The 56,093-nt window shown below is 72.2% G+C and carries 48 protein-coding genes, 4 tRNA genes, 1 other RNA gene and 3 pseudogenes (1 of these 56 only partly in view); 28 read left to right on the forward strand and 28 right to left on the reverse strand.

The window, feature by feature from the left end; all coding sequences use genetic code 11:
- The 4 genes from ACZ66S_RS17710 to ffs all read right to left on the reverse strand — a co-directional run.
- On the reverse strand, positions 1 to 1,739 hold the 5' portion of the coding sequence (locus ACZ66S_RS17710) for a M48 family metalloprotease (protein ID WP_469902453.1). Its footprint begins 598 nt before the window's first position; the window shows 1,739 of its 2,337 coding nt (coding positions 1-1,739); it begins with the start codon at positions 1,737 to 1,739; its stop codon lies off the left edge, out of view.
- Positions 1,740 to 2,041: 302 nt separating this feature from the next.
- Positions 2,042 to 3,295 carry a phosphoribosylamine--glycine ligase gene (gene purD / locus ACZ66S_RS17715; protein WP_469902454.1) on the reverse strand — a complete coding sequence of 418 codons (1,254 nt, stop codon included), beginning with the start codon at positions 3,293 to 3,295 and terminating at the stop codon, positions 2,042 to 2,044.
- A 105-nt stretch (positions 3,296 to 3,400) separates the two neighbouring features.
- Positions 3,401 to 5,782, reverse strand: coding sequence for a DNA polymerase III subunit gamma and tau (locus ACZ66S_RS17720; RefSeq protein WP_469902455.1), 2,382 nt, complete (start codon positions 5,780 to 5,782; stop codon positions 3,401 to 3,403).
- Between the two features lie 62 nt (positions 5,783 to 5,844).
- Positions 5,845 to 5,939, reverse strand: an RNA gene (gene ffs / locus ACZ66S_RS17725) — signal recognition particle sRNA small type.
- Positions 5,940 to 6,012: 73 nt separating this feature from the next.
- Between ffs and ACZ66S_RS17730 the strand changes: the two genes are divergently transcribed.
- Positions 6,013 to 6,100: transfer RNA gene (locus ACZ66S_RS17730), tRNA-Ser, on the forward strand.
- Positions 6,101 to 6,161: 61 nt separating this feature from the next.
- Here ACZ66S_RS17730 and ACZ66S_RS17735 read toward each other — a convergent pair.
- Positions 6,162 to 6,316: pseudogene (locus ACZ66S_RS17735) on the reverse strand (DUF4287 domain-containing protein); the annotation flags it as partial.
- A 213-nt stretch (positions 6,317 to 6,529) separates the two neighbouring features.
- On the opposite strand from ACZ66S_RS17735, the gene ACZ66S_RS17740 reads away from it, so the two are divergent.
- Complete coding sequence (locus tag ACZ66S_RS17740) at positions 6,530 to 10,492, forward strand: hypothetical protein (RefSeq protein ID WP_469902456.1); 3,963 nt, start codon at positions 6,530 to 6,532, stop codon at positions 10,490 to 10,492.
- A 358-nt stretch (positions 10,493 to 10,850) separates the two neighbouring features.
- Here the strand turns inward: ACZ66S_RS17740 and ACZ66S_RS17745 are convergent.
- The 3 genes and pseudogenes from ACZ66S_RS17745 to ACZ66S_RS17755 all read right to left on the reverse strand — a co-directional run.
- Positions 10,851 to 10,943 (reverse strand): annotated as a pseudogene (locus ACZ66S_RS17745) (haloacid dehalogenase); the annotation flags it as partial.
- Positions 10,944 to 11,413: 470 nt separating this feature from the next.
- Positions 11,414 to 11,845, reverse strand: a complete 432-nt coding sequence (locus ACZ66S_RS17750; RefSeq protein ID WP_469902457.1) for a DUF7144 family membrane protein — start codon at positions 11,843 to 11,845, stop codon at positions 11,414 to 11,416.
- 126 nt (positions 11,846 to 11,971) lie between these two features.
- Complete coding sequence (locus ACZ66S_RS17755) at positions 11,972 to 13,000, reverse strand: response regulator transcription factor (protein ID WP_469902458.1); 1,029 nt, start codon at positions 12,998 to 13,000, stop codon at positions 11,972 to 11,974.
- A gap of 112 nt (positions 13,001 to 13,112) precedes the next feature.
- Between ACZ66S_RS17755 and ACZ66S_RS17760 the strand changes: the two genes are divergently transcribed.
- Positions 13,113 to 13,535, forward strand: a complete 423-nt coding sequence (locus ACZ66S_RS17760) for a hypothetical protein (RefSeq protein WP_469902459.1) — start codon at positions 13,113 to 13,115, stop codon at positions 13,533 to 13,535.
- A 30-nt stretch (positions 13,536 to 13,565) separates the two neighbouring features.
- Here ACZ66S_RS17760 and ACZ66S_RS17765 read toward each other — a convergent pair whose 3' ends face one another.
- Entirely contained in the window at positions 13,566 to 14,345 is a 780-nt protein-coding gene (locus ACZ66S_RS17765) for an SDR family NAD(P)-dependent oxidoreductase (protein WP_469902460.1), read from the reverse strand.
- Positions 14,346 to 14,376: 31 nt separating this feature from the next.
- Here ACZ66S_RS17765 and ACZ66S_RS17770 point away from each other — a divergent pair, with 31 nt between their 5' ends.
- Entirely contained in the window at positions 14,377 to 15,201 is an 825-nt protein-coding gene (locus ACZ66S_RS17770) for a DUF72 domain-containing protein (protein WP_469902461.1), read from the forward strand.
- Here ACZ66S_RS17770 and ACZ66S_RS17775 read toward each other — a convergent pair.
- The 5 genes and pseudogenes from ACZ66S_RS17775 to ACZ66S_RS17795 all read right to left on the reverse strand — a co-directional run bounded on the left by ACZ66S_RS17775 (position 15,185) and on the right by ACZ66S_RS17795 (position 21,335).
- Positions 15,185 to 17,119 carry a copper resistance CopC/CopD family protein gene (locus ACZ66S_RS17775; protein ID WP_469902462.1) on the reverse strand — a complete coding sequence of 645 codons (1,935 nt, stop codon included), beginning with the start codon at positions 17,117 to 17,119 and terminating at the stop codon, positions 15,185 to 15,187. The genes ACZ66S_RS17770 and ACZ66S_RS17775 overlap by 17 nt on opposite strands.
- Positions 17,120 to 17,242: 123 nt before the next feature.
- Positions 17,243 to 18,014, reverse strand: a pseudogene (locus ACZ66S_RS17780) (SDR family NAD(P)-dependent oxidoreductase).
- The gene (locus ACZ66S_RS17785) at positions 18,011 to 18,478 is read right to left on the reverse strand and encodes a cupin domain-containing protein (RefSeq protein WP_469902463.1); all 468 of its coding nucleotides are present in this window, start codon (positions 18,476 to 18,478) and stop codon (positions 18,011 to 18,013) included. The pseudogene ACZ66S_RS17780 and the gene ACZ66S_RS17785 overlap by 4 nt, the downstream one beginning before the upstream one ends.
- The gene (locus ACZ66S_RS17790; protein WP_469902464.1) at positions 18,475 to 19,080 is read right to left on the reverse strand and encodes a GNAT family N-acetyltransferase; all 606 of its coding nucleotides are present in this window, start codon (positions 19,078 to 19,080) and stop codon (positions 18,475 to 18,477) included. The genes ACZ66S_RS17785 and ACZ66S_RS17790 overlap by 4 nt, the downstream gene beginning before the upstream one ends.
- 8 nt (positions 19,081 to 19,088) lie before the next feature.
- Entirely contained in the window at positions 19,089 to 21,335 is a 2,247-nt protein-coding gene (locus ACZ66S_RS17795) for a penicillin acylase family protein (protein WP_469902465.1), read from the reverse strand.
- Between the two features lie 78 nt (positions 21,336 to 21,413).
- On the opposite strand from ACZ66S_RS17795, the gene ACZ66S_RS17800 reads away from it, so the two are divergent.
- From ACZ66S_RS17800 to ACZ66S_RS17815, 4 genes are all read left to right on the forward strand, one after another.
- The gene (locus tag ACZ66S_RS17800) at positions 21,414 to 22,151 is read left to right on the forward strand and encodes a siderophore-interacting protein (RefSeq protein ID WP_469902466.1); all 738 of its coding nucleotides are present in this window, start codon (positions 21,414 to 21,416) and stop codon (positions 22,149 to 22,151) included.
- A 33-nt stretch (positions 22,152 to 22,184) separates the two neighbouring features.
- Positions 22,185 to 22,781, forward strand: a complete 597-nt coding sequence (locus tag ACZ66S_RS17805; RefSeq protein ID WP_469902467.1) for an HhH-GPD-type base excision DNA repair protein — start codon at positions 22,185 to 22,187, stop codon at positions 22,779 to 22,781.
- Between the two features lie 76 nt (positions 22,782 to 22,857).
- Positions 22,858 to 23,520, forward strand: a complete 663-nt coding sequence (locus tag ACZ66S_RS17810) for an HdeD family acid-resistance protein (protein ID WP_469902468.1) — start codon at positions 22,858 to 22,860, stop codon at positions 23,518 to 23,520.
- A gap of 107 nt (positions 23,521 to 23,627) precedes the next feature.
- Positions 23,628 to 23,945, forward strand: coding sequence for a hypothetical protein (locus ACZ66S_RS17815; protein WP_469902469.1), 318 nt, complete (start codon positions 23,628 to 23,630; stop codon positions 23,943 to 23,945).
- 198 nt (positions 23,946 to 24,143) lie between these two features.
- On the opposite strand, the gene ACZ66S_RS17820 is transcribed toward ACZ66S_RS17815, so the two are convergent.
- The gene (locus ACZ66S_RS17820) at positions 24,144 to 25,706 is read right to left on the reverse strand and encodes a helicase HerA-like domain-containing protein (protein WP_469903009.1); all 1,563 of its coding nucleotides are present in this window, start codon (positions 25,704 to 25,706) and stop codon (positions 24,144 to 24,146) included.
- A gap of 170 nt (positions 25,707 to 25,876) precedes the next feature.
- Between ACZ66S_RS17820 and ACZ66S_RS17825 the strand changes: the two genes are divergently transcribed.
- Entirely contained in the window at positions 25,877 to 26,173 is a 297-nt protein-coding gene (locus ACZ66S_RS17825) for a type II toxin-antitoxin system VapB family antitoxin (RefSeq protein WP_003999914.1), read from the forward strand.
- Positions 26,174 to 26,296: 123 nt separating this feature from the next.
- Complete coding sequence (locus ACZ66S_RS17830; RefSeq protein ID WP_469903010.1) at positions 26,297 to 26,911, forward strand: LytR C-terminal domain-containing protein; 615 nt, start codon at positions 26,297 to 26,299, stop codon at positions 26,909 to 26,911.
- Positions 26,912 to 27,090: 179 nt separating this feature from the next.
- Here the strand turns inward: ACZ66S_RS17830 and upp are convergent, their stop codons facing one another.
- The gene (upp, locus tag ACZ66S_RS17835; RefSeq protein WP_053850800.1) at positions 27,091 to 27,726 is read right to left on the reverse strand and encodes a uracil phosphoribosyltransferase; all 636 of its coding nucleotides are present in this window, start codon (positions 27,724 to 27,726) and stop codon (positions 27,091 to 27,093) included.
- Between the two features lie 96 nt (positions 27,727 to 27,822).
- On the opposite strand from upp, the gene ACZ66S_RS17840 reads away from it, so the two are divergent.
- The 8 genes from ACZ66S_RS17840 to ACZ66S_RS17875 all read left to right on the forward strand — a co-directional run bounded on the left by ACZ66S_RS17840 (position 27,823) and on the right by ACZ66S_RS17875 (position 32,307).
- Positions 27,823 to 28,005 carry a hypothetical protein gene (locus ACZ66S_RS17840; protein ID WP_469902470.1) on the forward strand — a complete coding sequence of 61 codons (183 nt, stop codon included), beginning with the start codon at positions 27,823 to 27,825 and terminating at the stop codon, positions 28,003 to 28,005.
- A 333-nt stretch (positions 28,006 to 28,338) separates the two neighbouring features.
- The gene (locus ACZ66S_RS17845; protein ID WP_469903011.1) at positions 28,339 to 28,881 is read left to right on the forward strand and encodes a tRNA adenosine deaminase-associated protein; all 543 of its coding nucleotides are present in this window, start codon (positions 28,339 to 28,341) and stop codon (positions 28,879 to 28,881) included.
- Between the two features lie 59 nt (positions 28,882 to 28,940).
- A complete protein-coding gene (gene tadA / locus ACZ66S_RS17850; RefSeq protein WP_469903012.1) occupies positions 28,941 to 29,366 on the forward strand; it encodes a tRNA adenosine(34) deaminase TadA in 426 nt (141 codons plus the stop codon).
- Positions 29,367 to 29,411: 45 nt separating this feature from the next.
- Positions 29,412 to 29,496 (forward strand) — tRNA-Ser (locus ACZ66S_RS17855).
- A gap of 105 nt (positions 29,497 to 29,601) precedes the next feature.
- Complete coding sequence (locus ACZ66S_RS17860) at positions 29,602 to 29,778, forward strand: hypothetical protein (RefSeq protein ID WP_469902471.1); 177 nt, start codon at positions 29,602 to 29,604, stop codon at positions 29,776 to 29,778.
- Positions 29,779 to 29,790: 12 nt separating this feature from the next.
- Positions 29,791 to 30,084, forward strand: a complete 294-nt coding sequence (locus tag ACZ66S_RS17865; RefSeq protein ID WP_469902472.1) for a Dabb family protein — start codon at positions 29,791 to 29,793, stop codon at positions 30,082 to 30,084.
- Positions 30,085 to 30,255: 171 nt separating this feature from the next.
- Positions 30,256 to 31,086, forward strand: coding sequence for an RNA polymerase sigma factor SigF (locus ACZ66S_RS17870; RefSeq protein ID WP_469903013.1), 831 nt, complete (start codon positions 30,256 to 30,258; stop codon positions 31,084 to 31,086).
- Positions 31,087 to 31,413: 327 nt separating this feature from the next.
- Entirely contained in the window at positions 31,414 to 32,307 is an 894-nt protein-coding gene (locus ACZ66S_RS17875; protein WP_469902473.1) for an RNA polymerase sigma factor SigF, read from the forward strand.
- 259 nt (positions 32,308 to 32,566) lie between these two features.
- Here the strand turns inward: ACZ66S_RS17875 and ACZ66S_RS17880 are convergent, their stop codons facing one another.
- Positions 32,567 to 32,767 carry a hypothetical protein gene (locus tag ACZ66S_RS17880; RefSeq protein ID WP_469902474.1) on the reverse strand — a complete coding sequence of 67 codons (201 nt, stop codon included), beginning with the start codon at positions 32,765 to 32,767 and terminating at the stop codon, positions 32,567 to 32,569.
- Between the two features lie 195 nt (positions 32,768 to 32,962).
- Between ACZ66S_RS17880 and ACZ66S_RS17885 the strand changes: the two genes are divergently transcribed.
- The 5 genes from ACZ66S_RS17885 to ACZ66S_RS17905 all read left to right on the forward strand — a co-directional run bounded on the left by ACZ66S_RS17885 (position 32,963) and on the right by ACZ66S_RS17905 (position 38,070).
- Positions 32,963 to 33,499 (forward strand): MarR family winged helix-turn-helix transcriptional regulator, encoded by a 537-nt coding sequence (locus ACZ66S_RS17885; protein ID WP_469902475.1) that lies wholly within the window; start codon positions 32,963 to 32,965, stop codon positions 33,497 to 33,499.
- Between the two features lie 85 nt (positions 33,500 to 33,584).
- Complete coding sequence (locus tag ACZ66S_RS17890; RefSeq protein WP_469903014.1) at positions 33,585 to 36,044, forward strand: MFS transporter; 2,460 nt, start codon at positions 33,585 to 33,587, stop codon at positions 36,042 to 36,044.
- 91 nt (positions 36,045 to 36,135) lie between these two features.
- Positions 36,136 to 36,957, forward strand: coding sequence for a YceI family protein (locus tag ACZ66S_RS17895; protein WP_469902476.1), 822 nt, complete (start codon positions 36,136 to 36,138; stop codon positions 36,955 to 36,957).
- A 35-nt stretch (positions 36,958 to 36,992) separates the two neighbouring features.
- A complete protein-coding gene (locus ACZ66S_RS17900; protein ID WP_469902477.1) occupies positions 36,993 to 37,592 on the forward strand; it encodes a class I SAM-dependent methyltransferase in 600 nt (199 codons plus the stop codon).
- A 4-nt stretch (positions 37,593 to 37,596) separates the two neighbouring features.
- The gene (locus tag ACZ66S_RS17905; protein ID WP_469902478.1) at positions 37,597 to 38,070 is read left to right on the forward strand and encodes a PPOX class F420-dependent oxidoreductase; all 474 of its coding nucleotides are present in this window, start codon (positions 37,597 to 37,599) and stop codon (positions 38,068 to 38,070) included.
- Between the two features lie 67 nt (positions 38,071 to 38,137).
- On the opposite strand, the gene ACZ66S_RS17910 is transcribed toward ACZ66S_RS17905, so the two are convergent.
- The 8 genes from ACZ66S_RS17910 to ACZ66S_RS17945 all read right to left on the reverse strand — a co-directional run bounded on the left by ACZ66S_RS17910 (position 38,138) and on the right by ACZ66S_RS17945 (position 48,312).
- Positions 38,138 to 38,902 carry a TetR/AcrR family transcriptional regulator gene (locus ACZ66S_RS17910; protein ID WP_469902479.1) on the reverse strand — a complete coding sequence of 255 codons (765 nt, stop codon included), beginning with the start codon at positions 38,900 to 38,902 and terminating at the stop codon, positions 38,138 to 38,140.
- Positions 38,903 to 39,039: 137 nt separating this feature from the next.
- Positions 39,040 to 40,521, reverse strand: a complete 1,482-nt coding sequence (locus ACZ66S_RS17915) for an MFS transporter (RefSeq protein WP_469902480.1) — start codon at positions 40,519 to 40,521, stop codon at positions 39,040 to 39,042.
- 105 nt (positions 40,522 to 40,626) lie between these two features.
- Positions 40,627 to 42,816 carry an ArnT family glycosyltransferase gene (locus ACZ66S_RS17920; RefSeq protein ID WP_469902481.1) on the reverse strand — a complete coding sequence of 730 codons (2,190 nt, stop codon included), beginning with the start codon at positions 42,814 to 42,816 and terminating at the stop codon, positions 40,627 to 40,629.
- Positions 42,816 to 44,321, reverse strand: a complete 1,506-nt coding sequence (locus ACZ66S_RS17925) for a bifunctional glycosyltransferase family 2/GtrA family protein (RefSeq protein WP_469902482.1) — start codon at positions 44,319 to 44,321, stop codon at positions 42,816 to 42,818. The genes ACZ66S_RS17920 and ACZ66S_RS17925 overlap by 1 nt, the downstream gene beginning before the upstream one ends.
- Before the next feature lie 14 nt (positions 44,322 to 44,335).
- On the reverse strand, positions 44,336 to 45,988 hold the full coding sequence (locus tag ACZ66S_RS17930) for an ATP-binding protein (RefSeq protein ID WP_469902483.1): 1,653 nt from the start codon (positions 45,986 to 45,988) through the stop codon (positions 44,336 to 44,338).
- Positions 45,985 to 46,725 carry a response regulator transcription factor gene (locus ACZ66S_RS17935; RefSeq protein WP_037711888.1) on the reverse strand — a complete coding sequence of 247 codons (741 nt, stop codon included), beginning with the start codon at positions 46,723 to 46,725 and terminating at the stop codon, positions 45,985 to 45,987. The genes ACZ66S_RS17930 and ACZ66S_RS17935 overlap by 4 nt, the downstream gene beginning before the upstream one ends.
- A 171-nt stretch (positions 46,726 to 46,896) precedes the next feature.
- On the reverse strand, positions 46,897 to 47,772 hold the full coding sequence (locus tag ACZ66S_RS17940) for a DUF2797 domain-containing protein (protein WP_469902484.1): 876 nt from the start codon (positions 47,770 to 47,772) through the stop codon (positions 46,897 to 46,899).
- 105 nt (positions 47,773 to 47,877) lie between these two features.
- The gene (locus ACZ66S_RS17945) at positions 47,878 to 48,312 is read right to left on the reverse strand and encodes an HGxxPAAW family protein (RefSeq protein ID WP_469902485.1); all 435 of its coding nucleotides are present in this window, start codon (positions 48,310 to 48,312) and stop codon (positions 47,878 to 47,880) included.
- Between the two features lie 81 nt (positions 48,313 to 48,393).
- Here ACZ66S_RS17945 and ACZ66S_RS17950 point away from each other — a divergent pair, with 81 nt between their 5' ends.
- Both ACZ66S_RS17950 and ACZ66S_RS17955 read left to right on the forward strand, forming a co-directional pair.
- Entirely contained in the window at positions 48,394 to 48,882 is a 489-nt protein-coding gene (locus ACZ66S_RS17950; RefSeq protein ID WP_469902486.1) for a MarR family winged helix-turn-helix transcriptional regulator, read from the forward strand.
- Between the two features lie 202 nt (positions 48,883 to 49,084).
- On the forward strand, positions 49,085 to 49,597 hold the full coding sequence (locus ACZ66S_RS17955; protein WP_469902487.1) for a GtrA family protein: 513 nt from the start codon (positions 49,085 to 49,087) through the stop codon (positions 49,595 to 49,597).
- 23 nt (positions 49,598 to 49,620) lie between these two features.
- On the opposite strand, the gene ACZ66S_RS17960 is transcribed toward ACZ66S_RS17955, so the two are convergent.
- Complete coding sequence (locus tag ACZ66S_RS17960; RefSeq protein ID WP_469902488.1) at positions 49,621 to 50,127, reverse strand: NUDIX domain-containing protein; 507 nt, start codon at positions 50,125 to 50,127, stop codon at positions 49,621 to 49,623.
- 169 nt (positions 50,128 to 50,296) lie between these two features.
- Between ACZ66S_RS17960 and ACZ66S_RS17965 the strand changes: the two genes are divergently transcribed.
- Positions 50,297 to 50,482, forward strand: a complete 186-nt coding sequence (locus tag ACZ66S_RS17965) for a hypothetical protein (protein ID WP_469902489.1) — start codon at positions 50,297 to 50,299, stop codon at positions 50,480 to 50,482.
- Positions 50,483 to 50,569: 87 nt separating this feature from the next.
- Here the strand turns inward: ACZ66S_RS17965 and ACZ66S_RS17970 are convergent.
- Positions 50,570 to 50,642: transfer RNA gene (locus ACZ66S_RS17970), tRNA-Arg, on the reverse strand.
- Positions 50,643 to 50,829: 187 nt separating this feature from the next.
- Positions 50,830 to 50,920, reverse strand: a tRNA-Ser gene (locus ACZ66S_RS17975).
- A 207-nt stretch (positions 50,921 to 51,127) separates the two neighbouring features.
- Here ACZ66S_RS17975 and ACZ66S_RS17980 point away from each other — a divergent pair.
- Complete coding sequence (locus ACZ66S_RS17980) at positions 51,128 to 51,556, forward strand: SSI family serine proteinase inhibitor (RefSeq protein ID WP_469902490.1); 429 nt, start codon at positions 51,128 to 51,130, stop codon at positions 51,554 to 51,556.
- Positions 51,557 to 51,726: 170 nt separating this feature from the next.
- Entirely contained in the window at positions 51,727 to 56,025 is a 4,299-nt protein-coding gene (locus ACZ66S_RS17985; protein ID WP_469902491.1) for a PAS domain-containing protein, read from the forward strand.
- Positions 56,026 to 56,093: the final 68 nt, after the last annotated feature.

A 56,093-nucleotide genomic window follows, 5' to 3' on the forward strand; every position in this document is an offset into this window, starting at 1 on the left:
GCGCGGTCCACGGCTGTGGGGTGGGGGTGGGGGTGTGAGGTCGGGTCGGTGATCGTGTGCTCGGCGGGAGTGGTGAGGGTCTGCTCGGAGGGTGCGGTGACGGTCTTCTCAGGAGACCCGGCGACCCTGTGCTCAGCGGGGCCGTTGTCGGTTCGCTGGGCGGACTCGGCGACCGTCTGCTCAGCAGACTCGGCGACCTCGTGCCCAGCGGGTGCGGCGGCGGTGCGCTCAGCCGGCTCGACGACCATCTGCTCAGGAGCCCCGGCGACCTCGCGCCCAGCGGGTCCGGCGGCGGTTCGCTCAGCAGACCCGGTGACCCCGTGCCCAGCAGGTCCGGCATCGGCTCGCTCAGCAGACCCGGTGACCATCCGCTCGCCAGACCCGGTGACCGTCTCCGCCGTGGCGCCGTCGGCCCCCTCCACACCTAGGGGCTGGGCTGCGGGGATCGTCGGCTGGGGGCAGGTCAGGTGGGTCAGGACGCGGGAGAGGGTGGGGGCGTCGGATTCCGGTGCGGTGGTTTCCGGGGTGCGGCGGACGCCCTGCGCGTCGAGGACTCGGTGGAGGCGGGCCGCGTCCAGGCGCCACTTGCGGTCCACGACCTCTTCCGGATACTCCTGCCAGTCGACCGGGGACCAGTCCGGACCGGTCTCCGCGGGGCCGCCGTGGAAGAGACGGGCCGCGAGCAGGGAGGCGGCCTCGTCGATCGCGCCGGGCTCTTCGAGCAGGTCGCACGCGGGGCGCTCACCCAGCCGGGAGGCGAAACCCTCGGCCAGACGGTCCCGGCGCGACAGCTCAGTGAGGGCGGCCACCACTCCCGCGTCCAGCCGGGAGGGCCAGCGGCCCATCCGCCAGGCGGGCAGCGCGACCCGGGTCAGCAGCCGGTCCCAGCCCGCGTACGCCAGGCCCACCTGTTCCTGGGCCACGATCCGGAGGCCGTAGTCCACCGCCTGGGCGCGCTCGGCGGCCGCGGCGGCGACCCCGCGCTCCATCTGGGTCGCGTGCTCACGGCAGCTCCGCAGGAGCAGGCGGGCCACCCAGGCGACGCCCGCGCACATCACGCGGGTGAGCGGACAGCGGCCGGGGACGGAGCCGACGGCCACCGCCGCGTCCAGACCGCGGACGAAACGGCGGGCCGCCGCTATGTCGGGGTGGGCCGAGGGGCCCGTACCGGCGACGACGGGGGCGAGGACCGCGCGCAGTTCGCCCACGCGCATCCACCACAGGAAGGGCGAGCCGATGACCAGCACCGGTGCGGCCGGGGCACCGCGGTGGGAGCCGCGCACACCCGCGATCTCGTCCTCCCGGCCCTCCTGCGGGGGCGGGCCATGGGCGGGGTGGGTGCGGTCCTCCAGCCAACTGTCGCAGTCCGGGGTGAGCGCTATGGCGGAGGGAGCGGGGACGTCCAGGCGGTCGGCGAGGTCGCGCACCATGCGGTACAGGTCGGGCGCGGACTCCTCGGCGATCGCGACGGTCGGGCTGACGGCGGGACGGGCGCGGGCGATCACCAGGGCGACGGCCCCGGCGGCGAGCAGCACCACGGCCCCGAGCACGCACATGACCAGACGGGCGGTGTCCCAGAACCCGCCCACGAGATGGTCGGTGGAACCTCCGGCAAGCAGCACCACGGCCACCGCCGCGGGCAGCAGCGCCACGGCCAGCGCACGGCTGCGGATGCGCAGCACGGCGAGGGCCCGGGAGCGCGCAGCCTGCGCGCCCGCCTCCACACCGATACCGGTCATGACCGGACCTCACCCCCTCCCTGCCGTCCTGAATGCCGGGCTGTCCTGGCGTTGCTCACTCCCCCACTGTGGCACCCGCCACTGACATCGCAATGCCGGTGGGCCAAGTGCCGGACCGCTTGCGCGGCACCCTAGTTGGGCCCCGGGCCCCCGTCAGCCGTATGCGGTCGCGGTCACTCGATGGAATGGCTTTGGGGAAAGGTGGATGACGGACAGCAAAGATCAGGCCCCGGATCCTAAGACGGATCCGGGGCCTGCCGGGTTGTTCGGGGGCGGGGGTTTCGCCCCGGTTTCCGGGCCTGTCAGGCTTCGGACGCCGCCTTCGCCGCGATGTCCGTCCGGTGCTGGGAACCGTCGAGCCGGATACGGCCCACGGCCCGGTACGCGCGCTCGCGGGCCTCGGTGAGGTCCTTGCCGGACGCCGTGACCGACAGGACGCGGCCGCCGGCGCTGACGACGGCGTCGCCGTCCCGCTTGGTGCCGGCGTGCAGCACGTACGCGTGCGGGGCGTCCTCGGCGGCGACCTCGTCGAGGCCGGTGATCGGGTCGCCGGTGCGCGGGGTGGCCGGGTAGTTGTGGGAGGCGACGACCACGGTGACCGCGGCGTCCTCGCTCCAGCGCAGGGGCGGCAGGTCCTCGAGGTTGCCGCTCGCGGCGGCGAGCAGGACACCGGCCAGCGGGGTCTTGAGGCGCGCCAGGACGACCTGGGTCTCGGGGTCGCCGAAACGGGCGTTGAACTCGATGACCCGTACACCGCGGGACGTGATCGCGAGACCGGCGTACAGCAGGCCGGAGAAGGGGGTGCCCCGGCGCCGCATCTCGTCGACGGTCGGCTGCAGAACCGTCTGCATGACCTCGTCCACCAGCTTCGGGTCGGCCCAGGGCAGCGGGGAGTACGCGCCCATGCCGCCGGTGTTCGGGCCCTCGTCGCCGTCGAGGGCGCGCTTGAAGTCCTGGGCGGGCTGGAGCGGGAGGACGGTGTCGCCGTCGGTGACGGCGAACAGGGAGACCTCGGGGCCGTCGAGGAACTCCTCGATGACGACCCGCTCGCAGGCGTTGGCGTGGGCCTTCGCGGCCTCGAGGTCGCTGGTCACGACGACGCCCTTGCCGGCGGCGAGACCGTCGTCCTTGACGACGTACGGGGCGCCGAAGGCGTCGAGGGCCTCGGCGACCTCCTCGGGGTTCGTGCAGACGTAGGAGCGCGCGGTGGGTACTCCGGCCGCGGCCATGACGTCCTTGGCGAAGGCCTTCGAGCCCTCGAGCTGCGCGGCCTCCCCGGACGGGCCGAAGACCGGGATGCCCGCCTCGCGCACGGCGTCGGCGACCCCCGCGACGAGCGGGGCCTCCGGGCCTACGACGACCAGGTCGACGCCGAGTCGCTGCGCGAGCGTGGCCACCGCCCCGCCGTCGAGGGCGTCGACGGGGTGCAGCTCGGCGACCTCGGCGATGCCGGCGTTGCCGGGCGCGCAGTGCAGTGCGCTGACGTCGGGGTCGAGGGACAGGGAGCGGCACAGGGCGTGTTCGCGGGCGCCGTTACCGATGACGAGGACCTTCACGGGGGTCAGCCTAACGGCCTTTTTGTGCCAGGTTCCCAAGGGATGCGGGCTGCGGAGTCGTAGATTCCTCCAAGGTGAGGGGCCTGGCCGGGCCCTCCACCGCCCCTATTCGTTGGTGATCTCCTCGACCACGGTCGCCCCGAGTTCCCGAACGATCAGTTCGCGGCCGGAGAGCGCCGACTCGTTGAGGTCGGGGTCGTCGTCCTCGGGGATGTCGTCCTCGATGGAGACGGGCGGGGGTTCCGGCGCGGACCGCTGCGGGGCGGGGGCCGGTGCCGGCGTGGGGGTGGAGGGTGCGGCCGGAGCGGGCGACGGCTGCGGGGACGGCGGTGCCTGGGAGGCGGGGGCGCCGTAGCCACCGGTGCCACCGCTGCCGTATCCGCCGGTGCTGCCGTATCCGGCGGTACTGCCGCCGCCGTAGCCACCGCCGCCGGCGTTGAAGCCGCCGGACGCCGGGGGTGCCGCGCCGCCGCCCGAGGGGTCGAGGACGGCCTCGATCTTCCACTGGACGCTGAACTGCTCGGACAGCGCCTGCCGCAGCACCTCCTCGCTGCCGCTGCTCGCGAAGTTGTCGCGGGCGCCGGCATTGACGAAGCCGAGCTGGAGGGTGGTGCCGTCGAAGCCGGCCACCTGGGCGTTCTGGCTGAGCAGGATCCAGGTGAAGCGGCGGCGGTTCTTGACCGCTTCCAGGATGTTGGGCCAGAGCTGACGCGGGTCGAGACCACCGGTCGGCGGGGCGTAGGCGGCCGGGCCGGGTGCGGAGGCCGGGGCGGCCGCGGGTGCGGGCTGGACCGGTGCCTGGGCGGCCGCGGGGCGGGGTGCCGTGGGTGCCTGGGGCTGACCGCCGCCCGCCGGGGCAGCGGTGGGCCAGCCACCGGGACGCCGGCCACCGCCGGCGGGGGCTGCGGTGGGCCAGGCGCCGGGGGCGGGGTTGGCCGGCTGCTGTTCGGGATGACCGGCGGCGGGCTGGCCGACCGGCGCGCCAGGGGCCTGAACCACGGGGGAGGCCGGCGCCGGACCTGCGGAGGGTCCCGAGGCACCTGGGGGCGGACCGACGGGTGCGGCCGGGGCGGCGGGTGCCGGATCGGCCGCAGCACCGGGGAATCCCCCTTGACCGGCCGGTCCGGCCGGTCCCCCTGCCCCTCCCTGCGCGCGGACCGCCGCCCGGGCCGCGGCCGGACCACCGCCGGGCGACACCGGAGCCGAGGGCGGAACCGCGGCCGCCGAGGGCGGGACTGCGGCCGGCGAGGGGCCCGGGACGGCTGCCCCGTGCGCCTCCGGGCCCGGGACGTACCCCATCGCGGGGGCGCCGGCACCGGCCGAGAAGTTCACGCCCCGCTCGATGCGGTCGAGGCGGGCCATGACCGAGCGCTCGTCGCCGTAAGCGGCGGGGAGCAGCACGCGCGCGCAGATCAGTTCGAGCTGGAGACGGGGCGAGTTGGCGCCGCGCATCTCCGTGAGGCCTTCGTTGACGAGGTCGGCGGCGCGGCTGAGCTCGGCCGCGCCGAAGGTGCCGGCCTGGGCCTGCATACGCTCGATGACGTCGGCGGGGGCGTCGATGAGCCCCTTCTCGGCGGCGTCGGGAACGGCCGCGAGGATGACCAGGTCCCGCAGCCGCTCCAGCAGGTCGGCGACGAAACGGCGCGGGTCGTTGCCCCCCTCGATGACACGGTCGACGACCTCGAAGGCGGCGGCGCCGTCACCGGTGGCGAAGGCCTCGACGACGGAGTCGAGCAGGGAGCCGTCGGTGTAGCCGAGGAGGGAGGTGGCCATGGCATACGTCACACCCTCCTCGCGCGCGCCGGCGAGGAGCTGGTCCATGACGGACATGGAGTCACGGACGGAACCCTGACCGGCCCGCACGACGAGCGGGAGCACCCCGTCCTCGACGGGGATGTTCTCCTTGCCGCACACCTCGCCGAGGTACTCCCGCAGGGTGCCGGGCGGTACGAGGCGGAAGGGGTAGTGGTGGGTCCGCGACCGGATCGTCCCGATGACCTTCTCGGGCTCGGTGGTGGCGAAGATGAACTTGAGGTGCTCCGGGGGCTCCTCGACGACCTTCAGCAGGGCGTTGAAGCCGGCCGACGTGACCATGTGGGCCTCGTCGATGATGTAGATCTTGTACCGGCTGCTCGCCGGGCCGAAGAACGCCTTCTCGCGCAGCTCACGGGCGTCGTCCACACCACCGTGGGAGGCCGCGTCGATCTCGATGACGTCGATGGAACCCGGGCCGTTCCTCGCGAGGTCCTGGCAGGACTGGCACTCGCCGCAGGGGGTGGGGGTGGGCCCCTGCTCGCAGTTCAGGCACCTGGCGAGGATGCGCGCGCTGGTCGTCTTGCCGCATCCGCGCGGACCGCTGAACAGGTACGCGTGATTGACCCGGTTGTTCCGCAGCGCCTGCTGCAGCGGGTCGGTGACATGCTCCTGCCCGATGACCTCGGCGAAGGACTCCGGGCGGTAGCGGCGGTACAACGCGAGAGACGACACGCATACGAGGTTATAGGCGCCCACTGACAACCCGACCCCGCGCGGGCTCCCGGCCCGGGAACGCAGACGCCCCCCACGCACCCGCCAGAGCCGACCTACCCTTGCTGCCTTCCGGCCCTGGGGGAGTTCAGTCAGATAGCGCCGCGTGAGGGGCTGCCCAAACAGTACCCGATGCCAGCGGGTGGGAACGAGTTCGCGAGCACTCCTCAACGTCTTGTATTGTTTGCCGCGGAGGATTCGCCTAGAGGCCTAGGGCGCACGCTTGGAAAGCGTGTTGGGGGCAACCCCTCACGAGTTCGAATCTCGTATCCTCCGCCAGTGCCTCACCGGGCACGATGTCGAAGGGCCCCACCGTTCGCGGTGGGGCCCTTCGACGTTTGGCGTGGCCGTAGCCCAGGCCGTGTTCCGTCGTGAGCCAGGTGCCCAGTCCATGTGCTCGGTCAGGGGCGAGGCGCGGATGAGGTCCTTCCACTCCGCGATCGGTCGGCCGTACTTCTTCTCGATCGAGGGGAAGTAGCTCGCGGGGCCCTTCACGGGTTCGGCCGTGGCTGCGTTCCCGTTCGTCTGCGGCGTGGTGGTGCTGCCTGTACGACCTGGACCGAGGCGCGAATACATCGGCCGGGAAGGCCTGATCCACGCCCCAGTAAAGATCGAACGTCTGTCCTTGCCCCTCGTTAGAATTCGCTCGCCCCAAGAGCCCTCGTGAGCACCACAGGGACGGGGCCTGCGCTTTCCAGGGGGGAACGCATGCTTCACACGTCCATCAGGGAACAACGCCGAAGACGACACGCGTCCAGGGGGGCCACTTCGCTTCTCGCGCTGATCGTCGCCGTCCTGGCCTCGTTCACCGCACAGACCGGCACGGCTTCCGCCGTGGCCGTGCCGACCCCGAAGACCACGGCCGCGACCTCCGGGCCCGCGACACCGAAGTCACCAGAGTCACCGAAGTCACCGGAGAAGAAGGCGGCTCCCGAGGCGCTGCACGCCACCGCCGCGCGCGAGATCGGCCGTAGCGACGCGGCCGACACCTGCTCCGGGGCGATTGAGTCGGGAACGGTCTACACCTGCTCCGCCGGGCCCGAGGGGGGCGCGAGCTTCACCTTCGCCCTGCCGAACCCCGACGACCTGGTGTTCCTCCAGGTCGTCTCCACCGATGACCAGCCCCAGTACCCGACGCTCACCGCACCGGACGGTTCGACGGTCACCTGCGACCGGCCCGACGGCGCGTACGGGGCGGCACGGTGTCCGACGAGCCGGGCCGGTACGTACACCGTGCAGGCCGGGGTCGCGCCGAGTGGCTTCTCGGTGTCGTACACAGCTCTGCTGTCCGGCACTTCCTGCACCGCGGTCTCCGAGGACGACACCGCCCTCGGGGCGCCGAAGTCCCTCGCCGACACGCTTACCGCCGGGTCCGCCGGCCACTGCTTCGGCCTGCCGTCCGCCGCCGGGGACGTTCTGCGGAGCCATCTGTCCGCGTGGCAGGTGACCGGGACCGTCTACGACGCCACCGGCACGGAGGTCTGCACGACCCGTGAGAACAACGCCACGGACTTCGACTGCACCCTCAAGGGCAACGCACCGTTCCGTGTGCTGACGAACCAGTCGTACGCGGCGAGCATGGACTACAGCCTCACGTCGGCCCGCCTCTCCGCTCCCGCCGGCTGCCCCACCGTCCAGCCGCTGGCCTACGGCACGGTCCCGGACGCCACGTCCACCGCGCGCTGCCGCGTCCTGCACGTACCCGCCTCCGGGCCCTATCTCTTCGACACCGTCGGCGACAGCGTCTCCGGGAGCCTCTACGCCACCGACGGCACGTCCCGCTGCACCCCCACGCTGCTCGCCCCCTGCACCCTGACCGCAGGTGATTACACCTGGGCACGCGACGGGCGCAGCAGCGCCCCGGCCGCCTTCGGGGTCCGGCTGTACGCGACGAACCTGACGCAGGGCTGCACCGCCGTGCGCGACGACGGCTTCGCCTCCGGCGCGGTGAAGGGTGCCTTCGGCGGACCGGGCGAGCAGCAGTGTCTGTCCCTCCCGACGGCCACCGGCCACGGCCTCTACCTGATCGACCGGACACCGGACGGCGGAGTCAACCCGAGCTACCGAGTGTTCGACGCCAAGGGCATCGCGCAGTGCGACAACGACGACTCCCCGGTGATCTGCAAGCTGACCGGGACCGCCCCGTTCCACGCGGTGCTCTCGGGCTCCGCCGCAGGTGAGTACCAGCTCGCCGTCCAGGACACCGGGAAGACCGCGGGCTGCACGGCCTGGCCGCAGTCGGCGTTCGACGGCACCTGGGGCGTGTCGGTTCCGCTCACCAGCACGACCCAGGCCGTGTGCCTGGGCATCGCCGCCGACCAGCACTCCACCGCCGAGATGTTCGACTACACGAACAACACCAACAGGGTCAACGCCGCGGTGCGGGTGTTCGACGGCGCCGGCAACGAGCTGTGCACCACTGTCGGCGGCTCCACGACCACCTGCCGGTTCACGGCCGGTGTCGGCTACACGGCCCTGCTGACGGGCACCGGCGCCTCGGACACGTACAAGCTGGTCCGCCGGGACATCTCTTCGACGGCGAAGTGCGCCGCTCCGGCCTCGCTCACCGTCGGTGGAGCCTCCACGTCCTTCACCCTCGACTCCGCACTGGACAGCCGGTGTCTGCGTGTCACTGCAGCGGCCACGGACAAGCTCTGGATGTCCGCGCGGACCCCGACCGCCGCCCGGAACACGGGCGTGGTGCTGAAGGTGGTCGACGCCTCGGGCACGAGCGTGTGCCGACAGTGGGGCGTCTCCTGCCGCGTCACCGGCTCGACCTCGTACATCGTCATCATCCTGGCCTCGGGGTACGACGAGACCCCCATTTCCGCACACGTCGACACCTGGCGCGTCGGCACCGCCTCGGGCTGGGCCCCGGAGTGCACGGCGAACAAGGTGTCCCCGCAGGGCTTTTCCGTGCGGAGCGGCATGTTCACCGAGTCCGCAACCGCGTACTGCGCCGTGATCCCCATGCAGCCGTCGCAGCGCTTCCAGGTGTACGGCACCCAGAGCAGCAGCACGGGCACCCCGTGGGTGAGCCTGCTGAGCACCACCCGCTTCGCCGGCGCGAGCGCCGACTACTCCTACCAGTGCAACGGTGACAACGCCGGTGTCTTCAGCTACTCCTGCCTCACCACCTCCAGCGCCTCCGCGGGCGACTACCTGATGCTGGTGAGCCCATACCAGGCGGACACTCCGGTCGAGTACTCCATGCAGGGTGTCTGCAAGAGCGGCTGCACCACTCAGCCGAAGTCGGCCGACGTCACCTCGCTGGGCCCGACGAGCGGACCTGCCGGGACGTCCAACCAGGTTGTGCTGCACGGCGCGAACCTGACCCTCGGCACCCAGGTGGAACTCCGGTCCGGGGACGACTCCCGCACCGCCGAGCCGGTCTCCGTCAGCGCCGATGGCACCACGCTCACCGTGCGGCTCGGTACGTACGACCTCCCTCCGGGCGCGTACGACCTGGTGATCGACAACGTCGGGTACACATCCGGCATCCCGTCACCCGGCTACCTTCCGGGCGCCTACACCGTCACCGCCGCACCGGCGGCGACCCACAACCGCCTCGTCCCGGTCTCGCCGACGCGCTTCCTGGACACCCGCAACGGCACCGGTGCCCCCAAGGCGCGGATCGGCGCGGGCGGAATCGTCGAGCTCAAGGTCGCCGGGACGCACGGTATCCCCGCCACCGGGGTCACCGCGGTCGTCATGAACGTCACCGCCGTCCGGCCCTCCGGCAACGGCCACGTCGACGTGTACCCCGCCGGTCAGCCGCTGCCGACCGTCTCCAGCGTCAACTACACGGCGCCGCAGACCATCGCCAACCTGGTGACGGTTCCCGTACGGAACGGATCGGTGGACCTGCGCAACAGTGCGGGCTCCGTCGACCTCCTCGCCGACGTCACGGGCTACTACGCGGAGGGGAGTTCAGGTTCGGCCTTGACGCCGGTCTCGCCGACGCGCTTCCTGGACACCCGCAACGGCACCGGTGCCCCCAAGGCGCGGATCGGCGCGGGCGGAATCGTCGAGCTCAAGGTCGCCGGGACGCACAGTATCCCCGCCACCGGGGTCACCGCCGTCGTCATGAACGTCACCGCCGTCCGGCCCACCACCGGGGGCTACATCACCGTGTACCCCGACGGCCAGTCGCTGCCGGCCGTATCCAACATCAACTTCCCCGCCGGCCGGACGATCCCCAACATGGTCGTCGTCCCGGTCGTGAACGGTTCGGTGGACCTGCGCAACAGTGCGGGCTCCGTCGACCTCCTCGCCGATGTCACGGGATACTTCTCCGCCACCGGTTCGACCTTCACCCCGGCGGGCCCGCTGCGGCTACTGGACACACGCAGCGGACTGGGTGCCCGGCCCGGAGCCGTCGCCCCGGGCGGTCTGGTCAGCCTCCCGGTCACCGGTACGGCCGGCGTCCCCTCCTCCGGGGTCACGGCAGTGGTGCTCAACGTGACGGTCACGGCGCCTTCGGCCGGGGGATATCTGACGGTCCACCCGCACGGTCTGCCGGAGCCCGGGGTCTCGAACCTCAACTTCGGCGCAGGGCAGACTATTTCCAACATGGTCGTGGTGCCGGTGGTAGACGGACGGGTCACCTTCGCCAACCACACCGGTTCGGTCCAGGTCATCGCCGACCTCGCCGGGTACTACAGCATCTGACCACCAGGTCGGGGGCGGGGCTCGCACCGCCCCCGACCGCTCCCTGTACACACCGAAACTGCCGCGCGCTCCGGCGAACGTCGGCCGGGCTGCGGTGTGCTCTCTGCTCGTGCGCTGATCCGGCGGGCGAGTGCGAGCGGGCCCACTGCGGCGAGGGCGCCCGCGGCGAGTGCCGTCCACCCTGAAGGCGCCCTGGTAGCGGCCGCGGGCGTGGACCGGGGCGAGGCCGGCGACGACCGAGGCGGCGATGCCGGCCGCGGAGTCCTCGCCCAGCGACCGGACGACCACCGACACCGCGAAGCGCGGTAGGCGTCGGCCCCACATCCGGAACGGATCATCCTCACCGAACCACTCCGCTTCCCGGCCGCGGCTCCTGGAACGTCTCCCGGTAACACCGCCCCTGCGCGATAACAGCCCCGAACATGGCCGCGAACGTATGCCGCGGTACCCCAGCCAGTCCGACATGCCCTTCTGCCGATCAAGCTCATGGGACGGGAGGCAATCGTCCCGCTTGCCGATGACTCGAATCGCCATCCTCGGCGGCCATGGAGATCGATTCCCTCCTCATCAAACACCCGCCTCCAGACTCGGAGTCAACCTGCCAGGCAGCACGAAACGCGATGCGTCAAGTGGGGCCTGCCCAGGCAGAACGCGACCGTCTCTGGTCTCACTCCCGGTCTCGTTCGCCCACGTTCAGGGCCGTTCAGAAGATCGCGTGCAGGGCGCTTCAGCGCAGTTCAGGACGTTCCTGATGTTCCGTGAACCTCTGGACGGAGACTTGGAAAGCGTGTTGGGGGCAACCCCTCACGAGTTCGAATCTCGTATCCTCCGCCAGTGCCTCACCGGGCACGATGTCGAAGGGCCCCACCGTTCGCGGTGGGGCCCTTCGTCGTTATGCGTCCCCGTTTCGTCGCCGGCGTTTCACCGACCGGAGTCCGCTCCGAGCTGGAATCTCGTCAGGGCGAAAATGATCATGAGGTCGAGTGCCATCACGGGGATGGCCCACAGCGGGTAGTACGGAACGAACATGAACTGGGTGATCAGGCTGATCCCGGCCGCCGCCGCACCGGCACCGCGACTCCAGCTCTTGTTGGTGACCACTCCCAGGCCGGCCACGGTGAGCGCCAGTCCGACCACGATGTGGATCCAGCCCCAAGCGGTCAGATCGAACCGATAGGCGTACTGGGACGCGGCGAACAGGTTGTCCCTCGCGATGCCGGACGCCCCCATGAGAATGCTGAGCGGTCCGCTGAGCAACATCACGGCCCCGGCGAACAGGGACGCGCCGCTGATTCCTTCGTTGCCGCCCGGCCTTCCGTACCCGCGCCGGGTCTCGCTCGGCATCGTTGCCATGGCTGCCACCTTCCTGTACCGCGCGATCACCGACGCACCGCGCCCGTGCGCCGGCGGCCTCGCTCCACTGACAGGATCACCGCGATCCCCCGGCACCGCGACTGCAACCCCCAGCGGCTCGCTCGCTCACGCCCCCACCGCCCGTGCCAGCAGCATCACCCTGTTGTTCGTCGCCGTCTTGGTGAAGATCGACTTGAGGTGGTCCTGGACGGTGTGCTCGGAGAGGGACATCCGGCGGGCCACCGTGTGGCTGTCGCCGCCCTTGGCCAGGTGGTCGAGGACGTCCGCCTCGCGGGGGGTCAGGGCGAAGCACCTGGCGAAGAGGGCGAGCCGTTCCGCGGGGGACGTCTCCTCCAGGGTGACGGCGATGCCGTGGCGGCGGTCCGCGGGCAGCACGCCGTCGATGCGGGCGGCGGTCAGGGTCAGCCACAGGCCGTCCGCGAGGTGGAGCCGTAAGCGCGGCGGGTGGGTGTCGACGCCCGCCTCGACCGCCAGCAACTGGGCGGCGACGTCGTACACGCACGCGTGCTCCGCCGGAACCCGGCTCAGGCAGACGGACGTCGCCGAGGTCCGGGCAAGCACCCGCAGGTCGGGGTCGAGCAGCAGGGCCAGCGGGCTCGGCAGCCGCGCGTGGGGAGGCCGTACGACGAAGGTCTCGGCCCGGCCGCGCCGCAGGGCCGTGGTCACCGGGGCGGTCAGGCGGGCCAGGCAGGCGGCCTCGGCGGTGGTGAAGGGGCGGTCGTGGCGGTACAGGTCGAGGTGGCCCCAGCAGCCGAAGCGGTCCCTGAAGACCAGCGAGGCCACGTCCCGGATGCCGTAGTCGCACAGCGCCTCGTGCCACGGGTGGCTGCCGGCGGGGTCGGGGAGCCGGCTCAGCAGGGCCACGCCGTCGAAGGCCGTCCAGCGATTGGCCGTGGTCAGGTACCGGAGGCGGGTCGTCCGCGGCAGGTCCGTCGGCCACGGCACGTCCGCGACGGGGGAGCAGCCCACCGCGGTCTCGGGGTCGGTCAGGAGGAAGCCGTAGGCGTCGAAGCCGATGGCGGTCCGCAGCTCGCTGAGGAGCTGTTCGCGCAGGGTCCGGGAGTCGCCGCCCGCCTCGCACAGACGGACGATCCGCTCGTGCGACCGCGCGTACCCGACGACAGGGACGGCCATGATTCGAGCGTACGTCGTCATTCCCCACATTTCTGGGATGGGCCGCGCTCCGTACCAGGTCAAGCATGGAGGCGTCAGCACATGTCGGAAGGCAGCGACCGAGGAGCCACCGATGAGAAAGACGTCGAGAATCCCTGTCGTCCTGGCCGCCGCCGCGCTCGCCGCCGCGGCCGGACTCGCGACCGCAGCCCCGGTCGGGGCACAGCCCGCCCAGGTGCTCCGGGCGACCCAGTCGAGCACGGTGTACGCGTGGATCGACGGCTGGGGCGGTGGCACGGTCACCAGCAACCCCGCCGGGATCAGTTGCCACACGACCGCCTGGGACCCGTACAGCGGCGAGGAGCCGCCGGCGGGCTCGACCGGGCCGTGCTCCGCGAGCTTCCCGGTCGGTACGACCGTCACCTTCACCGCCACGCCCGACCCGGGCTCCGGCGTCAACGGCGGCCCCGACCCCGCCTCGCTGACCGTGCGCTCCGGCTACAACGCCGTGTGGGCCATGTTCTGCCCGACGGACGGCCTCTGCTCCGCCGGGTGACCGCGCAGGTCCTCCGGGGGATCCTTTCGGTCAGTGCACCGACAACCCGCCGTCCACGAAGATCGACTGGCCCGTGACGTAGGCCGAGGCCGGGCTCGCCAGGAAGACGGCGGCGCCCGCGAAGTCGTCGGGGAGGCCGTTGCGGCCGGTCATCGTGCGGGCGGCGAGGGACGCGACCCGCTCCGGGTCGTCGGCGAGGCGGGCGTTGAGGGGGGTCAGTACGAAGCCGGGGACGAGGGTGTTGCAGGTGACGCCGTGCGGGGACCACGCCTCGGCCTGGGAGCGGGCCAGGGACTCCAGGCCGCCCTTGGAGACGCCGTAGGCGCCGCTCTGTACGAAGGCGCGGTGGGCCTGCTGGGAGGTGATGTGGATGATCCGGCCGAAGCCGCGCTCGGCCATGCCGGGACCGAAGCGCTGGCCGAGGAGGTAGGGGGCCTCCAGGTTGACCGCCAGGGTGGTGTCCCACACGTCGTCGGTGAGCTCGGTCATGGGTGGACGCAGGTTGATCCCCGCGGAGTTGACCAGGATGTCCGGTTCGCCGAACACGTCGGCGGCCTGCTCCGCCGCCGTACGGACCCCGTCCCTCGTGCTCAAGTCGCCGCTCACCCAGGCGGCCCGGCAGCCGTCGGAGGTCAACTCAGCGACGGTTTCGGTCAGTTCGGCCTCCCTGCGGGCCACGATCACCACGCGCGCGCCCGCCCGCGCCAACGCCCCCGCGATCGCCCTGCCGATGCCCGAACTCCCGCCGGTCACCAGCGCGACCCGGCCGTCCAGTGAGAAGAGTCCGGAGAGATACGCCTGGGAAGTCATGCCCGAACCCTAAGGCGGTACCCGGTCCCCCATGACCCGTGTTCTCGTCGGCACTTGCTCCTGGACCGATCCCGCGCTCGTCCGCAGCGGCTGGTACCCGCCGGGGCGGCGGGACGCCGAGGGACGGCTGCGGTACTACGCGGAGCGGTTCCCGGTGGTGGAGGTGGACGGCACGTTCTACGCGCTGCCCAGCGAGCGCAACAGCCTGCTGTGGGCGGAACGCACGCCCGCCTCCTTCGTGTTCGACGTGAAGGCGTACGCACCGCTGACCGGGCATCCGGCGAAGCAGGCCGCCCTGGCCGACGTCCCGTTGGACGAGGTGTGGGCGCGGTTCGCGGCCGGGATCGAGCCGTTGCGTCAGGCCGGGAAGCTGGGCGGGGTGTTGTTCCAGTTCCCGCCGTGGCTGCGGCCGGGGGCGCGGGCGGAGCGGTTCCTGGAGGAGACCGCGGAACGGACCGCCGGCTGGCCCGTCCAGGTGGAGTTCCGGCATCCGTCCTGGTGGGAGGAGGACCAGTACGACCTCACCTGCGCGCTGCTCGGCAAGTACGACTTCGCCGCCGTCGCCGTGGACATGCGCCAGGGGCTGCCGGCCTCCCTGCCGCCGGTCACTCCCGTCACCTCGCCCCGGCTGTCCGTCGTGCGCTTCCACGGGCGCAGCTCCTCCTGGGGCCGGGGCAGCAAGGAGGACCGTTTCCGGTACGACTACGCGCGTGCCGAACTCGCCGAGTGGGTACCGCGGTTGCGGGCACTGGCCGAGCGGTCCGAGGAGCTGCACGTCCTGTTCAACAACTGCTGCGGGGCCGCCGCCGTGCACGCCGCCGAGACCATGGCCGAGCTGCTCAGCCCACGATCCTGACCGTCCTGGTGACGCTGATCTGGTCGACGTCGGAGACTCTGATCGTCGCCTTCATACGCCAGTCGCCGGCGAGGGGCAGGGTGAGGTCGTCCGTGCCCCAGTAGCCGCCCTTGTTCTTCAGTTGCGCGTCGATCGGGCCGATCTGCCTGGCCGGGAGGGTGAAGGACAGCCGGAGTTCGGGGACGGTGGCGAGGCCGCCGTCGGCCGCGTAGACGATGGCCTGCACCGAGTTGTCGCCGGTGCGGCCCGGGTCGAGGGTGACCTGCACGCTGCCGGTGGCACCGCCGACCGCGAAGGGGACGGTGGTCAGGGACGCGGCGGGCAGTCCTGCCGTGGCCGGGCCCGCCTCGGCCGCCTCGGCCTGCGCCCGGCCGGGCAGCGTGCCGCTCAGCACGGTGCTCAGCACCAGGACCACGACCCCGACGGCCACTTCGGCGAGGACGGACCGGCGCAGACCGTGCCGGTGGGCCGACACGGCCGACACTTCCGACACTTCCGACACGACAGGTACGGCCGGTCGGGGAGCGGCGGATGCCGGTCCGGAGGCCGACGGCGGGCCGGCCACGCGCTCCGACACCTGCTCCCCCACGACCGTCTCCGCCTCGACCGACGCCGACGCCGACCTAGACGCCGACGCCGACCTAGACGCCGACGCCGACGGGCCGGCGCCCACCCGCTCGGCCACCTTCTCCCGTACGACCGTCCCCGCCTCCGCCTCTGCTCCCTCCGTCTCCGTCTCCGCCTCCACCGCGACCGTCACCATCCGGCCCGTCCACCGGCGCGACAGCCGCGCCGCCGCCAGCAGCAGCGCCACCGCGAGCAGTTTGAGGACGAGCAGATGGCCGTACGTGGTGCCGGTGACCGCGTCCCAGGAGCCGAGGCCGCGCCAGGACTGGTAGACGCCGGTGGCGACGAGGACGGTCACGGAGGCGAAGGCCAGCCGGGAGAAGCGGGCGACGACGGCGGCCGGGAGCTGCGCCTCGGTCCGGTGCAGGGTCAGGAGCAGGGCCGCGAGACCGCCCAGCCAGACCGCCATCGCGAGCACGTGCAGCACCGCGGACGTCATCGCCACCGGCACCTGGATCCCGGCGGACGCGTGCTCGGCGGCGGCCCAGGTCAGCGCGAGGCCGACAGCGAGCACACCGCCCGCCGCCTGCCACCCGCGCGGCAGGCCCGACTCGCCGAGCCGCAGCAGTCGTACGACGAGGAAGTACGCGACCAGCAGCAGGGCCAGGCGGACCAGGAGCGCCTCGCCGGGGCGGGTGCCCAGGGTGCGGGCGAAGGCCTGCGGCGAGAACGCGGCCGAGGGGCCCGCACCGCTCTCGTACGGCGCCCGCAGCACGAGCAGGAACAGGGTCGAGCCGAGCAGGGTGCCCCAGCCCGCCCACAGCAGCCGGCGCAGTCGGGCCGGCTCCGGGGGACGGCAGACGGCGAGGAAGACGGCGGTGCCGATGAGCAGGGCCGCGGCGAGGTAGGCCAGGTAGCGGCCCATGTTGAACAGGCTCTCCGTGGCCGGGTCCTCGGTCGGGCCGGTGTCCAGGACCACGGTGGCCGGGGAGGGTTTGCCGACGGAGAAGGTGAAGGCGCCGGACACCGGGTGGCTGTCGGCCGAGACCACCCGCCACGCGACCGTGTACGTGCCCTGGGCGAGCCGGGCGGGCAGGGTGACCCGGGCCGTGTCCGAGCCGCCCGGTCCGTGGCCGGCGTCCGCGACCTCCAGGCGTCTGCCCTTCGGGTCCAGCACCCGGAAGGAGTCGTCGAGCAGGCCGACGGACTCGGTGAAGGTCAGGGTGATGTCGCGGGGGGCGGATTTGAGGACGGTTCCGTCCCCGGGGTCGGTGGACCGGAGGGCCGCGTGGGCGGACGCCGCTCCCGCACCGCCGAAGAGGAGCAGGACCAGCACGGTGCCCAGCAGCACCAGCCCTTGAAGTCCCCGCCTTCGCCGGCCTGTGCTGCTGCGCGCACGCTCACACCTCACGTCACTGCTCCGTACCTGGGTTCGCGGTCTCCCGGATACGTACGGACGCGAGCCCCCGAGCGCTCACCACGTGGGCCGGGCGGACACACCGCCGTCGGCCAACAAGTCGTGCCCGGTGATCCAGGACGCGAGCGGACAGGCGAGGAACACGCACGCGTCGGCCACGTCCTCGGGACGCCCGAGCCTGCCCAGGGGTGCCTTCCGCAGCCACCGCTCCACCCCCTCGGGCCAGCTCTCGGCCGGCCCCTCCCGGTCGATCAGCCCGGGCGAGACCGTGTTCACACGGATGCCGCACGGACCGTACTCCAGGGCCGCCGACCGCGCGTGCGTCACGATCGCGGCCTTGGAGGCGGCGTAGTGGGCGTGCTCGGGAGCCGGCTGACGTGCCTCGACGGACGCGATGTGGGTCACGGACCCGCCGGGCGCCATGACCTCGGCCGCCGCCTGAGTGCACGCGAAGACACCGGTGAGGTTGGTGTCCACGACGGCCCGCCACTCCTCGGCCGTCATCCCGGGCAACGGCCGTGTGGGCTGTACGCCCGCGTTGTTGACCAGGGCGGTCAGTCCCCCGCCCCACGCGGTCGCCTCCCGCACCAGCCGCCGGCACGCGTCCTCGTCCCGCAGGTCCGCCTCCAGTACGACGGCCCGGGCGCCCGAGTCCTCGATCCGGGACGCCGTCCCACGGGCCGCCTCCACTGCGGTACCGCTGGGGGTGCCCCCTCTGGGGGAGGAGGGCGACCGCCGCGCCCTGTTCGGCGAACCGCAGCGCGATGCCCCGCCCGATGCCGCCGCCCGCGCCCGTGACCAGGGCGACCTGCCCTTCCAGGAGTCTCATGGGCGACACAGTCGCGCGATCCGCTCGGCCTCGGACGGGTAACGCGCCGTCAGTTCGGACGCGTCGCCGTGCTCGTAGCCCTCGTAGGTGAAGCCGGGCGCCATGGTGCAGCCGAAGAAGGTCCAGGTGCCGCGGGTCTCGGCCCCCATCCAGGTGCCCGCGGGCACGGTGAACTGCGGGTGCTGGCCGCCGCGTACGTCCGGGCCCAGAACGGCGGAGCGTGCCGTGCCGTCCTGGGCGAGGAGCAGGAGGTCCAGGGGGTCGCCGAGGTAGTGGTGCCAGATCTCGTCGCTGGGCAGGCGGTGCAGGGCGGAGTAGTCGTCCGAGGTCAACAGGGCCACTATCGCCGTGCCGTGCGGCCGTCCGTCGGCACGCTCCGCTCCGGCCCAGGTCTGCCGGAACAGTCCGCCCTCACGGGGGATGGGTTCCAGGCCGTAGTGGGCGACGAGGTCGTCAGGCGTCACCCGGGAAAGGCTACCTCCCTTGTCAGGAACGCCAGTTGGGCGTGCTTCTCGGGCAGGTGCACGTCGGGGAGGTCGATCTCCGGCAGCACGACCGCCTCCCCGGCCACGAAGCCCTGCTTCAGGAAGCGGGCGATGGCCTTCTCGTTGCGCACGTCGGGGTCGACCACGACCCGCCGTCGGTCCAGGCCCAGCAGCACGTAGGTGGCCACGGCGGACAGCAGCGCCGAGGTCCAGCCCGGCCGGGCGACGTGCGGGTCGGGCGGCGCGAGCAGCAGGTGGATGCCGATGTCGCCGGGCTCGACGGGGTAGCACTCGCTGACGCGGTCGGCCTCCGGCTCGTAGGTCTGGAGGAGCCCGGCCGGTTCGCCGTCCTTCTCCAGCAGGTAGGCGTGGTGGGTGTCGAGGGTGTCCAGGTGGGCGTAGATCTCGGCGACCTGCTGCCGGGTGAGGCCGTTCATGCCCCAGAACGCGGCGCGTTCCTCGCGCACCCAGGCGTGGACGGTCGCGGTGTCGGCGTGCGGGTCGAGGCGCAGGACGCGGACGGTGCCGAAGCCGTCCACCGTCTGGGTGTGGACCGCTTCACGGGTGGGGGTGTCGGACATCGGTCTCCTCAGTCTTCCTTGGTCAGGTGCTGCCAGTCGGTGACGACCGGTACGAGGTCTCCCCGCAGCCACAGCGGGAGCTGGTCGCGGTGATGCGGTGAGCCGGGCAGTCCGGAGGCGCCCAGCGGGACCACCCAGAGGCTGTCCTCGCGGCGGGCCAGGTCCCAGACGTACCGGGCGGCCGGGCCGCGCGCGGCGAGGTCGGTGAGTCCGGGCACCGCGGAGGTGCACAGGACGCAGTCGTGGTCCCCGGAGAGGGCGGGGGCGTGGGCGGGGGCGTACCGGGTGTCCTCGGGGAGCGCCTGCCAGGGGGCGAGGCGGTGGGTGTCGCCCCAGGTGCCCCGCGGTGGTTCGGCGGCCACCTCCTCCAGGGCGGCCCGCACGGTCTCGTCCCGGTCGACGCCGTACAACTCCTGTGCCCGCAGGAGGTGTTCGAGCGCGAAGGCGACCCGGGGGACGAGGCCGAGCCACGGGAGGAGGACGTCGGGGTAGGCGGGCGGGTCGGCCAGGGCCGCGAACGCGGGGTGGGCGGCGAGCCGTCGGACGACCGCGCTGCGCACGGCGGCGTACAGGGCGGCCTCCGTGCTGCTCGCGGTCATGCGGCGGTCCCAGCGGAGAATCGTTTCCCTCAGGGCCGTCGCCGCCGGGCTCAGCCCGTCCAGGGCCGCCATGCGGTCCAACAAGGGCTGCGCGGAGGCGAGATGGGTGTCCATGTGGATCGGGGGCATGTCGGCGGCCGACCACCGCTCCTTCTCCGCCAGCAGGGCGGTGATCCGGTCCGCCCGGTGGGGCGGGGCGAACTCGACGCCGAGCGGGGTGGCGGGGCCGCGCTGGTTGGCCATCACGGCGATGCCGTCGGTGAGGCCGGCGCGGGGGGTGTCGTGCCGGCCCCGCCATTCATGACCGGGCTCCCAGGCGGGGACGGGCCGCAGCCGGTTGGCCTCCGCCCGCACCGGCACCCACCCGGCGACCCGGTGCAGCAGGCCGCCCTCGGTGTCGGCGGCCTGCACGACGTTCACGGGCTCGACCCACAGGTCGAAGGCACGGTCCACGTCGGCGGTACGGCGGGCGCGCAGAAGGGGGAGCAGGGCGCCGAAGCCGAGGTCCCCGGTGACGCGAGGCGGGTAGCGGAGGGAGAGGGCGAGGGGGGTGGCGCGGGCGGCATCCGCGACGGAGGGCACCGGCGGTACCGAGGGGAGCGGCACCTGCGGGACCGAGGCGGACGGCACCGGCGGCACCGAGGCGGGCGGTACCAGCGGGACCGAGGTGGACGGCACCAGCGGACCCGAGGCGGGTGACACCGGGGTGGCCTCCTCCAGCACTCCTCCTCCCTCCAGTCCTTCCGGGCCGCCCGCCACCACCGGGCCGCGTTCCGTCTCGATGACCTCGATCTCGACCGGGGCCTCGCCGGCCACCTCGACGGTCTCCGTGTGGCGGGCGGCGCGTCGCCAGGTGCCGTCCGGGCCGAGGGCCTCCACGCCGGCCCCCGTGCGGCGCAGCCGTTCGCGGTAGAGGTCCTGGTAGTCGGCCATGGCGTTGGTGATGGACCAGGCGACCGTGCCGGTGTGGCCGAAGTGGGCGATGCCGGGGACCCCGGGGACCGCGAGACCGACGACGTCGAACTCGGGGCAGGCCAGGCGGATCTGCTGGTAGACGCCGGGGTCCTCGATGTAGCGGTGCGGGTCGCCCGCGAGCACGGCGTGGCCGGTGGTGGTGCGGGCGCCGGCGACGAGCCAGCCGTTGCTGCCGGCGGTGCCGGGGCCGTCGGCGGCGAAGAGCCCGACCGCCTCCGGGCCCAGGTGCCGCAGCGCCTCGTCCCGCCAGAGCTTGGCCGGGAAGCCGGCGAAGAGGATGTGCGTGGCGAGCCAGACGGCGAGCGGTGTCCAGGGCTCCCAGCGCCCGGGGGCGAGGCCGGCGCGGGCGAACTCGGGGGCCGAGGCGGAGGGCAGCTCCTCGTTCACGCCGTCGACGTACGCCCGCACCCAGTCCGCCGTCTCCGGGTCCTGTCTCTCCAGCGCGGCGAAGCAGCGTCTCGCCGTGTCGGCCAGGCGGGCCCGTCTCGCGAGGGTGTCCCAGGACAGGGCCCCGGCGCCGAGGAAGGCGGCCGAGGTGCCCTGCGCGCGGTGCCGCTCGACCTCCATCTGCCAGGCACGGTCGCGGGCGGTGACCCGGCCCTGGACGCGGGCGAGTTCCCGCGCGCTGTCCGCGCGGAGGTGGGGGATCCCCCAGGCGTCGCGGTAGATCTCGGTACTCACCCTCACACTCGCTTCCGTTTAAGTTAGCCTTACCTAAGTAAATGAGTGAGGGAATCGTACGCGAAGGGTGCAAAGACCATGGGGCAGGGGCACGGCTGGGAGGGCGCGGTCCTCCGACTGCTGCGGGCGAAGGACTTCGTGTTCACCGTCACCGGCGCCGAGGACGTCACCGACGCGTACCGGAGGGTGCATCTCACCGACGGCGGCATGCTGGCGGCCACCGGTGTCCATCCGACGATGTGGGTGCGTCTGTGGTTCGCCGCCCAGGGCAAACCGCACCAGCGGGCCTACACCCTCGTCGACCCGGACCCCGGGAAGGGCACGTTCACCCTGGAGTTCGCGCTGCACGACGGCGTCGCCAGCGACTGGGCCCGCACCGCGAAGCCCGGCGACACCGTCGAGGCCACCGTCCACGGCACCGGTTTCGACCGCCCCGACCCCGAGCCCACGCATGTCTTCGCCTTCGGCGACCCGGCCTCCCTGCCCGCCCTCAACTCCCTCCTCGGCGCCCTGGACTCCTCCCCCGCGACCGTCTGGTTCGAGGGCGGCGACGAGGACCTCCCCTTCCGTACCGACCCGTCCCGCCACGAGGTCCGCCGGGTGCTCCGCCTCGACTCCGGGGCGCACCTGGTCGCCCAGGCGAAGGCGGACCTGCCCGGCCTGCTGAAGGACCACCCGGACGCGTACGTCTGGATCGCCTGCGACACCGCCACGACCCGGACCCTGTCGTCGTACGTCCGCAAGGAACTGGGCGTGCCCAGGCAGCGGGTGCACGCGCTCGGCTACTGGCGGGACCTGCCCGCCGGCTCCCGGTAGAGGCGCGCTGCCGGCGGGGGCATGATCGGGGACATGGACGTCACCCTTCACCTCGCCCAGGACCCCGAGGCCGACGAGCTCCTCGGCCGCTCCCCGCTCGCCGCGCTGGTCGGGATGCTCCTGGACCAGCAGGTCCCGATGGAATGGGCGTTCAAGGGCCCCCGCACCATCGCGGACCGCCTCGGCGCGAGCGACCTCGACGCGCACGACATCGCCGCCCAGGACCCGGAGGCGTTCGTCGCGCTGCTCTCCGAGAAGCCGGCCGTGCACCGCTACCCGGGCTCGATGGCCAAGCGCATCCAGCAGCTCTGCCAGTACCTCGTCGAGCACTACGACGGTGAGGCCGAGCTGGTCTGGAAGGGCGTGGACGACGGCCGCGAGCTGCTGCGCCGCCTGCAGGAGCTGCCCGGGTTCGGGAAGCAGAAGGCCCAGATCTTCCTGGCGCTGCTGGGCAAGCAGCTCGGCGTCCGGCCGCAGGGCTGGCGGGAGGCGGCGGGCTCCTACGGCGAGCCCGAGTCCTTCCGGTCCGTCGCCGACATCACCGGTCCCGAGTCGCTGACGAAGGTCCGCGCGCACAAGCAGGAGATGAAGGCCGCGGCCAAGGCGGCGAAGGCGTCCGGCACGTCCTAGAGAGCGGGCGGTCCCTGGTCAGCCGGGTGGCCCGTCCCGGGTGGCAGCGCGGGGAACGGCGGTCCCAGCATGGACCATGACCGAGTTCGACGACCGCTTCGCCGACCGTTCCGACGACCGCAAGGTCCACGGGGGCCACTCGCCGGGCACCTCGCCGCACGCACCCGAGCCGCCCTTCGAGGGTCCCCTGCACACCCTCGCCCAGGCGGCCTGGCAGGTCGTCCTGCTCACCGGGGCCGCCTCCCTGGTCCTCGGCGTCCTGGTCCTGGTCTGGCCCGGCGCCTCCCTGCTCGCGGCCGGTGTCCTCTTCGGCGTCTACCTCCTGGTCAGCGGTGTCTTCCAGTTGGTCGCGGCCTTCGGCACGCACAAGACCACCGCGCTGCGCGTCCTCGCCTTCATCAGCGGCACCCTGTCGATCCTGCTCGGCCTGTTCTGTCTGCGCGGCCCGATGCGGTCGATCCTGCTGCTCGCCCTGTGGATCGGCATCGGCTGGCTGATCCGCGGGATCACCCAGACCCTGGCCGCCGCCTCCGACCGCTCGATGCCGGCCCGCGGCTGGCACATCCTCCTCGGCGCGCTCACCTTCGTCGCCGGGATCGTGCTGATCGACTCCCCCTTCGAGTCGGTGGCCGTCCTCACCCTCGTCGGCGGCATCTGGCTGGTCGTCGTGGGAGCGGTCGAGATCATCACGGCCCTCAGCATCCGCAGCCGGGCCCACCAGGTCCCCCACACGGTGTGACCTGCCGACGGCCGCCCGGCCGAGAGGGCGGCACCGCCCCCCTCCGGTCGGGTGAACCGGCGGGCCGAAGTGATGAAACGGGCGTGCCGAAGGGGGAGACGAGCTGTGTGAGTTCCGTACGACGCCCCCCGGGCAGCCGTGACTGGCTGCGGGTGCTCGTGCTGCTGCTCGCGCTGCTGGTCCCTGGTGCGCATCTGCAGGCGCACGCGATGCCGCCCGTGCCCGCCGGGGAGCTCGTCGAGTACGACGTCCTCGACACGGCCCTGCGGCCACCGGCCCGGGCCGCGCACCGTGCGGTCGTACCCCTGCGGCCTGTGGCGTGGCCGGAGCCGGTGCACGGTGTGCCGGCGGACCGGGTCCTCCCCGCGCCCCCGAGGCCGCCGTACGCGCTGCCCGTCCTGCGTTCCGTGGTCCTGCGCTGCTGACGGAGCCGGTTTCCCCAGGCCCGCTCAGCACACACGCGAGGAACAAGGAACATCGCCATGCCCGTCGACCCGTACGCGGTCCTGCGCGCCCTGCTGCGCGCCGAGGCCGCACGCAGCGCGCCGAAACCGCAGATCCCGAAGGAACAGCAGCCGGTGAGGGAGGAGAAGCGCGGCTGACCCTCCGGAGGAGGCCGCGGGCTACCGCCGCCTCCTCCGGGCCGTACCGAAGAGCGAGCGGGTGATCTCCCGCCCGATCTGCGTGCCCACCGACCGCGCCAGCGACCTGAACATGCCGCTGCCGACGACCTGTTCGACGACGGATGGGTCGTCCGCGCGAGCCGGGGCGGGCCGAGCCGGGGCCGGCGGGGCCTTCATCTCGTCCGGGCCCTTGGCGCCGCGGGAGCCGAGCTTCTCGTAAGCCGACTCGCGGTCCACAGCCTGTGCGTAACGCCCGTACAGCGCGGAGGCCCTGACCGCCGCGTCCAGCGCGCCGGCGTCGACGGGAGCCATCAGGGACTCGGGCGCGCGCAGGCGGGTCGCGGCGACGGGCGTCGGCGCCCCCCTCTCGCTCAGCACCGTCACCACCACCTCCCCCGTGCCCAGGCCGGTGAGCAGCTCCTCCAGGTCGTACGCGGAGTCGGGGAAGGTCCGCACGGTCGCCTTCAGCGCCTTCTGGTCGTCCGGCGTGAAGGCCCGCAGCGCGTGCTGGACCCGGTTGCCGAGCTGGGCGAGGACGTCGGCGGGTACGTCCTTCGCGGTCTGCGTCACGAAGAAGACGCCGACTCCTTTCGAGCGAATCAGCCGCACGGTCTGCGTGAGGGAGTCGAGGAACGCCTTCGAGGCCCCGTTGAAGAGCAGATGCGCCTCGTCGAAGAAGAAGACGAGCTTCGGCCGGTCGACGTCCCCGACCTCCGGCAGGTCGTGGAACAGATCGGCGAGCAGCCACATCAGGAAGGTCGAGAAGAGCCGCGGCCGGTCCTGTACGGCGGCCAGCTCCAGGACGGAGACCAGCCCGCGCCCGTCGTCCCCGGTCCGCAGCAGCTCGGCGGTGTCGAACTCCGGCTCCCCGAAGAAGTCGGCCATGCCCTCCGCCTCGAACGCGGTGAGGGACCGCAGGATGACCCCGGCCGTGGCGGTGGACAGGCCCCCGATGTTCTTCAGCTCGGCCTTGCCCTCGTCGGAGGTGAGGAACGCGACGACGGCCCGCAGGTCCTTGAGGTCGACCAGTTCCAGCCCCTTCTGGTCGGCGTAGTGGAAGATCAGGCCGAGGGACTGCTCCTGGGTCTGGTTGAGCTGGAGCACCTTGGACAGCAGCAGCGGCCCGAAGCTGGTGACGGTGGCCCGGACCGGGATGCCGTGCCCGATGCCGCCGAGGGCGTAGAACTCCGCGGGGAAGCCGGTGGCCTCCCAGCTCTGGTGCACTTCCGCGGCCCTGGATTGCACCTTTGCGTTGCGCACGCCGGGCGCGGAGATGCCGGAGACGTCGCCCTTGATGTCGGCGAGGAAGACCGGGACCCCCTGCGCCGACAACTGCTCGGCGACGAGCTGGAGCGTCTTGGTCTTGCCGGTGCCGGTGGCACCGGCGACGAGGCCGTGCCGGTTGAGCATCGACAGGGGGATCCTGACCTGCGCGTCCGGGAGGCAGACGCCGTCCCACAGCAGTGCGCCGAGATCGAGCGCGGGGCCGGTGAAGGCGTACCCGGAGGCGATCTCCAGGGCCTGCCGGGGCAGTGCGGCGGAGGTCGACTGTGCCTCCGGCATGGACCGGTCGGCGGTTGCCGAGGCGGCACCCGTCTCGCCCCGCGGCGGGGTCTTTCGCTCGCTCATACCCAACCCCTGCTCCCGTTTGGCCTACTTTCGCGGCTTTTTTCCAGCGTCGCACTCGCTCGCCATGGCTGCGCCCGGAAGGTCTTGACCGGTAGGCTTTCCGTGTGATCTTCAAGCGCATCGGAAACGGCCGGCCGTACCCCGACCACGGCCGGGAAAGCACCCGGCAGTGGGCGGACGTCGCACCGCGCCCGGTCCGCCTCGATCAGCTCGTGACGACCAAGGGCCAACTCGACCTGGAGACCCTGCTCGCCGAGGACTCCACGTTCTACGGCGACCTGTTCGCGCACGTCGTGAAATGGCAGGGCGACCTGTACCTGGAGGACGGTCTGCACCGCGCGGTGCGGGCGGCGCTCCAGCAGCGGCAGGTGCTGCACGCGCGTGTGCTCGAGCTGGACTGAGTGACGGCGCTGTAAAGGTTTGACCCTTTCGGGTTCTCCTGTGCGGTGGTCAATGATCATCTAGTAGGAATCGCCGCCCGAGCGCACTACGCTGCGCCCATGAGCATGCTGACGCCCCCCGGCATGGGCGGTAAGTACCGGATCACGGGCGACAAGTACCCCCGGATGCGTCGGCCCCGGCGGCGCGGCAGGCTCGTGGTCGGTGTCGTGGCCTCCGTCGCCGCGCTGAGCCTGGTCGGCTGGGGCACGCTCCAGCTCATCGACGTGTTCACGGGCGGCGGTGACCGGGCCTCCGCGGCCGGCTCCGCGGACTGCGCGAAGAAGTCCGGCGCGTCCCCGTCCGCCTCCGCGGCCCCGCTGCCCAAGCCGGGCCAGATCACCGTCAACGTCCTCAACGCCACGCCTCGCGGCGGGCTCGCCAAGAAGACGGCGGACGAGCTGAAGAAGCGGGGCTTCAAGATCGGGGACGTGGGCAACGCGACGGCGACCTACGACAAGAAGGTCAAGGGCACGGGGATACTGCTCGGGCCGTCGTCCGCCCTCAAGACCTCGCTGCCGGTCCTCGCGACGCAGTTGGCTGCCGCCGAGACGCGCACGGACACGCGCAAGAACACCGAGATCGACCTGATCATCGGAAACGGCTTCAAGAGCCTCAACACCAAGGCGGCCGCGGACAAGGCCCTGACCGCCCTGACGGCCCCGACACCGACGGCCACGGGGTCGAAGAAGAGCTGCTGAGTCGCCCCACGGGGGTACCGGGTCCGGTTGCGCGGCGAGTGCGGGTCGGTGGGGGCTGGTCGCGCAGTTCCCCGCGCCCCTGGGGGGTGCAGTCACCGTTGCCCCAGCGGGCTGCCGCAGGCGTTCAGGGGCGCGGGGAACTGCGCGAACGCCCGCCCCCCACGCACCCGCGCCGGTGCCTACTCCGCCGACCCGTACAACCGGTCCCCCGCGTCGCCGAGGCCCGGAACGATGTAGCCGTGCTCGTTGAGGTGGTCGTCGACCGCGGCCGTGACGACCGTGACCGGCGTCCCCGCCAGCTCGCGCTCCATGATCTCGACGCCCTCCGGCGCGGCCAGCAGCACCACCGCCGTCACATCGTCCGCACCGCGCTTGATGAGCTCACGGATCGCCGCCACCAGCGTCCCGCCGGTCGCGAGCATCGGGTCGAGGACGTACACCTGCCGCCCGGAGAGATCCTCCGGCATGCGCGCGGCGTACGTGGTCGCCTGCAGCGTCTCCTCGTTGCGGATCATGCCGAGGAACCCCACCTCGGCGGTGGGCAGCAGCCGGACCATGCCGTCGAGCATGCCGAGCCCGGCCCGCAGGATCGGCACCACCAGCGGCCGGGGGTAGGACAGCTTCACACCGGTCGTGGCGGCCACCGGGGTCCGGATGTCGACCGCCTCGGTGCGCACGTCACGCGTGGCCTCGTAGGCGAGCAGGGTGACCAGCTCGTCGGCGAGACGGCGGAAGGTCGCGGAGTCGGTGCGCTGGTCGCGCAGCGTGGTGAGCTTGTGGGCGACCAGAGGGTGGTCGACGACGTGGAGACGCATGTCCACAACAGTAGCCGGGTCCACGGAAGCCCTCGCGCTGGCGTCAAACCGCCCGTCCGGGGGAAAGTGGGAGGGACGGACTGGGGTGGTGAACCGATGCCTGACCTGCCTGAGAAGGAACCGTCGTCACAGGAGACCGACGCCGAGCGCCGGCGCCGACGCGCGCAGTTCCTGCGCGACCTCGCGGAGGCCCGAGAGCTGCGCGACCGGGTCCAGCCACGCCGCGCGAAGGTGGCCCGGCTGCGGCACGCGATGCGCATGCGGACCTTCCGTTGGTAAGAAAGATCACGCGCCCCGGGGCGCCCGCGGCGCGCGGAAGACGCACCGCGGGCGCACGGAGGGCGCCTTGAACAGGTGGCCGTGCGTGGGGCCTTGGGAAAGCCGCGTACGATCCCGCTCGTGGCGGCGACGAGTGCGCTGGTGAGTACTTCACCGACGTGCCGACGCGCGTGCGATCAAAACCACCGGACACAGGGTGCCGAAGACGTCCCCTGAACGCCTTGTTTCTGCCACGATTCCGAGTGGGTGGGGCTCGGAGCCGAGCTCTCCCCACCCGAACCTCCGCCGGGGGGACCCCCAACCGGCACGCCTATGACCAGTGGGAGAGTCACGGTGTACTTCGCCGCACTGCTCGCGCGCACCGAAGACGGGTGGGAAGCGAGCGACACGGAGCTCCTCGACAATGTGGAGACGCTGTCGGATCTGGCCGACCTCGCCCGGGAAGCCGCGGCCGAGGACGACACGGTGCTCGTGCTGATCGAGCAGGAGGACGCCTGGTTCGGCGTCGTCCGCATCGACGGCGAGGACGACCCTCGTATCTATGTCTCGGACGCCGCCGCCGCTGCCCGCAGCTCGTACGGCGAGATCCTGCTCACCGACGAACTGCTCGGAAGGGAGCCCGGCGACGACGGCCCGGACCTCGACGCCCTCGACCTCGACGGCACCGAGGACGGGGAGGACGAGGACGACGACGATGACGTCACCGCCGAGGCGGGCGGCTCCGGGGAGGCCGTGCCGCACGGCCCGGTCGGTGACCCGCTGGTCCTCGACGACCTGGGCGTCAGCGAGAAGGAGCTGAAGTCCCTGTCGGAGGACGCCCTCACCGAGATCGCCGAGTCCCTGGGCGCCTCGGAGGTCCTGGAGACCGTCCGCTGACCTCAGGGACCGGAAAGGACGACCGCCCGGACCCGGTGCGCGACCGTTGGCGGGCCGCGATGCGGCTCGCCCTGGACGAGGCCGGCCGGGCGGGCCCGGACGTGCCGGTGGGCGCCGTCGTACTGTCCCCGGACGGTACGACCGTGCTCGCGGCCGGCCACAACGAACGCGAGGCGGTCGGCGATCCGACCGCCCACGCGGAGGTCCTGGCGATCCGCCGGGCCGCCACCGCACTCGGCGAGTGGCGGCTGACCGGCTGCACGCTCGTCGTCACACTGGAGCCCTGCACGATGTGCGCGGGCGCGATCGTGCAGTCCCGGGTGGACCGGGTCGTCTACGGCGCCCGCGACGAGAAGGCGGGCGCGGCCGGCTCCCTGTGGGACGTCGTCCGCGACCGGCGCCTCAACCACCGTCCCGAGGTGATCGAGGGCGTGCTCGCGGACGAGTGCGCGGGGCTCCTCACGGAGTTCTTCCGGGACCGCTGAATACGGATTTCAAAGCAACCCCCACCTTGCTGTAAGGTCTCCCTCGGTAGCGTGTCCGAGCGGCCGAAGGAGCTCGCCTCGAAAGCGAGTGTGGCGCAAGTCACCGAGGGTTCAAATCCCTCCGCTACCGCTTGAGAAGGGCCTCGTCGACAGACGGGGCCCTTCGTGCGTACTGATCACCCCCGTTACACTCGCGCCCCAGAAGCAACAGAGGTACCAAGCGGGGGAGGCCGCGGTGGCGGTGAACGGTAAGAAGCTCGCCGTCTATGTGCTCGTGGTCTTCGCGCTGTACGTGATCATCACGGACCCGGAAAAGGCCGCCGACTACGTGCAGATAGGGTTCCAGGGCATATCGGACGCCGCCAAGGCCGTGGGCGACTTCTTCACCTGGCTGGCCGACGGCGCGCACTAGCTGGGAGCCCAGATGATCCGTCACCTCGTCCTCTTCAAGCTCGACGAGGGTGTCGAGCGCGACGACCCGCGCGTGGTCGCCGGTGTCGAGGCCTTCCGCGCGCTGGACGGCAAGATCCCCGAGATCCGCTTCTGGGAACTGGGCTGGAACCTCAGCGACCGCCCCATCGCCTACGACTTCGCCATCAACTCCGGGTTCGAGGACGAGACCGCGCTGCGGACGTACGTCGAACACCCCGAGCACCAGGCGGGCGTGGCGCTGTGGAAGGAATTCTCCACCTGGGTGATCGCGGACTACGCGTACTGAGCGCCCTCGCTCCGAAGCCTCCTGCCGGGAACGGCGGGAGGCTTTTCTGCGTCTTTGAGCCCAAGTTGCCCCTCAACACGGCGTAACCCAACGTTATGCGGTGCTTGCACACAGTGCACATGTCTTGTGATGCTATGACCGCTTTTGACGGATGAGTTGACCAACGAAGAGGTGGCGTTGACCGTGGCGGCCAGTACCGCGCCTCCCCAGGAGGCCCCCCAGGAGGCCGCCCCACGCAGTCGCGGCGCCGACACCCGGGCGCTCACCCAGGTGCTCTTCGGCCAGTTGAAGGAGCTCCAGCCGGGCACGCCGGAGCACAACCGGGTGCGCGCGGCGCTCATCGAGGCCAACCTCCCGCTCGTGCGCTACGCGGCCGCCCGTTTCCGCTCCCGCAACGAGCCGATGGAGGACGTGATCCAGGTCGGCACCATCGGGCTCATCAACGCCATCGACCGCTTCGACCCGGACCGGGGCGTGCAGTTCCCGACCTTCGCGATGCCGACCGTGGTCGGCGAGATCAAGCGGTACTTCCGCGACAACGTCCGCACCGTCCACGTACCGCGCCGGCTGCACGAGCTGTGGGTGCAGGTCAACGGGGCGACGGAGGACCTGACGACGGCCTTCGGACGCACCCCCACGACCGCCGAGATCGCCGAGCGGCTGCGCATCGGCGAGGACGAGGTGCTGTCCTGCATCGAGGCCGGACGGTCGTACCACGCCACCTCGCTGGAGGCGGCCCAGGAGGGCGACGGGCTGCCGGGCCTGCTCGACCGGCTCGGTTACGAGGACCCGGCGCTGGACGGCGTGGAGCACCGCGATCTGGTCCGCCATCTCCTGGTGCAACTCCCGGAACGCGAACAGCGAATCCTGCTGCTGCGCTACTACAGCAATCTCACCCAGTCGCAAATCAGCGCGGAACTCGGCGTCTCACAGATGCACGTTTCGAGGCTACTCGCGCGTAGCTTCCAGCGGCTGCGATCCGCCAATCGGATCGACGCATAGTTCGCGTCGGATAGCGGATGCATAAGGGGCGCACGGTCGCACGTTCCGGAACACCGCAGTTCGCAAGCAGTATCGAGGCGTAACCGGCGCGAGCGAATCGCTCATCCATGCCGTTCCTGACACTTCTGTGCCGAAAAACCGTCAGACCCCCTTTATCCAGGGCGGATTCGGGTCTCGCATGTCGACATGTCACTACAGCGTGTTGCCGACATGTGACATTCTGCGGGAAGCGCGTTTGCCGAGGCTTCGGCTCCGGTATTCAGGTGAAGGCTGACGTTCCACCACGGGGCGTTCGCCGCGACCGTCCCGCGACCCAAAGGGGGTGGCATGTCCGCAGATCAGGGCAGCTCGAAGGTGCTCACGCTCACGAAGAGCGAGGCTGAGCCCGTGCTCGACGACGTCACGGCCGTCGAGGCCGCGCCGGTCCCGGCCCTCCCGGCACCCCCCATGGTGTCCGGAGCCATCGACACCCGCACCCTGTCCCGCTCCCTCTTCCTGCGGCTCGCCGCACTCGACGAGAACAGCCCCGAGCGCGCGTACGTCCGGGACACCCTCATCGAGCTCAACCTCCCGCTGGTGCGCTACGCGGCGGCCCGTTTCCGCTCACGCAACGAGCCGATGGAGGACATCGTCCAGGTCGGCACCATCGGCCTGATCAAGGCGATCGACCGCTTCGACTGCGAACGGGGCGTGGAGTTCCCGACCTTCGCGATGCCGACGGTCGTGGGCGAGATCAAGCGCTTCTTCCGCGACACGTCGTGGTCGGTGCGTGTCCCGCGCCGCCTGCAGGAGCTGCGGCTGGCCCTCACCAAGGCCAGCGACGAGCTCTCCCAGAAGCTGGACCGCTCCCCGACGGTCGCCGAACTCGCCTCCGTGCTGGGCGTGTCCGAGGAGGACGTCGTCGACGGCCTCGCGGTCGGCAACGCGTACACCGCGTCCTCGCTGGACTCGCCTGCCCCCGAGGACGACGGCGGCGAGGGCTCCCTCGCGGACCGCCTCGGCTACGAGGACACGGCCCTGGAGGGCGTGGAGTACCGGGAGTCCCTGAAGCCGCTGCTGGCCAAACTCCCGCCCCGGGAGCGCCAGATCATCATGCTGCGCTTCTTCGCCAACATGACCCAGTCGCAGATCGGCGAGGAGGTCGGCATCTCCCAGATGCACGTCTCCCGACTGCTGACCCGCACCCTGGCCCAACTGAGGGAAGGCCTCATCTCGGACTGAGAGATCCGGTTGCCCACGGGGCGCCGGGTTCCGTCGCAGGACGGGTGCGGGTGAGCGGCGGCTGGTCGCGCAGTTCCCCGCGCCCCTGAGTGGGCACAGTCACCCGCGCCACGACGGGTGCCGTCAGTCGTCTATGGCGGCAAGGGGCGGGGTGGGCTGCACGAGCCCACCCCGGTCAGCAACGGGCCGCCGCAGGCATTTCAGGGGCGCGGGGAACTGCGCAAAAGACGCCCGCCCCCACGCACCCCCGCCGTCGTCGCTACTTCAGTGCCAGCCAAGCCACCGCCGCGACGATCGCCACCGCGATCACCACGCCGATGATGAGCCCGGTGCGCGGGCCGCTCGAGGCGGCGGGTGCGGTCTGCTGTCGGCCCTGAGGGCCCTCGTCGACGAACGCGCGGAACATCTGGGTGCTGCCGGCGGGGTCGTAGTTGCCCTGGGGGCCCTGGTTGTCAGCCATGCCCAGAGACCCTAGCGAATCCGGCAGTGGCGCCCAAGTGCGGGGCCGACGGGGGTATCAGCAGGCCCTACATGCAGGTTTACGTTCGCAATACTTGCCTTTGCCAAGTTTTTATGCCGCTCTCACCCCGATTTATTTGCCTGTAGCAACCAAGCGCCCCTATGGTTGCCCTAAGCAACGAATACGGGAGGTGTGATGGCCGAGCAGGCGCGCTACGAGGAGCTGATCCGTCAGTTCAGCGCCTTCGGAGCCGTGAAGCGGGAGATAGGACGGATGATGCCGTCCGAGTGCCCCGCCGGTTCCGCCGCCGTACTGACCCTGCTCGGGCGCTACGGCGACATGCGCATGAGCAAGCTCTCCGAGCTGCTCGCCGTGGACATGTCGGTCACCAGCCGCCACGTGGCGCACGTCGCCGAGCGCGGCTGGATCGAGCGCTCCCCCGACCCCGCGGACAAGCGCTCGCGCATCCTGCGCCTGACGCCGGCCGGCCAGTCGCTCCTCGACCAACTGTCCCGGCGGACGTGCCACATGCTCGCCGAGCGGCTGGGCGACTGGAGCGACGACGAGGTGGCCCAGCTCACCGCGCTGATGGCCCGGCTGCGGGCGAGCTTCGACGACACCCGCGCCCACGACACCCGCTCGCACGACACCCGCGCCCTCGGCCCCGAACCCCGGCCGCCCGCACCCCTCGTACTCGAACAGACCACCCGTACACCCGCGATCACCCAGTAAGAGAAGGAAGCCCATGGCAACGACCACACCAGTTGGTGTGCGGGCCCACGCCAAGCACGGGGGAGGCTCCGGCGAGTACGCCCCGATGACGCACCGGCAGATCATGGAGGCCCTCTCCGGCCTGCTGCTCGGCATGTTCGTGGCGATCCTGTCGTCCACGATCGTCACCAACGCGCTCCCGCACATCATCGGCGACCTCGGCGGCGGCCAGTCGGCCTACACCTGGGTCGTGACCGCCTCGCTGCTGGCGATGACCGCGACCACGCCCCTGTGGGGCAAGCTCGCGGACCTGTACAGCAAGAAGGCGCTCGTCCAGATAGCTCTGATCATCTACGTCCTGGGCTCGATGGCCGCCGGTCTGTCGCAGAACCCGGGCATGCTGATCGCCTGCCGTGTCGTCCAGGGCATCGGCGTCGGCGGACTGTCCGCCCTCGCGCAGATCGTGATGGCCGCGATGATCTCCCCGCGTGAGCGCGGGCGTTACTCCGGCTACCTGGGCGCGACCTTCGCCGTCGCCACCGTCGGCGGCCCGCTGCTCGGCGGTGTCATCACCGACACCTCGTGGCTGGGCTGGCGCTGGTGCTTCTACGTCGGTGTCCCCTTCGCCGTCATCGCGCTGATCGTGCTCCAGAAGACCCTGCACCTGCCCGTCGTGAAGCGGGACGTCAAGGTCGACTGGGCCGGCGCCACCTCCGTCGCCGCCGCCGTCTCGCTCCTGCTGGTCTGGGTCACCTTCGCCGGTGACAAGTACGACTGGCTCTCGTGGCAGACGTACACGATGGTCGGCGGTTCGATCGTGCTCGGACTGCTGTTCGTGCTGATCGAGTCCAAGGCGAGCGAGCCGATCATCCCGCTGCGGCTGTTCCGGAACCGGACCATCACGCTGGCCTCGCTGGCCTCGCTGTTCGTCGGTGTCGCGATGTTCACCGGCACGGTCTTCTTCAGCCAGTACTTCCAGTTGGCCCGCGACAACTCCCCGACGATGTCCGGCGTCATGACCATCCCGATGATCGGCGGACTGTTCGTCTCCTCCACCGTCTCCGGGCAGTTCATCACCCGCACCGGGCGCTGGAAGGCGTGGCTGGTCAGCGGTGGTGTGCTGGTGACGGCCGGACTCGGTCTGCTCGGCACCATCCGGTACGACACGGCCTACTGGAAGATGTCGATCTTCATGGCCCTGCTGGGTCTCGGCATCGGCATGATGATGCAGAACCTGGTGCTGTGCACGCAGAACCAGGTGGACGCGCGCGACCTCGGTTCCGCCAGCTCGACGGTCACCTTCTTCCGTTCCCTCGGTGGTGCGGTCGGTGTCTCCGCGCTCGGCGCGGTCATGGCCCACCGGATCACGCACTACGTGTCGGACGGCGTCGCCGCGCTCGACCCCAAGTACCAGGCCGCCCTGTCCGGTTCCGGCTCCTCCACCGACAGCATCCCGGACCTGGCCAAGCTCCCGTCCCCGGTGCGCACGCTGGTGGAGAGCTCCTACGGCCACGGCATCGCCGACGTGTTCCTGATCGCCGGTGCCCTCGCGGCCATGGCGTTCCTGATCACCCTGTTCATCAAGGAGGTCCCGCTGCGGACCAAGGGCGCGCTGGCGCAGGCGGCGACCGAGCAGACGCCCGCTCCCGCCGAGGCTCCGGCCGAGACCACGGCCGTCGCGCCCACCCCGGGCCGGCCGGCCGCCGAGACCGTCGCCTCCGACACCGAGACCGCCGCCGACGGCACCCAGCGGCTGTCCGCGGTGGCCACCCTCGCCCGTCCGGAGGCCTCCGGTGACGGCTCCGGCGGCATCCCGGTCCGCGGTTTCGTGCGCGGCAACGAGAGCGCGCCGGTCCCGGACGCCGCGGTCACGCTGATCTCGCTCGCGGGACGGCAGCTCGGCCGGTCGGCGACCCGGGCCGACGGCTCGTACGAGGTCGAGGCGCCGGGTGTGGGGTCGTACGTCCTGATCGCCTCCGCGGACGGCTTCCAGCCGCAGGCGTCCACCGTCCTGGTGGGCGGCGAGCCGGTGGCCTACGACATCCTCCTCAGCGGCACCAGCGGGCTGAACGGGCTCGTGCGGGCCGCGCGGACCGGGGAGCCCGTCAAGGACGCGATGGTGATCGTCACCGATGTGCGGGGCGATCTGCTGGCCACCGGGACCACCGGTGAGCAGGGCGAGTTCGCCTTCGGCGAGCTGGTGCCGGGTGCGGTGACCGTCGCGGTCAACGCCGCCGGGTTCCGGCCGCGCGCCCTGCCCGTCGAGGTCGGCGGCACCGGCGTCACCCGCATCGAGGTCGACCTCGACTCGGGCGCCCGCCTCCAGGGTGTCGTCCGGGCGCCGCACGGCCCGCTGGCCGACGCGCGGGTCACCCTCGTGGACGCGGCCGGCAACGTGGTCGGCACCGCCACCACCGGGACGGACGGGGCGTACGCCTTCACCGACCTGGACGGCGGCGAGTACACGGTCATCGCGACGGGCTACCCCCCGCAGGCGACGGCCCTGACGGTGAACGGCCCCGCGGTCGACGGCCACGACATCGAACTCGCCCACCCCGGCGAGTAGTTCAACCGCTCCGGCCCGTGGCGGGGAGCGCGCGCTTCGAGCGGAGGCGCGCGCCCGCCACGGGCCGGTCTTCTTCGAGGAGTTGTGAGAGATGGGACTGACCGCGAGGATCCGCACCCGGGACGGCTGGGCCGTGTCGCACGCGGTCGTGACGGTGACCGACATGACCGGCACGCAGGTGCTGCGCGCGGAGGCGGACGCCGAGGGGGCGGTACGGGACGGCACTCCGCTGGAGCCGGGGCCGTACACCGTCATCGTCACGGCCGTCGGCTACGCGCCCGCCGCCTCCAGTTCGATCGTCACCGCGAGCGGGCGGGCCGAGGTCGGCACGGTCACCCTGGCCCGCATCGGCGGGGCGGAGCTCCCGCCGCCCGGACCCTGGACCGTCGACCCGGCCCACTCCAGCGTGGGCGCGGTCGCCCAGCACCTGGGCATCTCCAGCGTGCACGGCCGCTTCACCGACTTCACCGCGGCGATCGAGGTCGCCCCGGACGACGTGACCAAGTCCCGGGTGGAGGCGGTGATCCGGGCGGCCTCCATCGACACGGGCAACGCGATGCGGGACGAGCACCTGCGCTCGGCGGACTTCCTGGACGTGGCGCGGTACCCGGAGATCACCTACCGGTCGACGGGGCTGACGGTGACCGGCACGGACCGCTGGACGGTCCACGGGGAACTGGCGATGCGCGGTGTCGTACGGCAGGTGGACCTGGACCTCGCCTATCTGGGCACCGGCGCCGACCCGTGGGGCGGGACCCGCGCGGCCTTCCGGGCCACGACCCAACTGCGGCGGGACGACTTCGCCATGAACTACAACCAGGTCGTGCAGGCGGGGATCGCGGCGATCGGGACGACGCTGAAGGTCGAGCTGGACGTCCAGGCGGTGCAGGGGGAGTCGCTGCCGCAGGGCTGAGGGCGTTGTCAGTGGCGGGACGTACGGTTCGGGGCATGGAACGGAGCACGGGGGTGCGGGCGTACTACGCCGAGTCGGCCGAGCGCCTGGGGCGGATCTACGAGAGCGTCACGTTCGAGGACGTGCACGGGGCACTGCTGGACCTGCTGCCGCCGGCACCCGCGCGGGTGCTGGACGTCGGCGCGGGGACCGGGCGGGACGCGGCGGCACTGGCCGGACGCGGGTACACCGTCGACGCGGTGGAGCCGGTGGCGGAGCTGCGGCGGGTGGCCGAGCGGCTGCACCCCGGCAGCGGGGTGACCTGGCGGGCGGGCGCGCTGCCGGAGATACCGGGCGTGCGCGGGCCGTACGACGTGGTCCTGCTGTCCGCGGTGTGGATGCACCTGCGTCCGCAGGAGCGGCCGGTCGCGATGCGGCGGCTGGCCGGACTGCTCGGGTCCGGCGGGCTGTTGCTGGTCACCCTGCGGCGCGGGGAGCCGCCCGTCGACCGGCAGATGTTCGACATCCCGCCGGAGGACGTGGTCGGGCCGGCGGCACAGGTGGGGCTGAGGCCGCTGCGGACCGTGGCCGAGGGCACGGACCGACTGGGCCGGGACGCGGTGCGGTGGCAGGCCGTGGCGCTCCAACTAGGCTGATTCCATGGCACCGAACATTGCGACGAACACGTCCGTCTCCCTGGAAGAGCTGCTGGACTTCGTGCGGCCCCGGCACCGGGCCCTCCTGTTGACGCGGCGGGCGGACGGGTCACCGCAGGCCTCGCCGCTGACGTGCGGGGTGGACGACTCGGGGCGGATCGTCGTGTCGACGTACCCCGAGCGGGCGAAGACGCGGAACGCGAAGCGGGATCCGCAGGTCAGCGTGGTCGTGCTGAGCGACGACTGGAACGGACCGTGGGTGCAGGTCGACGGGACCGCGGAGGTCGTGGACGCGCCGGATTCCGTGGAGCCGTTGGTGGAGTACTACCGGAACATCTCCGGGGAGCACCCCGACTGGGACGAGTACCGGTCGGCGATGCTGAAGCAGGGGAAGTCGATCATCCGGGTCACTCCGGTGCGGTGGGGGCCGGTGGCCACCGGCGGCTTCCCGGCGCGGTTGGCTTCGCCGGACGCGTGAGGGGCGGGGACTTCGGTTCGTCGGCGGCCGCGGGTCCGTCGGGGTTCTCGCGCAGTTCCCCGCGCCCCTAAGGGCGCTCCACCATGGCCTCGATGCCTTTGACCAGTAGGTCCAGGGCGAACTCGAAGTCCCTGTCTCTCATCTCCTCGACCGTGTCGCCGCCCCTCGCCGTCATGATCTCCTCGTTCTCCTTGAGGATCTCCGCGGCGCCGGGGGACTCGGTCGCCGCCGTCATGGCGTGCCGGAAGTAGGCATCCTGGGTCATCCCGGCCTGTGCGGAGCGGGTGACGAAGTGGCCCTCGATGGTGCCGAAGCCGTAGACGAACTGGAAGACGGCCGAGATGGCGCCCGTGATGCCGTGGGCGGGCAGCCCGGTCCTGCGGACGACCCGGTGCACGGTCCGGGACAGGGCCAGGGAGTGCGGGCCGATGTTGAGGAAGGTGCCGGCCAGCGGTGAGACCCAGGGATGCCGGACCAGCAGCCCCCGGTACTCCCCGGCCATCGTGCGCAGTTGGTCCCGCCAGTCCTCGTCGGCGGCGTCCGGGTCCGGCAGCTCCAGCTCGCCGAAGACCGCGTCCAGGGCGAGTTCGAGGAGGTCGTCCTTGGTGTCGACGTACCAGTAGACGGACATCGCGGTCACGTTCAGCTCGGCGGCCAGCCGCCGCATGGAGAACTTGGCCAGCCCCTCGGCGTCCAGGAGCCGTACGGTCACCTCGGTGATCCGGTCCCGGTCGAGTCCGGAGAGCTGCCCGCCGGCCCGTCCGCCCCGGCGCACCTTGCCCTCCAGCCAGACACTGGTCCGACCCGAGGCCTTCTGGCCTGTGTTAGCCATGGCGCACCTTTCAGAAACGTCCGTTCCCGCTGTTCACCGGCAAAGATGCCAGGTGGCTTCCAACTTAAGGGGCGGGGGGAACTCCGCGACCAGCCACGACCGGCCTGCGTGCGCCGACGCACCACGACCCCGCCCCCTCAGGCGACTTCGCTCCGCTCCGCCCTCCGCAACAGCACCCCGGCGACCACCCCGCCCAGCAGCACGGCCACCGCCCCCACCAACTGGCTGCTCTCCAGGCCGGAGGCGAACGCGTCGGTGATCCGCGCCCGCTCCGACGCCGACCCCGCCGCCGCCAGCGCCCCCGGCAGGGACACCGCCGCGACCGAGATCCCCGCCGCGAACCGGGCGTTGAGCACCGCGCCCAGGACCGCGACCCCGAGGCCCTGCCCGAACTCCGCGACCGTGCCGTTGATCCCCGCGCCGACCCCGGCCTTCTCCGGCGGGATCGCGCTCATGATCGCGTGTGCCATCGCGGGGCTCGCGACCGCCGCCCCCGTGCCGATGAGCACCAGTCCGAGCAGCGTGCCCGGATAGCCGTGGTCGGTGAGGGTGGCGATGGAGAGGAGGCCCGCGGCCATCACGGCCATGCCGAGGCCGATGGAGAGCGGGGTCCCGAGCCTGGCCGACCACTTGGCCGCGACGCCCGTGAAGTTGAGGGCCACGATCATCAGCGCGAGCGGTGCCGTCCGCAGGCCCGCCTCCAGGGGGCCGTAGCCGAGGACGAACTGCATGTGCTGGGTGAGCAGGAAGAGCGAGCCGCCCATGCCGAAGGTGATGAGGACCGCTCCCGCCACCGCTCCGGTGAACCGGCGGTCGCGGAAGAAGTGCATGTCGAGCATGGGGTGGGGGATCCGGTTCTCCCAGTACGCGAACGCGGCGAGGACCACGGCCGCCACCACCGCCGGCACCAGCACCCGGCCGGACGTCCAGCCGTGCTCGGGGCCGGAGATGATGGCGAACACCAGGGCGGCCATGCCGATCGTGGAGAGCAGCGCGCCGAGCAGGTCGGGGCGGTCGCCCCGCGGGTTCTTGGACTCGGGGACCAGGATCACGACCGCGACCAGGGCCAGGGCGGCGACCGGCAGGTTGATCAGGAAGATCGCGCCCCACCAGAAGTGGTTCAGCATGAATCCACCGAGGAGCGGGCCGGTCGCGAAGCCCAGCGAGTTCACCGCCGCCCAGATGCCGATCGCCCTCGGCTGCTCCTCGGGCGCGAAGATCTGCATCGCCACGGCGAGCGTGGTGGTCATCAGCAGCGCCCCGCCCACGCCCATCCCGGCGCGGGCCGCGATCAGTTGGGCGGTGGAGTCGGCGAGACCGGCGACCAGTGACCCGACGCCGAACAGGACCAGTCCCGCGGCCAGCATCTTCTTGCGGCCGTAGCGGTCGGCGGCGCTGCCCGCGGTGAGCAGGAGGCCCGACTGCACCAGCGAGTACGCGTTGATCATCCACTGGATGTCGGAGGTGGCGGCGCCCAGTTCGCTGGTGAGCGAGGGGATCGCCACGTTCAGGATCGTGTTGTCGAGCAGCACGGTGAGCTGCGCGAGACAGATGACACCGAGTATCAGCCAGCGCTGCGGGTGGCCCTGGGAGACGGCGGTGGGGGCGGGAGCGGTCATGCCGTACACCGTAGAACAGTTCTTATACGGTGTACAACGCGGTTTCCCGCCGTACGACGAGAAGGGCGGCGACCGAGGTCACCGCCCTTCTTCGGTCGCGAACCGTCAGCCGCTCGCCTTCTGGGTGAGGTCGTAGAAGGTGGCCGAACCGACCGTGACCTTCTTGAAGTTGGCCTCGACCCACGAGGTGATCTGCGAGGACGTACCGCTGCTGCTGCCGCCCATGCCGCCGCCCGAGCCGCTGGAGATGAAGTAGTGGATCCTGCCGTCCTCCACGTACTTCTTGAACTGGGCCAGGGTCGGGGACGGGTCGGTGCCGTTGAAGCCGCCGATCGCCATCACCGCGTCGCCCGTGGAGAGCTGGTAACTCGCCGCGTTCTGGGCGCCGATGGCCGCCGCGGCCCAGGTGTACTCCGACGAGTCCGTCTCCAGCAGCTTCTTGGCCTCGGAGCTGACGCTCGCGCCGTTCAGCAGGCCGCCGACGCCACCGCCGCCGCCCGTGCCACCGCCGTCACCGGTCTGTCCGCCGGGGCCGCCCTGCTGGTTCCGGGTGCCGCCGTTGCCGTTCTGCTGGCCCTGCTGGCCCGGCATGCCGCCGCCGGGGAAGCCGCCCGTGCCACCGCCCTGCGTGTTGCCGTTGCCGTTCTGCCGGCCCTGCTGGCCGGGCATGCCGCCGCCGAAGCCGCCGCGGCCACCGCCGCCTCCGCCCGGACCGCCGCCGCCCATCATGGACGCGCCCGACGGGCCCGCCGTCACGATGGAACCGGTGTGGCCCTCCTGGAGGGTGCTGAGGGTGTACGCCGTCGGGCCGGCCAGCGAGGCCGCCAGGCCCAGGGAGGCCGCCGCGAGGGCGAGTCGGCGGCCGACCCGGCCCGCGAAGATCAGGCCGAGCGCGGCGACCAGGCCGCCGATCAGGACCAGGTACTTCAGCCAGGGCAGGTAGTCGGAGGTGCGGTTGAGGAGGAAGTAGCTCCAGGCGGCCGCCGCCACGACCGAGGCCGCGAGGGTGATCGACGCCCACAGCTCGGCGCGCTTCTCCCACAGGACGCCGGCGCCCATGCCGATCACGGCCGCGATGTAGGGCGCGAGGGCCACCGTGTAGTACTGGTGGAAGATGCCCGCCATGTAGCTGAAGACGATCACGGTCATCAGCAGCGAGCCGCCCCAGACCAGGAACGAACCGCGCCTGACGCTGGTCCTGCCGAGTCTGCGGGTCGCCACCAGTCCGGCGACGAGCAGGATCAGCGCGGCCGGCAGCAGCCAGGAGATCTGGCCGCCGATCTCGGAGTTGAACATCCGGTCCCAGCCGGTCTCGCCCCACTGGCCGGTGCCGCCCGCGCCACCGCCGCCGCCGACCGAGCCGGTCTCGTCGCCGCTGAGACGGCCGAAGCCGTTGTAGCCGAAGGTCAGTTCCAGGAAGGAGTTGTTCTGGGAGCCGCCGATGTACGGACGCGAGGAGGCGGGCCACAGCTCGACGATCGCCACCCACCAGCCGCCGGACACGATCAACGCCAGGGTGGCCGCGGCCAGTTGACCGACCCGCTTCCGCACGGAGACCGGGGCGCAGACGGCGTACACGATCGCCAGCGGCGGCAGGATCAGGAAGGCCTGGAGGGTCTTCGCGAGGAACGCGAAGCCGATCGCGGCACCGGCCCACAGCAGCCACCTGGTGCGGCCGTCCTCCAGGGCGCGGACCACGAAGTAGCAGGCCGCGGCCATCAGGAGGGCCAGCATGGCGTCGGGGTTGTTGAACCGGAACATCAGCGCCGCGACGGGGGTGAGCGCGAGCACGGCGCCCGCGATCAGACCGGCCGCGGGGCTGAACCGGCGGCGCACGGAGGCGTGGACGACGGCGACCGTGCCGACGCCCATCAGGACCTCGGGGACCAGGATCGCCCAGGAGTTCAGGCCGAAGACCCGCACCGACAGCTCCATCGGCCACAGCGAGGCCGGCGGCTTGTCGACGGTGATGGCGTTGCCCGCGTCCAGCGAGCCGAAGAAGAACGCCTTCCAGGACTGGCTGCCGGCCTGGACCGCCGCCGAGTAGAAGGAGTTGGCGTAGCCGGAGGAGCTCAGGTTGTACAGGTAGAGCAGGAGGGTCGCGGCCAGCAGGCCGAGGAAGGCCGGGCGCGCCCAGCGGGGGTCCTCGGGGCGGCCGCGCCACAGTCCGCGGACGAAGGGCTGCCGGGGTTCACCGGACTCGGGGGCCGGGGCGGCGACCGGCGCTTCGGGGGCCGTCGCCGCCGGACCCCACCCGGAACCCTGCGGGGCCGGACGGTCGGTCTGCGTGGTCATCAGGAGTTCCTCGGGTCGGTGTCGGTCGGGCGCACCGGCTGCAACTGCACGGTCGCGTCCCTCCAGGAGCGCTGCTCCGCGGCTTCACCGGCGCGGAACTCGGTCGTGTCGTACGGGGACGCGGTGGTGTACGGCGGCGGCGCGTACTGGTTCGCCGGACGCTGGGGCAGCGGTGCGTACGGCTGCTGCGGGAGCTGCTGGGTGGAGTAGGTCGGCGAGGACGGGGTGTGGGCGGCGACGACGGTGGACCGGGACCGGTCGTCGTCACCGCGGTCGGGGAAGACCCAGGCCCGGAAGAGCAGGAAGCGCAGCACGGTCGCCGCGAGGTTGGCGGCGATCAGCACCGCCAGCTCGGTGGAGTGCGCGGGGTCGCTGCTGGCCGCGTTGAGGGCGGCGAGGGAGCCGCTGGTCAGTGCGAGGCCGATACCGAAGACGACCAGGCCCTGCGCCTGGTGCCGGACGGCACCGCCGCGCCCCCGCACCCCGAAGGTCAGTCGCCGGTTGGCGGCGGTGTTGGCGACCGCGGAGACCAGCAGGGCCAGCGCGTTGGCGATCTGGGAGCCGCTGAACTGCCGGAAGGCGCTGTAGAGGACGAGGTAGAAGAGGGTCGACAGACCGCCGACGACACAGAACCCGACGAGCTGGCGGGCCAGCCCCTTCGGCACGTCCTGGATCTCGCGGTCGCGCGGGTCGTCACCGAAGGGCCGGGTGATCCGGTCCAGCGGCAGCGATCCGCTCGCCAGCGCCTTGCCCACCCGCCACACCCCCTTGAGGTCCTCGGTCGCCGTCTTCACGATGTGGACGGTGGAGTCGGGGTCGTCGACCCAGTCGACGGGCACCTCGTGGATACGCAGTCCCGCGCGCTCGGCGATGACCAGCATCTCGGTGTCGAAGAACCAGCCGGTGTCCTCGACGAGCGGCAGCAGGACCTGCGCCACGTCACGCCGGATGGCCTTGAAGCCGCACTGGGCGTCGGAGAAGCGGGCCTGGAGGGAGCCGCGCAGGATGAGGTTGTAGGCGCGGCTGATGAACTCGCGCTTGGGACCGCGCACCACCCGGGAGCTGCGGGCGAGCCGGGAGCCGATCGCCAGGTCGGAGTGGCCCGAGATCAGCGGGGCCACCAGCGGCAGCAGGGCGTTGAGGTCGGTGGACAGGTCCACGTCCATGTAGGCGAGGACGGGGGAGTCCGAGGCCGACCAGACGGTCCGCAGCGCCCGGCCACGACCCTTCTGCTCCAGCCGGAAGGCCCTGACCTCCGCGATCTCCGTCTCCAACCGCCGGGACACCAGGGGAGTGGTGTCCGTCGACGCGTTGTCCGCGATGGTGATGCGGAACGCGTACGGGAACGTGCGCTTGAGGTGTTCGTGCAGTCTCAGCACACACGGCTGGAGGTCCTTCTCCTCGTTGTAGACGGGGATCACTACGTCCAGGACAGGCGTACCGGCGTCGCCGGCCGGGAGGTGCTCCCGCGCCGGCAGGGTGCCGGGAGAAGAGTCGGTTCGCATGTGAACGACTCTGGTCAAGCCCCCTGTTGCACCCATATGGCGGCGCTGTGCTGTGCCTGTGAGTGCGATCGCCGGTCGGTTTGGGGCGCCGGACGGGGGGCCGCCGGCCCGACCGCGGGCAGGTGCATGGTGAACACGGTCCGCCCCGGGACGCTGTCCACGGTCACCGCGCCGCCGTGCGCGGTCGCGACGGCCTGCACGATGGCGAGGCCGAGCCCGGTGGACCCGGTGGCGCGGGAGCGCGCGGAGTCGCCGCGCGCGAACCGTTCGAAGACGTGCGGGAGCAGGTCGGACGGGATGCCCTGGCCGTTGTCCTCGACGTCCACGCACATCCACGGTCCGCGGCGCTGCACGCGCGCGGTGACCGTCGTACCCGGCGGGGTGTGCTTGCGGGCGTTGCCGAGCAGGTTGATGAGCACCTGCTGGAGACGGGCCGCGTCACCGGAGACGAGGGCGGGTTCGTCGGGCAGGTCGAGGCGCCAGTTGTGGTCCATGCCGGCCGCGCGGGCGTCGCTGATGGTGTCCACGACGAGCGGGATGAGGTCGGTCTGCTCGAACTGGAGCGGCCGCCCGGCGTCCAGGCGCGCGAGCAGCAGCAGGTCCTCCACGAGCAGCGTCATCCGGCCCGCCTCGGACTCGATACGGCCCAGGGCGTGCCGGGTGTCGGGGCCGACCTGTTCCCTGCCGCGCCGGGTGAGCTCGGCGTAGCCGCGGATGGAGGCGAGCGGGGTTCTGAGCTCGTGACTGGCGTCGGCGACGAACTGCCGGACCCGCATCTCGCTCTGCTGCCGGGCGTGCAGGGCGCCGTGGACGTGGTCCAGCATCCTGTTCAGCGCGGAGCCGACCTGGCCGACCTCGGTGTGCGGGTCGCACTCCGACTCGGGCACCCGCTCGCTCAGGTTGACCTCGCCGGTGTGGAGCGGCAGTTCGGAGACCCTGGTGGCGGTGTTGGCGACCTTGCGCAGGGGGCGGGTGGCGAGCCCGACGAGGACGTAACCGGCGATGACGGCGGCGCCGAGGCCGGCGGCGGTGACGCTGATCTCGACGAGGATCAGGGTGTTGATGGTGCTGTTGACGTCGTCGGTGGGCAGGGCGATGTAGTACGAGTCGGTGTTGTCCCTGCTCGTCACGTACTGGACGCGGTACTCACCGAGGCCGGGGATCTCCACGGTGTGGGCGTTGTCGTCCTGGGGCACGGTGGCGAGGGCCGCCTTCTGCGCGGCGTTGAGCTTGGCCGCCGTCATGCCCTTGAAGTCGCCGTTGCTGTCCTTCTGCTGCTCGGCGAAGGCGGCACTGACGATCTTGCCCTTCTGCACGTACGCGGCGACGGTGTCGGGTTGCGTCGGGGCCTGATCGATGAGGTTCGCGGCCTTGTCGCTCGCCGAAACCGACTTCTCCGAGACGGGCGGGTCCTGCGGAGGCTTCTTGTCCTGCTGGGGTGCGTTGTCCCTGCCGAAGCCCACCGCGCGCCCGGCGGTCTCCCGCAGCTTGCCGTCCAGTTGGTCGTACAGATGCGACCGCAACGCCAGTGTCGTCACGGTGCCGATCACCGCGCAGACCACGGCGATCAGCACCACCGACGCGACGACGAGCCGCGTCCGCAGCGTGCGCGGCTTGCCTGCTCGCCCTGCTCGCTTCTGCGCCCGCGGCCGTCGTCGCCCGCTCATGACGCGGCGGGCTTGATCAGGTATCCGGCGCCGCGCCGGGTGTGGATCATCGGCTCACGGCCCGCGTCGATCTTCCGGCGCAGGTAGGAGATGTAGAGCTCGACGACGTTGGCCTGGCCGCCGAAGTCGTAGGACCACACCCGGTCGAGGATCTGCGCCTTGCTGAGCACCCGGCGGGGATTGCGCATCAGGAACCGCAGCAATTCGAACTCGGTCGCGGTCAGGTGGATGTTCTCCCCGGCCCGGGAGACCTCGTGGCTGTCCTCGTCGAGGGTGAGGTCACCGACGACCAGCACGGAGTCGGAGCGGCGGTCTGCGGCTCCGGAGCGGCGGATGAGTCCGCGCAGCCGGGCCACGACCTCTTCGAGGCTGAACGGCTTGGTGACGTAGTCGTCGCCACCGGCGGTGAGCCCGGCGATACGGTCCTCGACCGCGTCCTTCGCCGTGAGGAACAGCACGGGCACGTCCGGCAGCTCGCGCCGCAGCCGCCCCAGGACGGTGAGGCCGTCCATGTCCGGAAGCATCATGTCCAGGACGACGGCGTCGGGCCGGAACTCCCGTGCGGTCTGGACGGCGCCCGTGCCGTCGCCGGCGCTGCGGATCTGCCATCCCTCGTAGCGGAGGGCCATGGACAGCAGTTCGGTGATCGACAGCTCGTCGTCCACCACAAGCACTCGGACGGGGCTCCCGTCCGGCCTCAGCAGTTCGGTGCGCCCCTGGGGCGAGGTCGTGGTCATGGTGAACACCATGTCGGGGCCCCCTGAGAGCACCCTTTCGGCAGTCTGTGATTTTCCTGAGAAACGCACAGGCGGCTCTCAGGGAACGCCTGGGGAATGGCTTGTTCGACACGCGGACAAGCCGTGCGGCCGAGGCGGCACCCCCTCCGTCCCTTCCCGTCGGCCGCCCCCTCAGAACAACCCGTCCTGCACCCCCGGCGCCTCCCTGAACTCCCGCACCGGCACGGTGGTTTCCGCCCCGTCGGCCGGGACCAGCTCCCATCCGGTCATCAGCCGTGTGTCCAGTACGACGGCTCCCCCGCCCGCCGTCTCCAGGTGCAGGTCGGGACCCGCGGCCGCGAGGAGCCGTCCCCCCACCGACCCGCCCGCGACGAGCCCGGTCACCTCACCCACGGCGGTGGGCACTCCGGCGAGGCCGAAGATCTCGACGTGGTCGACCGGTCGGTACGGCGCCCGCGCGAGGGACTCCGGCCAGCCGCCCAACGCCACCGCGCGCGCGTGCAGTTCGGCGATCTCGGCGGCCCGCTCGGCGGCCGAGACCGGCAGGGCGGACCGTACGGCCCGCTTGGCACCGTAGGGAATGCGGTCGGGTACCGAGAGCGCGGCCCGCAGCAGTTCCTCGGTGCGCCGCGCGGCCATCAGCGGACCCGTGCCGAGCCAACTGAAACAGACGGCACCCTGCTCCCACAGGCGCGCCGGGCCCCGCTCGAACGCCGTGATGCCGACCTTGACCATGCCGGGCCCGAACCACGCCAGATACACCCGGTACGGACGCGGATCGTCCGCGAGGGTGTCGGCCGCCACGGAGTGCGCCCGGTCCAGTCGCGCGCACTCCTCGCACCGCGCCCCCGTGCTCCGCACCGACACCGCGGCCCGCGTCGGACACGCGTGCCCCCGAGCCCCCACACATGTCCGCACACCCCCCTCAGCGACCCCGAAGGCCACCCGCTTCCCCCAGGTCAGCGCACTGCGCCGCCCCCCGTCCCAGCGCAGCACGGGCCCGTCCGCCGACCACGACAACCCCGCGCACTTCCATCCCTGTGCCATCTCTCACGAGGGTAGGGGGCACCACTGACAACGGGGACGGCACGAGAAGCGCCGGCACCGACAAGCGCAGCAACTCCAGGACACCGGCTCCACGGACAACTCCGACTACACGGACGCCGGCGCCTCGGAGACCGTCCCCGCCGACCCCGCCCCCGACCCCACGCGCACCGGCTCCACACCCCTGGGCGCCACGGACACCAGCTCCCCCGCCCCCCGCGCCCCGACCACCCGGGCCCGCGCACCGCCGCGTCCCGCCATCCGGCATCCGACGCACCCCGGGTGCCCCTGCCGCGCACCCGTGTCCCGCACCCGCATCCCCCACTCCTCGCGCGGCCTGCGCCCCGGCGGCTTGCCCCAGCCGGTGAGGTGCAGGGCCCAGGTCACGAGGGCGCTCGCCGCGGTGATCGCGAGACCGACGGCGATCAGCACGCCGGACACCGTGCACACCCCGAGCCCCAGCACGGACGTCCCCACGGTGGCGACGGCGACGCCGGTCCAGCCCGCGACCGTGTGCCCCTCGTCATACTGATGTGCACTCACAGAGCCTCCTCGACCCGTTCTCTCACCTCCTAAGAAATTTACCGCAGAAACCTCTTAGACGCTAAGGGAATAAGGATTCCGATGCACGCCGAGCCCCGCCCCTCCGCCACTCCGGCCCAGGCCCTGGAGGCGATGGACTTCTTCATCGCCACCGCCCACCTCGGCCAGCAGGAGATGGCCCAGCGGCTGGGCCTGAACGTCACCGACCTGCTGAGCTTCGCCTGCGTCCTGAAGGCCGGCGAGAACCTCCTCACCGCGGGCGACCTGGCCGAGCACGCCCACGTCACGACCGGCGCGGTCACCGGCATCCTCAACCGGCTCGAACGCGGCGGATACGTCACCCGCGTCCCCGACCCCACCGACCGCCGCCGCGTCCGGGTCGCCGCGCAGCCCGACGCCGTGGCCAAGGTCGTCGCCCTGTATCAGCCGTACTACGACCGCCTCGACGCCGTCTTCGCCGAGTACTCCGCCGACGAGATCGCCGTGCTCCACGACTGGTTCAGCCGTACGACGAACCTGTCGCTCGCCTATATCGAGGAGCTGCGGGCGAAGGACGCGGAGGGCGAGTAGCGGGGCTGTGCTGCGGGCGGGTGACCTTTGCCGCAGCGGGAGTTGGCGGGGGTACCCCACCCCGGGGGTGCAGCCAGCCCTACCTTCGGTTCGGGAGTGCGCTCCATCGATTCGGCGCCCTCGCGACGGCATCGTTGATCACGGCTGGTCCACCCGGGATCCAGCGGATCGACAACCCGGCGCCGAGCGTGAGGAAACCCCAATGGAGCCGCAGACGGCCGACCGGACCCCGTCCCTGTCCACGCCGGGCCCCGTCGCCTCCTTCGTGCGGTTCGTCGTCTGCGGCGGCGGGATCGGTGTCCTGTCCAGCTTCGCGGTTCCGCTGGTCGCGGTGACGATGCCGTGGGCGATGGCGAACGCGGTGGTCACCGTGGCCTCCACGCTGCTGTGCACCGAGCTGCACGCCCTGTTCACCTTCGGCACCGGCCGCCGCCCCGGCTGGCGCCGGCACCTGCAGTCCTCCGGCTCGGCGGCCGCCGCGTACGCGGTCACCTGCGCCGCGATGCTCCTGCTCCACCTGGTCCAGTCGACGCCGGGGATGCTCACGCAACAGGCGGTCTACCTCGGCGCCTCAGCGCTGGCCGGCATCGGCCGCTTCCTGGTTCTGCGCCTGTTCGTCTTCGCCGGCCCCCGCAAGGACCCGCGCCCGGCCGGGACGGTCGTGGCCCTGCCCCGCCCGGCCCTGCCGCGCACCGCGGTGAGCCCGGTCTGCTGAACGGGGCGTGCCCCTGCCGCACCTCACAGAGGTGACCCGGCACCGGGGACTTCCGTGTACCGCCGAAGGGCCTCCACCCCGTCGGACACGAACGCCCCGCCGCGCACCGCCTCCAGCAACTCGCCCTCCCGGAACCACCCGCACCATGCGATCTCCTCCGGATCGGGCACGAGCGCGGCGGTCACGACCACCTCGTGCACCCCGAGCCAGTAGGGGCTGCTCCCGCCACGGCACAGGAACTTGAGGACGAACCGCGGCTGCCCGAACACCCCGAGCTCCTCGGCGAGTTCACGGGCGGCCGCCTCCTCGTACGACTCCCCGACCTCCGCGGCCCCGCCCACCAGCCAGTTGTACTGCCCGGGGAAGCGGGAGAGTCCCTCCGGCCGCCGGTGCACGAGGATCCGCCCGCGCGGATCACGGCAGACCGTGGTCGCGACCCGGTGCAGCCACCCCTTCGCGATGGCCTCCGCCCGGTCCACCACCCCGATGACCCGGTCCTCCTCGTCCACCCGCTCGACCAGTTCACCCATGCCGGGCACGATCGCAGAGGGGTACGACAACGCCGCGACGGGGGCTGGCGACCCCCTGGGGGTGCGGCTTGCCCCACCCCGGATCGGGCGGCCGGCTCCATGTCGCGGCCCCGGGATCGACGGCATCGTGGAACCCATCGGCACGCGGCTCCCTCCGGAAGGAACTCCCATGAACCAGCTCCAGTCCTCCCCGCCGGCCCACCCCGCCCCCGAGAGCGACCTGGCCCCGCTCCTCACCGCCTGGGACGAGGCCCACCCGGCCGCCGCCGACCCCGACTGGCGCCACCTCCTCGACGAACTGGCCCACCCCCACACCACCCGGGCCTTCCACACCCTGGCCACGTCCCCCGCATGAGCCGCACCGCCCGCCGACCGCAACCACGGCTGTACGACCCCCAGAAACGCCAGAAGCCCCGGAATAATCCGGGGCTTCTGTTCTGTGTGCACTCGGCAGGATTCGAACCTGCAACCTTCTGATCCGTAGTCAGATGCTCTATCCGTTAAGCTACGAGTGCTTGTTCTGTTTTTTCGCCGCTCCTTGCCCTTCCGGGCCGCTCGCGGCGACAGGAAGAACATTACATGACTGCCGCTCGCATGTGAAATCCGTTAGCCATACCCCTTGTGAGCTGCGGAAACGCACATCTGAGCGAAGCGGGAACGACAAAGCCCCGGTCGCTGGGACCGGGGCTTCGTGATCTTGCGCGGAGGCGGAGGGATTTGAACCCTCGATGGGATGTAAGTCCCAAACCGCATTAGCAGTGCGGCGCCATAGACCGGACTAGGCGACGCCTCCAGCACAGCCGCCCGCGCGAGCGCGAGTGGTGCGTGCAGATGATGACACAGCCGGAGGTCGTGCCACCAATCGGCTCCCACGGTACTAGGCAGGCGGGGCGCAGGGCAAAGTGCTTTCGCCGCTTCCGCGGGTCCCCTTCCGCAGCTCCCCTTCCCCCGCTCCACCGCTCCCTCGCAACGTACGGCCCCCTCCGCCGTTAGTCAGGGCATGTCATACGTCATCCGGCTCGGCCGGCTCGCACGACTGAGTCCGCTCCCGCTGTTCCTCGCCGCCCTCGCCCCCACCCCCGCGACGGCGTACACCCCGGCCGGCGACCACCTCACCGTCACCGTCCGGGACGCGGGCCACGGTGCCGACGGGACCTTCGAGGTCGACTGCCACCCCGCCCGCGGCACCCACCCCGACGCCTACGGCGCCTGCGCCGCCCTGGACCGCAACACCCGGTGGGGGAAGGACACCTTCGCCCCCGTCCCCGAGGGCAGCCTCTGCACGATGCTCTACGGCGGTCCCGCGACCGCCCATGTCACGGGCACGTGGGCCGGACGCCCCGTGGACGCCCGGTTCGACCGGAGCAACGGCTGCGAGACCGCCCGCTGGGACCGCTTCGTGCCCCTCCTCCCCGGCATGGACACCTAGCCCCCGAAGGGCGGTCACACGTTCTACTTCACTTCGTCGTGCGACCTCCCTCTCATCCGGCACCCCCGCACAACCGCTGCGCTTAGACTCCCTCGCGTGACACGTCGCGGGCCCCTTGGCAAGATGGCCCGAACGGTCGGCAAGGTGCGGTAACAGGGAGGAAGCGTCTCGTGAGCAGCAGGCCATCCCGAGGCGCTGCTCGCCTCGCAGCCATACTCGACGCGCTTCCCGACGCGTTGGTGCTGGTCAACGCCAATGGGACCGTCGTCAACGCCAACACCATCGCCCTGGAGGCGTTCGAGGCGCCCGGGACGGCTCTGGTGGGGCGGGGACTGCTCGACCTGCTGCCGCACTTCGACTCGCGGCTCATCCCGGGCTCGATGCGGCGGCCCGACCACATGGACCCGCGCGGGCGGACCAAGCCGACCCGGATGGTGGCGCGCAGGACCGACGGCAGCGAGTTCCCCGTCGAGGTCACCAGCGCCAACCTGGAGAACGGCCAGCAGGCCTACGACGGTTACGGCTACAGCGGCGACGAGCTGCTCATGCTCGTCGTACGGGACCTGACCGGGACCGTCGACACCGAGGCCGAGCTGGCCCGTTCGCAGCGGCAGACCGAGATGATCCTGCGGGCCGCGTCCGAGGGCGTGGTGGGCACCGACACCGACGGGCGGATCGTCCTCGTCAACCCGGCCGCCGCCCAGATACTGGGGTACCGGGCCAGCGACCTCGGCGGGCGCGAGCTCCACGACCTCATCCTGCACTCGCGCGCCGACGGCACCCCCTTCCCGTACGAGGAGTCCCCGCTCGCCGACACCCTGCGCTCCGGGCGCAAGCACCGGGTGCGCGGACAGGTGCTGTGGTCGAAGAAGGGCGAGAAGGTCCCGGTCGACCTGACGACCGCGCCCGTGCGCGACGGCGACCAGCTCGTCGGCGCCGTGCTCACCTTCAACGACCGGCGGCCCTACGACGCCCTCGCCGACGAGAAGTCCGCCGCCGACAAGGCGCACGCGGAGGAGCTGGAGCGGTTGGAGGAGGAGCACGCCTCCGAGCTGACCGCGCTGCGCCAGAAGCACATCGCCGAGCTGGAGGAGCTCCAGGAGCGGCACGACGAGGAACTCGCCGCCGGCGAGGAGCGGTACGCCGCGCTCGGGGAGCGCGAGAAGGACCGGTTCGAGGCCCTGGCCGCCCGCCACGACCAGCTCCTCACCCTGCTCGGACGCTCCCTGCGCGGGCCCCTCGACGAACTGCGCCGTGAACTGGCCGCGCTCGCCGCCGACGACGCCGGACAGCTCTGGCCCGAGGCCAACCAGGTCCTGCACCACCTCTCGGCCGGCTACTCCCGCATCACCAACCTCATCGACAACGTCCTCGGTTACCAGCGCCTCGACGCGGGCGCCGACGTCGTCGTCCGTACCAACGTCATGCTCGACGCGGTCGTCGCCGCCGGTGTGGACGGCGCGGTCGAGCTCATCGGGCCGGGACGCGTCCAGTTCGCCGTGCACGCGCCGCCCATCGAGGCCGAGGTCGACGCCCAGCGCCTCGCGACCGCGCTCGCGCACCTCATCGCGGACGTGGCCGGGGTCGACGCGACCGGGAACTCGCCCGTGTCCGCGGGCGGTTACATGGACAACACGGTCGTCGTGGCGGCCGCGCAGCGCGGCGAGGGCGTACGCATCGAGGTGCGCGGGCCGTACGCCGGGGGAGACCCGGTGCACGAGCCGATCGTGCGCGGGATCGTGCGCGCCCACGGCGGTGTGCTCCAGACGCACGAAGTGCCCGGCATGAGCGGCAGCGCGTACGTCCTCGAAGTGCCCATCGGCGGTGGGGCGGGGGCCGTGGCGGCTCCCGGTCCGGCCGCGCTGGAGGCCGCGCCCGCGGAGGCCGCCCCCGTGGAGGGCGTGACTCCGCCGGAGACCGCTCCCGCTGACGGCGGCGGGCGGCGGCGGGCCCGGCGCTCCTCCACCGACTCCTTCCTGGACGCCGACGTCCCGGCCGGGACCGACGAGTCCGCGGCACCCGCAGTGCCGCCGACCGGGCGGCGCAGGCGGCGGGCGGCGGCCGAGCAGGAACAGCCCGTGTCCGTACCGGCGCAAACCTCCGGTGACGACGGCGACGGCTCCGGCGGGACCGGGCGGCGTCGTGGGCGGCCCGCCGAGGGTGCCGAGGCCGCCGAGGCCGGGGTGTCCGAGGGTGCCGTGGTGATGGCCGGCGAGCACGGCGCCGGGTCCGCGGCCGTGAACACCGGTCTCGGCGGGACCGTACCGCCGCAGGGCGTGCCGGTCCCGGCCGGGCGTCGGGCCCGGCGCGAGGGCGGCGAACAGCACGCACTTCCGGCGGCGTTGCCCGCGGGCGGCTCCGCCGAACCGGGCCGACCGCAGGGCGAGCTCCAGGTCGCCGGGCAGGGCCCGGCCGGTGACGCCACCCCGCAGCAGGACGGGCGCAGGCGCCGGGCCCTCGCGGCCGCGTCGGAGCGTGCGGCCGCGCAGGAGGCGGCTCCCCGCTCGGTCTTCGCCCTCCCGCCCGCCGACGCGGACCGCCCGGCCGACGCCCCGGCCCCGGCTCAGGTGCAGGCCCAGCCGCAGGTCCAGGTGCAGGCACAGGGACAGACGGTGGCTCCGGGGCAGGTTCTGGGGCATCTCCCGGCCCAGGTCCCGGGGCAGCCGCAGGCACCCGGTCGGGCACCGGCACCGGCGGCCACCCCCGTTCCCGCCGGCGGTCTCGTGCAGCCCCTGCCCGCCGACGGTCACGGTGACCACGGCCGGCACGACGCCGTGCCGCACGACCAGTCCGCCGACCACACCCCGCCCCAGCCGCACCCGACCAACGCGCCCACGGGCCGGCGTCGCCGGGCCGTTGCCCAGCCCGCGCAGGACGTCCCCGCACCCGCCGGGCAGGCCGCCGTTCAGGTCCCCGGGTTCCCGGGTGTGCCCGTGCAGGACGCGACCGGACAGCCCGGCCTGATCGCGCAGGCCGCTCCTGCCCCGGCCTCCCCCCTCGCCGCGGCCCCGGCCCAGCCCGTACCGGCGGCCGGTCAGCCCCTCCCGGCAGAGACACCCCAGCCCCAGGCGCAGGCCCCGGCCGCGCCCGCCTCCCAGCCGTGGCCCGCCGGTCACGACACGTCCGGTGCCGGTGTCGCCGCCCCCGTACCCCCGAACCAGCCCGCCGCCCAGCCCCCGCAGGCCCCAGCGGCCGGGCAGCCCACCCCGCCGCCCGGTACGCCGCTCCCGGCGGAGGCTCTTCAGGCACAGGCACAGGCACAGGCCCGGGCCGCGGCGCAGCCGTTGCCCGCCGAAGCCGCGGCCGCTCCCGCCGCGCCCGTCGACCCGAACTCCACCCAGGGCCGGGCGATCAGTGTGCGGACCCTCGGCCAGGGGGTGCCGTTCACCCGGCAGGCGGCCCAGGTGCAGCAGGCGGGGGCGGCCACGCCTCCCCCGCACCAGCCCGGTGGCTCGGGACGGCGGCGCAAGCTCGGCACCCGGCCCGACCCCGCCGCCACGGCGGCCCCCGAGCAGGGCGGCCGCCCGCATCCGGCGGCCGAGCAGGCCGTGTCCGCGCCGGCGCCCGCTCCGCAGCCGTCGACGGCCGGGCAGTCCCGGCTCGCGCACGCCACCGAGGCGGCCGGACGGTCGTACGCTATAGGGGCGCCGGACGAGAACGCCGCCGAGGGGCCCGAGCCGTTGGACGGTCCCGGTGGGGCCGTCGAGATCCCGGACACCCCGCGGCCGCAGCCGATGGACGACGAGCTGCCCCCGGAGCCGCTGGACAACCCGCGGCGGCTGCTGGTGTGGCCCGCGCCGGACGTGACGACCCAGCAGGCGTTGAGCGACCGCGGGTACCGTCCCGTGGTCGTGCAGTCGCGCGAGGAGGTCGACGCGCAGATCGCGGCGTTCCCGGCCGCGCTCTTCGTGGACCCGCTGACCGGGCCGATCACGCGGACCGCGTTGCAGTCGCTGCGGCAGGCGGCGGTGGCGTCCGAGGTGCCGATCATGGTGACGGCCGGGCTGGGGCAGGCCTCGCGGGAGGCGGCGTACGGCGCCGATCCGGCCGTACTGCTGAAGGCGCTGGCGCCGCGGGACAGTGAGCAGCATCCGCCGCGGGTGCTGCTGATCGAGGAGCACGCGGAGATCGCGCTGGCGCTGACGGCGACGTTGGAGCGGCGCGGGATGCAGGTCGCGCGGGCGGCGAGCGACGCGGACGCGGTGACGCTGGCGGGACAGCTCAGGCCGAACCTCGTCGTGATGGACCTCATGCAGGTGCACCCGCGGCGGGCCGGGATCGTGGACTGGCTGCGGGCCAACGGACAGCTCAACCGGACGCCGCTCGTGGTCTACACGGCCGCCGTCGACCAGGCCGACCTGCCCCGGCTGGCCTCCGGTGAGACGGTCCTCTTCCTCGCCGAGCGGTCGACGAGCCCCGAGGTCCAGGCCCGGATCGTGGATCTGCTGGCCCGGATCGGGACGAACTGAGGGTCCTGTCCGGCTGGGGATCCTGTCCGGCTGAGCGTCCCGTCCGGCTGAGGGCGCCATGCGGGGTG

The organism is Streptomyces sp. NPDC107471, from assembly GCF_055582845.1.

Bases quoted from the DNA above. Each gene is read 5' to 3' on its own strand.
- ACZ66S_RS17810 (WP_469902468.1), top strand. From the start codon at position 22,858: ATGACCGAGTTCGACGACCGCTTCGCCGACCGTTCCGACGACCGCAAG.
- ACZ66S_RS17830 (WP_469903010.1), top strand. From the start codon at position 26,297: ATGGGCGGTAAGTACCGGATCACGGGCGACAAGTACCCCCGGATGCGT.
- ACZ66S_RS17980 (WP_469902490.1), top strand. From the start codon at position 51,128: ATGTCATACGTCATCCGGCTCGGCCGGCTCGCACGACTGAGTCCGCTC.
- ACZ66S_RS17930 (WP_469902483.1), bottom strand. From the start codon at position 45,988: ATGAGCGGGCGACGACGGCCGCGGGCGCAGAAGCGAGCAGGGCGAGCA.
- ACZ66S_RS17865 (WP_469902472.1), top strand. From the start codon at position 29,791: ATGATCCGTCACCTCGTCCTCTTCAAGCTCGACGAGGGTGTCGAGCGC.
- ACZ66S_RS17890 (WP_469903014.1), top strand. From the start codon at position 33,585: ATGACGCACCGGCAGATCATGGAGGCCCTCTCCGGCCTGCTGCTCGGC.
- ACZ66S_RS17805 (WP_469902467.1), top strand. From the start codon at position 22,185: ATGGACGTCACCCTTCACCTCGCCCAGGACCCCGAGGCCGACGAGCTC.
- ACZ66S_RS17900 (WP_469902477.1), top strand. From the start codon at position 36,993: ATGGAACGGAGCACGGGGGTGCGGGCGTACTACGCCGAGTCGGCCGAG.
- ACZ66S_RS17840 (WP_469902470.1), top strand. From the start codon at position 27,823: ATGCCTGACCTGCCTGAGAAGGAACCGTCGTCACAGGAGACCGACGCC.
- ACZ66S_RS17960 (WP_469902488.1), bottom strand. From the start codon at position 50,127: ATGGGTGAACTGGTCGAGCGGGTGGACGAGGAGGACCGGGTCATCGGG.
- ACZ66S_RS17895 (WP_469902476.1), top strand. From the start codon at position 36,136: ATGGGACTGACCGCGAGGATCCGCACCCGGGACGGCTGGGCCGTGTCG.
- ACZ66S_RS17750 (WP_469902457.1), bottom strand. From the start codon at position 11,845: ATGGCAACGATGCCGAGCGAGACCCGGCGCGGGTACGGAAGGCCGGGC.
- ACZ66S_RS17755 (WP_469902458.1), bottom strand. From the start codon at position 13,000: ATGGCCGTCCCTGTCGTCGGGTACGCGCGGTCGCACGAGCGGATCGTC.
- ACZ66S_RS17905 (WP_469902478.1), top strand. From the start codon at position 37,597: ATGGCACCGAACATTGCGACGAACACGTCCGTCTCCCTGGAAGAGCTG.
- upp (WP_053850800.1), bottom strand. From the start codon at position 27,726: ATGCGTCTCCACGTCGTCGACCACCCTCTGGTCGCCCACAAGCTCACC.
- ACZ66S_RS17965 (WP_469902489.1), top strand. From the start codon at position 50,297: ATGAACCAGCTCCAGTCCTCCCCGCCGGCCCACCCCGCCCCCGAGAGC.
- ACZ66S_RS17790 (WP_469902464.1), bottom strand. From the start codon at position 19,080: ATGTCCGACACCCCCACCCGTGAAGCGGTCCACACCCAGACGGTGGAC.
- ACZ66S_RS17880 (WP_469902474.1), bottom strand. From the start codon at position 32,767: ATGGCTGACAACCAGGGCCCCCAGGGCAACTACGACCCCGCCGGCAGC.
- ACZ66S_RS17875 (WP_469902473.1), top strand. From the start codon at position 31,414: ATGTCCGCAGATCAGGGCAGCTCGAAGGTGCTCACGCTCACGAAGAGC.
- ACZ66S_RS17925 (WP_469902482.1), bottom strand. From the start codon at position 44,321: ATGCGAACCGACTCTTCTCCCGGCACCCTGCCGGCGCGGGAGCACCTC.
- ACZ66S_RS17915 (WP_469902480.1), bottom strand. From the start codon at position 40,521: ATGACCGCTCCCGCCCCCACCGCCGTCTCCCAGGGCCACCCGCAGCGC.
- ACZ66S_RS17760 (WP_469902459.1), top strand. From the start codon at position 13,113: ATGAGAAAGACGTCGAGAATCCCTGTCGTCCTGGCCGCCGCCGCGCTC.
- ACZ66S_RS17910 (WP_469902479.1), bottom strand. From the start codon at position 38,902: ATGGCTAACACAGGCCAGAAGGCCTCGGGTCGGACCAGTGTCTGGCTG.
- ACZ66S_RS17770 (WP_469902461.1), top strand. From the start codon at position 14,377: ATGACCCGTGTTCTCGTCGGCACTTGCTCCTGGACCGATCCCGCGCTC.
- ACZ66S_RS17935 (WP_037711888.1), bottom strand. From the start codon at position 46,725: ATGACCACGACCTCGCCCCAGGGGCGCACCGAACTGCTGAGGCCGGAC.
- ACZ66S_RS17955 (WP_469902487.1), top strand. From the start codon at position 49,085: ATGGAGCCGCAGACGGCCGACCGGACCCCGTCCCTGTCCACGCCGGGC.
- ACZ66S_RS17950 (WP_469902486.1), top strand. From the start codon at position 48,394: ATGCACGCCGAGCCCCGCCCCTCCGCCACTCCGGCCCAGGCCCTGGAG.
- tadA (WP_469903012.1), top strand. From the start codon at position 28,941: ATGCGGCTCGCCCTGGACGAGGCCGGCCGGGCGGGCCCGGACGTGCCG.
- ACZ66S_RS17885 (WP_469902475.1), top strand. From the start codon at position 32,963: ATGGCCGAGCAGGCGCGCTACGAGGAGCTGATCCGTCAGTTCAGCGCC.
- ACZ66S_RS17920 (WP_469902481.1), bottom strand. From the start codon at position 42,816: ATGACCACGCAGACCGACCGTCCGGCCCCGCAGGGTTCCGGGTGGGGT.
- ACZ66S_RS17740 (WP_469902456.1), top strand. From the start codon at position 6,530: ATGCTTCACACGTCCATCAGGGAACAACGCCGAAGACGACACGCGTCC.
- ACZ66S_RS17940 (WP_469902484.1), bottom strand. From the start codon at position 47,772: ATGGCACAGGGATGGAAGTGCGCGGGGTTGTCGTGGTCGGCGGACGGG.
- ACZ66S_RS17765 (WP_469902460.1), bottom strand. From the start codon at position 14,345: ATGACTTCCCAGGCGTATCTCTCCGGACTCTTCTCACTGGACGGCCGG.
- ACZ66S_RS17820 (WP_469903009.1), bottom strand. From the start codon at position 25,706: ATGCCGGAGGCACAGTCGACCTCCGCCGCACTGCCCCGGCAGGCCCTG.
- ACZ66S_RS17800 (WP_469902466.1), top strand. From the start codon at position 21,414: ATGGGGCAGGGGCACGGCTGGGAGGGCGCGGTCCTCCGACTGCTGCGG.